Consider the following 45,049-nt stretch of genomic DNA (forward strand, 5'->3'; position numbering starts at 1 on the left):
GCAGCGAAGCGACGCTGACCACTTCATCCACGCGCAGTTCGCGGCGCGGAGGCAGCGTGCGCTGCGGCGCATTCTCGGCGGTCAGCGGCTCGCCCTGGACCAGGCCTTCGCGCCAGACATGCAGCATGTCGCGCAGCTGGTTGAACTCGGCCAGGATCTGGGCGTCCGACGCTGCGGTCCTGTCCTCGGGAGCCGCCGGCGCGGGAGTCGCCGGGGCCTGCTTCGGCCGCGACGAGGTTTCGACCATGCCGTAACCCGCCGTCGCCAGCAGGGTGTTGACGCGGCCGTAGAGGTCGCCGAGGACGCGCGCCAGCTCCTGCTCGTACTGGCGGAACATCATCGGCCGCAACGACTCGCTCAACTCGGCGTCGCGGAAGGTCTCGATGAAGGCACCGGCGAGGCGGCTGGCGCCGATCGGGTTGGAGATGTGGGGCACGTCCAGCGCGTTGGCCAGGGCCTCCAGCCGCCCCTCCATCATTTCCAGGGGGCGCGAGTAGCGCTGGTCGATCGCCTCGGCCAGGCGCTGGCCCGACAGGTGGAACTCCAGCTGGTTCTCGGCGACCAGCCCCATCGGCAGATCGCCGCGGTGGCGGATGCGCAGCGCCCGGAAATCGTCGAAGCCCTGGGCCACCTGCTGGCGGAAACGCATGACATAGGTGGCGCTGTGCTGGCGGAGGGTCAACAATGACGCCAGCTCGGTCCGGCGCGCGCCAGGAGTACCGGCCCGGATCGCCGACTCGTTGAGCGCATGCTCGATGGGGGTGTACAGGCCGCTGGGGATCGAGCCCAGCTGCTCCACAGCAAGACGCTTCATCTCCTCAAGCACGCGCAACGGTTCAGTGCGCGTGGCGTGAATGACGCCGAGCGGTTGGCCTGACACTGTCAATGTCCCCATGAGTGACGCGCTTGAGCGCTTTTCGACTGCGTCTGCAGCATAGTGGCAAGATAGGTCAGGTTTGGTACGCACAAGATCAGATCTGTGACGAGTATCACCCAAAAAATTTGAAGCCACCTGACTCCGTGAACGAAGCCCTTTCTTACCTCGACGCCCGCCGCTCGATCCCCCCGAAACAGCTCGGCGAACCCGGCCCCGACGACGCCACCCTGATGCGCATGCTGCGCTCGGCGGTACGCGTGCCCGACCATGGCAAGCGCGTGCCGTTCCGTTTCCTGCGCTTCAGCGGCCAAGCCCGACACGAGTTCGGCGAGCGCCTGGCGGCCCGCGCCCTTCAGCGCGACCCCAACGCCAGCGAGGCGGTGATCGAGAAGGACCGCATGCGCTTCTCGCACGCACCATTGGTAGTGGCGGTCATTGCCAAGCTCGGCCCCGACGAGAAGATCCCCGAGTCCGAGCGCTTCTCCAGCGCGTCCTGCGTGTGCTTCGCGCTGCTTCAGGCCGCGCAGGCGATGGGCTTCGGTGCGATCTGGCTGACCGGCTGGCTCGCCTACGACCCGGAAGTGGCCGGCTGGATGGGACTGCAGGAGCACGAGCGCGTCGTCGGCTTCGTCCATATCGGAACGCCAAAGCTGGACGCCCCGGAGCGCGAACGACCCGACCCGGCAGACCTGCTGAGCGAATGGTCGCCCGCATGAGCGACGGCAACGCCCCCGTGACGCGTCCGACCGCCACGCTGTATGTGGTCGACGCCAGCATGTACGTATTCCGCGCCTGGCACTCGATGCCCAACGAGTTCCACGACGTGGAAGGCTGGCCGACCAACGCCGTGCACGGCTTCGCGCGTTTCCTGCTGGAACTGCTCGACCGCGCCCGGCCGCAGCACATCGCCATCGCCTTCGACGAGGCGCTCGACAGTTGCTTCCGCAACGAGATCTATCCGGCGTACAAGGCCAACCGCGAATCGGCGCCGGAGGAACTCAGGCGCCAGTTCACGCATTGCCGCGCGCTGTGCGTCGCATTGGGCCTGAGCGTGCTGGCCGACAGCCAGTACGAAGCCGACGACCTGATCGGCAGCGCCGTCCATGCCCTGCGGCCGCACGGCTTCCGCTCGGTGATCGTCTCGGCCGACAAGGATCTCTCGCAGTTGCTGGGCGAGCATGACGAACAATGGGATTACGCCCGCGCACAGCGCTGGGGCGCGGCCGGCGTGCCCGAGCGCCACGGCGTCCACGCGCACCAGATCGCCGACTACCTGGCGCTGACCGGGGACGCGATCGACAACATCCCGGGCGTGCCCGGCATCGGCGCCAAGACCGCTGCCGCCCTGCTCGCCCATTTCGGCACGCTGGACGCGCTGCTGCAGCGGGTCGAGGAAGTGCCGTTCCTGCGCCTGCGCGGCGCCGCCAGCACCGCAGCCAAGCTGCGCCAGCACCGCGAGCAGGCCCTGTTGTGCCGGCGCCTGACGACGATCGCGCTGGATGCGCCGCTGGCCAATGCCGAGAACCGCTTCGTCCGCGGCAACGCCGACGGTGCGGGACTGCAGGCACTGTGCGAATCGCTGCGTTTCGGTCCGATGACGCGGCGCCGCCTGCTCGAGGCGGGCGGCATCGCCCTGCCCGGCTGATGTACCCGCGGCTTCGCCTGTTTACTTCGCGACGTCATCGTTCCGGCGTAGCATCGGGAAAACACCGGATTCCGGAAACACGATGAACCACGACGCCCACGAACCGATGGAAACGCTCTACGACGGCCCCTGGCTGCGCATGGTTCGCCGCGGGCGCTGGGAGTACGTGGAGCGCACCCACGGCGACGGCATGGCGGTGATCATCATCGCCGTCACTCCGGACGACAAAGTCGTGTTCGTCGAGCAGCACCGCATTCCGCTGGGCGCGCGCACCATCGAAATGCCAGCCGGCCTGGTCGGCGACGACCACGCCAGCGACACGCTGGAGGCTGCCGCGCAGCGTGAGCTGATCGAGGAAACCGGCTGGTCGGCGGCCCGCGTCGAAGTACTGCTGATCGGCCCCACCTCCGCCGGCATGAGCAACGAGCGCATCGCGTTCGTGCGTGCCCGCGACCTCACCCGGGTCGGCCAGGGCGGCGGCGTCGACAACGAGGACATCACCGTCCACGAAGTCGCGCGCGAACAGGCCCCGGCCTGGCTGATGCAGAAGCAGCGCGAAGGCTTCGAACTCGACCTGAAGCTTTGGGCGGGCCTGTGGATGATCGAGCACAACCCGGACGGGTCGAAGGCGGACTGACCCCACCTTGTCCGGCTGCGCCATGCGCAGCACGTTGGAACGGGCATCGCCCGATGAAGTGAACCTGCCCGGACATGCATGCCAGGCCGCGCTTCCTGCTCGCCATCGACAGCGGAACCACCAGCACGCGCGCCATCGTATTCGACGCGCTCGGGCAGGTCGTGGCAGCCGCGCAACGCGAGATCCAGCAGTATTTCCCCCATGACGGCTGGGTCGAACAGGACGGCGACGAGATCTGGGCGAGCACGATCGACGTGTGCCGGGAAGCGATCGCGACTGCCGGCATCGATGCCGAAGACGTCCTGGCCATCGGCATCACCAATCAGCGCGAGACCACGCTGCTCTGGGATGCCGGCACCGGGCGGCTGCTTCACCGCGCGATCGTCTGGCAGGACCGCCGCACGGCCGATGACTGCACGCGGCTGAAATCGGAAGGCCACGAAGCCGCGGTCATCGACAAGACCGGATTGCTGCTCGACCCCTACTTCTCGGCCACCAAGCTGCACTGGCTGCTCGAGAACGTGCCCGGTGCTCGACAACGCGCGAAAGAAGGCGGCCTCCGCTTCGGCACCATCGACACGTTCCTGCTCTGGCGACTGACGGGCGGCAAGGTGCACCGCACCGATGCGACCAACGCATCGAGGACATTGCTCTTCAACATCCACACGCAGCAATGGGATCCGGACCTGCTCGCGTTGCTGGACATCCCGGCATCGCTGTTGCCGGAGGTGCTCGATTGCGCCGCGGAGTTCGGCGTCAGCGAACCGGGACTGCTGGGCGCCGCGATACCGATCACCGGCATGGCCGGCGACCAGCAGGCCGCGATGATCGGACAGGCCTGTTTTCATCCAGGCATGGCCAAAAGCACCTACGGCACGGGCTGCTTCGTCATGATGAACACCGGCACGAGTCCGGTGCGGTCGCGCAATCGTCTGATCACCACAGTCGGTTACCGCCTCGACGGCCGCACCACCTACGCGCTGGAAGGCAGCATCTTCGTCGCAGGCGCCGCCATACAGTGGCTTCGCGACGGCCTGAAACTGATCCATCACGCCGGTGAAACCGAAGCGCTCGCGGGCCAGGCCGGCGAAACCTGCGGCGTGTACCTCGTCCCCGCCTTCACCGGCCTCGGCGCGCCCTACTGGGACCCGAAGGCACGCGGCGCGATCTTCGGGTTGACCCGCGAAACCGGCATTGCCGAAATCGTGGCGGCGGGGCTTCAATCGGCGTGTTTCCAGACACGCGACCTGCTCGAGGCGATGAACGCCGACGGCACCAGCCCCATCACGACCCTGCGGATCGACGGCGGCATGGTCAACAACAACTGGATGGCGCAGGCACTCGCCAACGTGCTGGGCGTGACCGTCGAGCGCCCCCGCATCACCGAAACCACCGCTCTCGGTGCGGCCTACCTGGCGGGGCTGAAGCAGGGCCTGTTCCGCAGCCTCGACGACATCGCAGTGCTATGGCGATGCGAGCGCGCGTTCGCACCGCAGATGGATCCCGAAAGGCAGGCGCAGTTGTATCGCGGCTGGCTGGACGCGGTGAACCGAGTCCGCAACCAGACGTAACCAGCCACACCGCAGCGACAAGCGAACACGAAGGAAGCTACGGGCCGGCTGGTGGCTGCGCACTCGGGGCTGCAGAGCATGCCCACCACGCAGCCTTGAACTGCATCACCAACGCTTCCAGTCCGACGCCGCCAGGTTCGCTTCCGCCCACGCGATCGCCGCCGTCACGGTGTCCGGACTGCCGACTGCTACGAGCCTGCGCTGCGTGTGGAACTCGTAGTCGGATATCACCGGATTGACGTCGTCGCGGTTGATGGCCGTGATCAATGTCAGGTCGTACTTCGCGCCGATGCGATGGCTGGCCTCGACCTTCGCACCTTCATGCGAATAGATCGCAACGCAGGTTGCCGTCCGCGGGGACTGCAGGGCATCACTCCTGTCGCACAGCATGATCAGTCGCGCGGGCTCGGCGATGTAGTAGTTGGTCAACACCGGCCACGCCCGCGTGTCATGGGTAGGACCCGATGCGGACGATCCCTGCATCGGCAGGAAAACCAGGCCATCGGCAGGCTGCGTATCCACACTGTAGTACGCGTACCGGAAGATGCTGTTGTCGAGATAGATGACGGGGAGTTCGGACAAGCCTTTGACGATATCCTCCGCCGGGCTGCCAGGCTCCTTGCGTATCGACATATCCAGCACCATCAACTCTTTCGGCGCGGTCAGACCATCGCCCAGCGTCACGCCGAACTTCATGTCGTAAAGAAGGATCGCGCCTTCTCCGAGGCAACCGGGATGCACCGGCTCGTTGTAATTGCGCGGGTCGATTTCAAGCTGGATGCCGTAGGGCGCGCTCGCGCCCGGCACGATGCCATTCCAATCCGAAACCGAACGCAGGATCGAGGGATTTCCCCGGCAGTCGCCGCCCTGCGTCGGGTTGTAGGCGTCGCCCTTGCTGCTTCGAGTGGCCATCTGGAAGTCCGCACCGATGTTGTCGTGCGGAACCGCCAGCCGTCCCATCACCCACATGCTGGTGATGATCGGCGCGTAGTCGTTCATCCGGATCCGGATGACGCCGTTGTCGAACTCGCGCCCTGTCGGTACTGCGGGTGGCGGTGGCGTTGGAGCCGGAGGCGGAGCGGGCGGTGGCTGGCTCACCGGCGGTGGCGGTGCGGACGTCGTAACAGCCACGTTCTTCTGCGGCGCAGGCTTGCCCCGCCCGCCGCCGCCCCCGCCGCAACCAGAGGCAGCGACACAAACCATCGCCAGCGACAGCCACGAAGCGCCCGCCGCAGCACAGGTAGCCATGGCCACCCTCCGGTAAGTCAGCGAAAGATCCCTGCAGGGACCAACGCTGGCTCAACGTTCGGTCGGCCAGTGCGATTCCGAGCGGTTGTCCGGCGCCGTCGAACGGCAAATGAAGCGCAGCTTCATCACGCAGCTATCACGTCAAGAGCGGAGGCAGAGGCGGCCTTCGACCAACATTCCATTGTGGGACGGAGGACACACTGTGGGTGACGGGCACTGCATCGCCCGACGAAATGTCGCCAAAGCCCGCATCCGGCCATCGCCAGCAGAAAGGCCGGATGAGATCATTGCGCGCATGTGGGCCCGCTCCGGCTCGCGTCATCGCCCCGCGCCGCTCGCCAACCCATAACGAAGAATGAAACTCCCCCACTTCCTCACCAGTTACCTGAAGCAAAGCAAGGAATTACTCGAGGCGCACGACGAATCCCGCGCCATGTCGTTGGCGGTGGGCGGCGACTTCGAGGCGGTGGGCGTGCTGGAGTTCTGCCTGCTCAGGCAACTGGGCCTGGAGCCAGGCCACAACGTCATCGACGTAGGCTGCGGCAGTGGTCGTCTGGCCGTGCAGCTGAAGGATTACCTGACCGGCCCCTACGTCGGCATCGACGTGGTGCCCGAGCTCTACGAATACGCGCAACGGCTGTGCAACCGGGACGACTGGCGCTTCTACTCCGCACCGGGCACGTCCATTCCGGAGCCGGATGCCTCAGCGGATTTCGTCACCTTCTTCTCGGTGTTCACCCACCTGCAGCACGAAGAAACCTACCGCTACCTGCAGGAAGCCAAGCGGGTGCTGAAGCCGGGCGGCAAGATCGTGTTCTCGTTCCTGGAGTTCCGCCTGCCCTCGCACTGGTTCATCTTCGAGAACTCAGTGAAGGACGAACGCCAGGACAAGGTACTGAACCAGTTCATGGACCGGGACATGATCCATGCCTTCGCCAAACATCTCGACTTGAAGGTCGCCGAGATGCATGACGGACATCTGCCGCATATCCAGTTGGACAGGGTCGTGCGCTGGGACAATGGATCAGAGATGAACGGAAGTGGCTACCTCGGCCAATCAGTGGCAGTTCTAACGGTGTAGCCCACCCCGCGCTGGGGGCACGCAGCATCAAGCAAAAGGGCTGCTCGGGCAGCCCTTTTGCTTAATTAACCCACAGACTCCGTGTCATTACTCGGCGGAGCACACGGTGTCGACGATGCGCCTGCCCGGAGCCCCCACCAAGGCAATTCGATCTCGATTGGTCTGCACAAACGTCGTTCGCCGAAGAAGCGCAATCCCGCCCGGGAGCTCAGTCAAGTGATGCAGGGCTGCAACCGCCTCCGTAACACGGCCGGTGCTCATGCATAACCAAGCATGCTTGAACCAGACGTCAACTCGATTTGACCAAAGCACACAAAGCTTCAATCCCAGCTCGAATGCCTCCGTCAATTTTGAATCCGCTATCAATGCATCACGCTCTGCGAACGCATCCCTCAAAACCACCGTCTCGCCAGAGACCATCAGCCTCTTATCGACCATGTAATTCAAGGCAGTTCGGTGCAACAGCTGGGAACTGTCGGTCGCCAGCGCTTCCAACGTAGCCAGCAGGAGCCTGAACTCAAGCTCCAAATGTGGATACAAGGCAATGAAATCAGGTTCGCGAATCTGCTGAAGAAGGGTCGGATAGTACTGCTCGCCTCCCCACCGCCCTCCACCAAGGCGATATGTCGCGAGCGCCCCTCCCGTAGTCCGGCCAAGCGGGTCCCTGCTCAATGACATATGGATTCCGCACTCCGGTCTTTCCTGGAAAGACGGGGCCACCATTACACCTTTGCGGCGCATCAACTCATAGAGAACGAACTCATCGTTCTCCTTGGACAAATCCAAGTCCGAGATGTCGGCAATGGGGTAGTAGAGCTCGAAAGGACAAAAGTGCAGACCGGACAGCCTCGGTCGAGCAGAGGCGACATGTTCCTGACGCAACACATTACTGAATGGCAACGCACCATCAGCCATGTACTTGACGTGAACATCGAGGACATTGTCAAACACGAGCAAATCAATATCGCCGATGTAAATGTTCTTCGCTTCTAACGTCGGCGGCTCTACGAAACGAATCGTATTCGGGATAATCCTGTCAGACTCGCGAACCACTTCGGATTGCCGAACAACAAAACGTCCAGGGTAAACTCGGCCCAACTCTTGAAGCGCCACTGCTGAACGCTCGTAGAAGACATCAATATCATCTACGCAGATCTCAACAACGGATCCCGGATTGTTCCGCAGTGCGAAGTGGATGTAGGGAACAACGAAGCACGCGTAGCGGGAGTCCGCGTAGGCGAAGAACAACAGGTCCGGAACGCCACCCGACTCAACACACGATTTGAGAACGTCTGACACGCTACAAGCCCTCAAAGAAGTTCACGAACTCGCCAGCCGGCGCTCCATCGACGCACTCACGCTTCGAGTCAAGTAATGCCGCATTGGCGAGGTTAGAGCGCAGTTTCGACTCATCAATCAGACGGCCAATGGCACTCGCCCACTCCAATGGCTGATCTCCAGCCATCAAACAGTTCTTCCCGTCACGAGCCAGCCCCTCGAGCGCTGCGCTCCGTGAACAGACGATGGCGCTGCCCAGCGCTGCAACCTCGAGGAACGCTGTCCTTGCGACAGGATCATCCCCGCAAGGCAGTAAACAAATATCCCAATCCACACGTCGATGCAGCCAGTCGACAAAGCCCAGGTAATCACGACGTCTCGGCAACCCAACCCGAGCGCCAAACTCTACCGGGCCAGACTGGAACGCACCAATTACCTCAACTTGCACCTTGGCGCCGTGCTCCCTCTCGATTACCTGCAGGGCTGCCTTGAGCAACTGCATGCTCTGCGTGCCAAGCGTTCCGAGGAATCCGATCTTCAGCCGTCCATTTCCCGTCTTATCAGATACTTTCTTCGGCTGCTTGGAAGGAAACCATAGTTGCGGCGCCAAGCCGCATGGTCGGCGCTTCACCTGATCGCACCAAGCAAAAAGCGTTTCATCCGTCCCATCGCCAATCACCACGCAAGTGACATGGCGTCTAACGCGTTCCGGCACGTGCGCATTCGCAGGCGGCACGGCGACGTCGATGCACGAACCTGCGCCCGTCAGTGACGTCGTGACGTCAAGGACGACAGAAGCGCCCGCCTGGGCGGTACGTTGAACCCACCCCTCCAGCTCGGGCCCCATGTCATGTCGCGGCCACGACAACACAACTGCCTCACCCGGCTGTGCCTCAGGCAGCGCGTCACGAACTACATTTACCCTCCACCGCCGCATCACCTCGGGGCTCATTAGAGGGAGCAGCGTGGTGGCCTCGGAGCGAACGCTGATCGAACCGTCCGGATTGATGGCAGGGAGGACATGGACCGTCCGCCTCGGCTTCACCTTGTTGCGCATACGATGCTCAGCGACAGCAGAGGCGAACACGGCCAGCTCGCTCATGGCGGCACGGTGAATCGAGTACTCGGACGCCTTCGCCATGGCAGCTACCTTCAAGCTTGCAAGGCGCGGCGGATTGCCCACTACCGCTTCTATCTGCTTGGCGCACTCGTTCTCATCGAACGGATCCACCACGATTGCATTGACACCGTCCACGGCATACTCGTCGGCTCCGCCATGACACGGAACTACCGAAACCGCGCCACACGCCATGGCCTCCAGCGCGGTGCGTCCGAAGGCTTGATAGTCGGACAGGTCAATGAACACATCTGAAGCGGAAAGCACACTTGCCACTTCCTCACGCTTGAGCGTTCCGTGGTTCGTGAATGCGAAATCCGCCTCAAGCCCCCCCCAGTGCGACGAATCCGACTCACAGCCAAAGACGTTCACCGAGACGCCGTGGCCAAACTGCGCCACCAGGCGCTTGAGCACGCGCATGGTGCGAGCAGCCCCCCGCCTTGGAGTCTGAGGTCGGATCATCGCGGATACGCGGACCGAGCTCCTCCCCGAAACGCCACGCGGAACCGGCTTGTACACTGCGTGGTCGATGCTCGGCAGCACTTTATTGACTTTCACCCCATGATGGTTCTCAACCTGCTCGCAGATCCAATGGGTCTTGGCAAAGAGCAGCCCGGAAGGCAACGCGGTGTAGGAAGCCCGCGCGGCATGCCAATGATCCGTCGCAGGCTCGAAGAACAGGGGTTCGTAATCCTGCACGTAGTACGCAGGAAGCACCCAGGGGCGCGTTGAGCACAAATCGCGCACCTTCGTCACTGAAGTGAAGATGGTCGCAACCAGGATGTCCGCGTCGTCCGCCAAGGCGGGCAGGGATGCCTCGTCAAAACCGACGAAGCACTGCTCCGCATCCTCCAGTTCCGCGTACTGAGCCAGGAAGCTGCCGACCAGGGTCGCGCGAACTGCGACCTTGGCATTCACGCCAAGCCGCCGGAGCCCGGCCACCTCCTGCACGACCGAATGAGCACCACCACTCCCCCCCTTGACCGGTAGCAGGAAGACAATGCGAAGTGAAAGCGGATCGACCGGAGCCACTTCGTGGCGAGCAAGCCTGTGTCGGATGCGTTGCCTGATGCGCTCAAGGGGCACCTTGCACCGTGTATCGGCCACCAGAGCGGCGACACGCTGGGCCGTGTGCTTCCTGGCCAGCGCCTCCGCCCCCCGCTTGGACAGCGCTCGCCTGCGCTCATGCCCGAAGCTCTTGGACTTAGCGTGGTACACGTACGAGTCGACCGCGATCGCAAGCTCGTAGCCAGCATCAGCAGCGCGAATGCAGTAGTCGTTTTCCTCGCCATACCCTTCAGGGAACGCTTGTTCGTCCATGACCCCAATTGCTTCAACGACCTCCCTCTTGATCAGGAAACAGAAGCCATTGATGAAATTGACCCGAGGATAGTTTCTGTCAGCGACCTCGGCCACGATCCTGGCCATGCCGTCGGGCGTCACCCCATCGATCAGTTCATTGATCGCGAACGCACCCGTGTAGTCGAAAAGCTCGGGCACGCTTTGCCAGGTAGCCGCGTTGGAAAGCGCGCCCACGATGCCAATGCGCTCGCTGCTGCGCGCGCACCTGATGAGACCGGCCAGCCAACCCGGAGTGACTATGGTGTCGCTATTGAGCGTGATGACATAGGCGCTGTCGGAGTGGCGCAAACCAGTATTGACCGCGCGGGTGTAGCCACGATTGACCTCATGCTCAACCAGCGCAATCACATCCTTATGTGCGTCGCGAAACTCCCGGAGCCACTTCGTGGTTTCCGCCCCTGAACCGTCATTGACGACTATGACGCGTGTCCGATAGCCATCGCCGTGACGCACCAATGCATCGAGGCAGAGCGCCAGATCGTCCAGCGCGTTGTATACAGGCACTACGATGTCGACGTCGCGCGCGAACGCCTCCGCGCCACGTGGCTGCACACTCCTTCCTTCGTGGCATCCGTGCTTTACATAGTGAAGCAGGGGATTCACCCCATCCTTCGCTACGTCAGGATAGGCAGACAGGTAATAGTTAGTCGAGAAGCCCGGCCCGGGATCACGCCCGAGGTCCGCACCAATGGACAGGTAATGTTCCAACGGCGACATCTGAAGCTCCGCAACTTCCGGATACTGCTCCAGATACCAGCGTTCGTCGAACAGACTCGAACCTGCCAGCGATTCGCGGTCCGCGACCGTCATGTGTGTATCCACCACTTACCCCAAGACCATGTTGGTTCGGTCACGCAAGCACACGGCGCGCCAGATGAACAAAAGTACGTAGCGGCGCTGTCAGCCTCCACGAACGCGAAGCGCGCACGAGCCCAAGTTGCAAATTGGCATCTCGAGCTGCGTGCTCTTGCTGGGAAACCAATGCTTCGAGGCCAGCCTTTTCGCTTGCGAGTAGGTTCCGCTCATGCTGCCGCGTAAGCACCAGCTCGTTGGTTTCCGCGAGCTGCCTGCGCAGATCCAGAAGGGCCGTGGTCAGGCTTTTGATGTCCGCGTCGCGGCGCGCAATGCGAGCTTCGAGTTCCTTCTTCTGGTCGAGCACATTCTTGCCGAACGCCTCGGCTGACTCACGAACCGCGCTGAGCTGCGCGGCCAGCTCGTCGCAGGCCAGGCAGTGCGCTGGATGCTGCAACACACCGACGCCATCATTGCTCCATGCAAGGCATGACTGACCTGGAACGCAATGCGATCCGTTCGATTCCGCTCGTAGGTCGGCCGGCCTAACCGAACCACTCCTCCGGATGCGGGCTTTCTTATGTTTTGCCATGCGAGCCCCCCCCTGTTGAGCCCAGTTCGTACATGGTCGCGACCATCACGCTACAAACTCGCCCGTTGCCACGTAACGCAACGGCGCACCCAACTGTCCCTTGGCCTCGCCAACGCTGACGATCACCTTCGCGGGCAGCGGCATGATGTCGGCACTCTCCGCCACCGGCACTTCAACAGCAAAGCCGAAGTTGCCGCTGCGTCCCGTGTAGCGCCTGACATCGTCGCGATCCTTGCGCTCGAACTTCTCGAAAGCGAAGGGAGTCCCCGCCACTTCCACGTGGACGATGCCGGCTTCCCGGCCCCTGTCGCTCACTGCCCAGCCTTCGACAAGCAATGTCGAACCCTGGCGAATCACGCGCTCGACGACGCCGACCGTTTCGCCGAACAGCAACGGATCGTTCTGGGCGAGGTACAAGCGCAGTTCCGCGCTGGCGTTGGCGACCATGTCGCGGTAGCACTCCAGTCCCGCTGCCGCATCGCCAACAAAGACTGCCCGGCCGCTCTCCAGCACGATCACTTTGTTGCAAAGCTTGCGGATGAGGCCGGTGTTGTGACTCGCCAACACGACGATCTGGCTGCCATTGACGCGATCGGACATCCGCTCCTGGGCCCGCTGGATGAATGCGGCGTCGCCCGTGGCCAGCCACTCATCCATCAACAGGATGTCCGGCTGAATCGCGGTGGAAATGGCGAAACCCAGGCGCATGCGCTGGCCGGACGACAGCGTGTGCAGGCGGTGAGCCGCCCGATCGACGAGACCTGCAAACTCCAGGATGCCCGGCAACGCGGCCTCGAGTTGACGCCGGCGCAGCCCCATGGCGGTGCCGCGAAGGATGACGTTCTCGGTGACGGTGGCGTACTCGGCGAACCCCAGCGTCGCATTGAGCAGCGACTGCGTCGACCCGCTCCGCTCGACCTTGCCCAGCGTCGGCGGGAACGCGCCATTGAGCACGCGCAGCAAGGTCGTCTTGCCGGCGCCATTGAGGCCCAGGATGCCGATGCGGTCGCCCTCCTCCGCGGAGAAGGTGATGTTCTTCAAGACATCGCGATAGGTGCGCGACGTTCCACCCAGTGAAGCCTTCAACCCCGTGGAATGCCCACTGTCATCGACGCGCTGGACATCCAGCGGAAGTTCCAGGGTCACCGAGTCGGCACGAAGATATACGGTCATGTCGGCACCTCAGAGCCAGAGCGGGACGCGCCGGGCGAAGACGCGATACGCGATTGCGGCTGCAACCAGGCCCACGACGGTCATCGCCGCCAGGTAGTACACGGTCACCGGCTCGATCGTCTCGCCAAGGAGCGGCGAGCGGATGCCCGCCACCAGGTGATGGAAAGGATTCGCCCGCATCAACGCGCCGCGCAGGGTTCCCGCGGGAGCCGCGTCCGGATACCAGACGATCGGCGTGATCAGGAAGGCCGCCATCATGATGCTGCCCATCAGCTCGCTGACGTCGGGGAAGCGCGCACCGATCAGGCCGAGGACGATCGAATAGAAGAACAGGTTCACCATCAGCACGGCCAGGCCGATCAGCGAGCCGGGGACCCCGCCCCAGTGGAAGTCGGGTGAAGCCAGCACGGCCAGCGCGAGCAGGGGCTGGGCGATGACGAAATAGTAGAACGACCGGCTGACGAGGCGCAGCACGAAATCGGTCAGGCGCATGTTGCCGTCGTAGATGTATGACTGGTAGGTGCTGAAGACGCCCGTGGCATCCGTGAACACCGTCATGACGAAACGGAACACGACAAATCCCACCGCCACGTGCGCCAGGAAACGCTGCATGTCGATGCCCGGCTGCAGCGCGCCGAGGTAGCCGCCGATGCCCCAGATGTAGATCGCGGTCGGCACCAGCATCCAGAGGATGCCCAGATGCGTCTTACGGTATTTGGTGATGGTGTCCAGCCTGCTGGCGTAGACCCAGTGATCGGGACGCCGGAAGCTCTCGGCGAGGTGTTGGAACAGGTGACTCATCGCGGGTGAACCTTGTTACTGGGCCTGAGTGGAAAGGCCGGTGTGGCGGCTGGACAGGTTGCGCGGAGGAAATGCCAGATCGAAAGAACAACTGTCGAGCGACAGATTGGGGTTGTAGGCGGGATCGTGACGCAGGTACTCGCCCCATTTGCGCTTCATCCGGTCAGCCTCGAGCGCGAAGCGGGCCTGCTTCTCCGGTGTGTCCTCGATCCCGCGGCTGGCGGACTCGTGGTGATAGAGCTCCGACTGGGGAGTCCAGACGTTGTCATAACCGCGCTTATGGATGCGGATGCACAGGTCGACGTCGTTGAAGGCCACGGGCAGGCTCTCATCCATGCCTTCGACCTCATCGAATACCGAGCGCCTCATCACCATGCAGGCGCCGGTCACCGCCGTCAGGTTGTGGGTGACGCCAGCGCGGCCGATATAGCCGCCTGTCCCGCGCTCCATCCGTGCGTGCACGTGGCCGGCCACGCCGCCGATTCCGAGCACGACGCCTGCGTGCTGGATGGTGTCGTTGGGGTAGTACAGCATCGCGCCGACGACGCCCACTTCCGGCCGCGCGGCATGCGCCGCGAGGTGATCGAGCCACTGCGGCGTGATGACCTCGATATCGTTGTTCAACAGGCAGACGATATCGGCAGTGGTTCGCGCCACCGCATGGTTGATGATGGCCGAGTAGTTGAACGGTGCTGCGTAGTCGAGCACCGTCACCCGCTCGTGCCCGCGCAACTGCTCGAGGTAGGCCTTGGCATCGGCCTCGATCGACCCGTTGTCGACCACCACCAGGTCATAGTCCGGATAGGTGGTCTTCTCGAAGATGCTGTCGATGCAGGTGCGCAGCAGTTCGACCTTGTCCCGCGTCGGGATGATGATGCTGACCTTCGGCGTATCCGCCGACGCGAGCCACTGGCCTCGGTAGTGCCCATCCGCCGTGATCTCGACCCTACAGGGGCGTCCGATCCGGGTGTAATGCTCCTCGACCGCGCGGCGGCCCGCCTCCAGGGCGTAGGGCTTGTTTGATACGCCCATCGCGGTCGAGCCGGGGATGGCGCGCCAGTGATAGAGCACCTTGGGGATGTGCACGATCTGCTCGCGCTGCAGATGCTCCGTGCAGCGCAGTACCAGATCGTGGTCCTGGGCGCCTTCGAAGCCGGCGCGCAGCCCGCGCACGCGCCGCACCAGGTCGGCCCTGATCACGGTGAAGTGGCAGACGTAGTTCAGTGCACGCAGCAGGTCCGGATTCCAGGCCGGCTTGAAGTGCGGATCGAAGCGCCTGCCCGCCTCGTCGATCTTGTCCTCGTCGGAATAGATCAGGTGCGCATCCGGGTGCTCATGCAGCGCCTTGGCGACTTCGTACAGCGCGTCTGGCGATAGCTCGTCGTCATGGTCGAGGAAACCGACGTACTCGCCCTCCGCCATGGCGATGGCGTCGTTGCTGGATGCACAGATATGGCCGTGCTCGGTGCGGTAGCGCACCTGGATGCGGGCGTCCTTCTGCGCGTACTGGGCGAGGAGTTCGCGGACAGGCGCGTGCGACGACACGTCGTCGACGATGCAAAGCTGCCAGTGCGGGTAGCTTTGCGAAAGCACGCTGTCGATGCAGCTGTGCAACAGCGCCGGCGGCGTGTTGTGCACCGGCACCACGATCGAGATGACAGGATGACGGGACAGCGCCTGGGCACGCTCGAAGGTGCGCCGCATGCCCGCTCGCGCTCCGAAGAGTGCGGTCCACTGCTGGTAGCCGCGATCGGTCTCGCGCTGCGCTTCGAGGTAACGGCGATGCAGCATGTCCGCCCCCGCCGACAGGCGGCCTCGGAACGCCTGGCGCAGGAACGCGGCGAGCGCCGGCTTCGCGTCAGCGCTGCGACAAGGGCTGCGTCCTATGCCACGCAGCATCTCCAGCATCGCTTGAGGGCGGGAGATCCGCCGCAGACGCAGGCCGGAGATCTCGAAGGTTGCCCGGTGGATCGTCGGGTCCAGGCGCAGCATGCGCAGCCGGCGCTTGATCAGCACCAGCGAGCGCAGACGGCCTTCACTGTCTGGCTCGGCAAGGTCGATGCGGGTCGCTTCGGACTGCCCTTCGCCATAGTCGGGATAGAAGCATGGGGCGATGATTTCGCCGTCCTTGACCTGGCAGTGCCCGGTGAGCAGGTACCAACCAGCGGCGAGTCGGCCTACGCCGCCCGCTACCCGGACATCGAACTGCGGGTCCTCACCCAGCGACTCATAGCGCCCGGCTCCCCTTGCAGCATCGTCGATTCGGAGCTGGTTCTGCGCATGCAGCTCCAGTCCGATCCCCCTAAACCTCCCCAGCACACCCGCATCCTTGAAAAAAAGCCGCCCCGCGCCAGCTCCTGCAAGCCGCGCACCACTTACCCGAGATTCGGTTGCCACGGCGCCCCTTCGAAGGCGCATTCCCAATGGCAGCCAATAGTTACAGAAGTCACAAAATTGGGGGCTTCTTCTAGAGCTGTCAAATTTCCGCCATGTGCATGAGGTGTCGCGTCGGCTTTTTGCCCTTGCCGGGCCTGCGTCACACCCCCGTTCAGCCAAAAGAGGCAAAGTGGCCGCCGAGGCACGCCTGCGGCCAAAACTGCGCGGCCGACGGGCCGCGCAGGGGAGCCGGCCGGCCTCAGCCCGGCATGTCTTCGAGCTCCACGCCCTTGGTCTCGCGGACCGCGTACAGGACGAAGCCCAGCGAAAGCAGGGCGAAGGTCGCGTACAACCCGTAGGCGAAGGTCAGGCCGATCTCGGCCAGGGCCGGGAAGCTGCTGGTGATGGCGAAGTTGGCCAGCCACTGCGCCGAGGCCGCCACCGCCAGCGCGATCGCGCGGATGCGGTTGGGGAACATCTCGCCCAGCAGCACCCACACCATCGGGCCCCAGCTCAGGCCGAAGAAGATGACGTAGGCGTTGGCGGCGACCAGCGCGACCATGTTCCAGGGCTCGGGCAGCGACAGCGCGGCACCGGTGCCGGTGGCCTTGGAGAAACACAACGCCATCAGCGCCAGCGTGACGGTCATGCCGGCGGAACCGATCGCTAGCAGCGGTTTGCGGCCCACCTTGTCGACCAGCGCGATCGCCAGCAGCGTGACCAGCACGTTCACCACCGAGGTCACGACGGTGATCGTGAAGGCATCGGCCTCGCTGAAGCCGACCGAATGCCACAGCGTCGACGAGTAATAGAAGATGACGTTGATGCCGACCGCCTGCTGGAACACCGACAGCAGGATGCCCACCCAGACCACCGGCAGCAGCCCGCGCGGGCCGCGAAGGTCGCGGAGCCGCGGCTGGTACTCGCTGCGCAGGCTGTGGGCGATGTCGTCGACCTTCTGGTCGATCAGCGCCTGACTGTTCAGTCCCAGCACCTGGCGCAGCACGCCGCGTGCTTCATCCAAACGCCCCTTGGCGACCAGATGGCGCGGCGACTCCGGCATGCCGAAGACCAGCGCGCCGTAGACCAGCGCCGGCACGGTCGCCACCAGGAACATCCAGCGCCACGCTTCCAGCCCCAGCCACAGCGGCTTGGCGGCGCCGCCGGCGATGCCGGCGAGCCAAGCGTCGCTGAGCAGCGCCATGAAGATGCCGAGCACGATGGCGAGCTGCTGCAGCGAGCCAAGGCGTCCGCGCACGTGCGCCGGCGAGACCTCGGCGATGTAGGCCGGCGCGATCACCGACGCCACACCGACGCCGATGCCGCCGACGAGGCGCCACAGCATCAGGTCCCACACGCCCACCACCAGGCCGGAGCCGACCGCACTGACGGCCAGTACCGTCGCCGCGATCTGCATCGTCCGCACGCGACCCCAGCGGTCGGCGAGCGGGCCCGCGTACCAGGCGCCAAGCGCCGAACCCAGCAGTGCGATCGAAACCGCGAAGCCGATCCGCGTCGCATCCAGCGCGAAGCTGCCACGTACCGCATCGACCGCGCCGTTGATCACGGCCGTGTCGAAGCCGAACAAGAAGCCGCCCATCGCGGCCGCCAGCGAAATCAGCACCACGCGCGACGTGGCGTGCTGTTGCTCAATCCCGGTCACCATGCTCATCGCACCCCTCCCAAGGTGGGCACCGGCAATGTGCCGGTGCCTTGATGCGATCGATTGTGCGGCCGCCCGGACCACCAGCGGCTTGAATACGTATGCAGCCGCCGGCTGCTCCAGCCCACGGCCCTCACCCAACCCCTCTCCCACAGGCGGAAGAGGGTTTTGTTCCGCGCCCTTTCGCTCAGGCGAAGCGGTCGGTGGCGCTGATCAATGCGTCGATGTTCTCCACTTCGAACGCCGAATGGCCCGAGGCGGGCGTGATCACCAGGTCGCCCTTCGGCCAGGCCTTCTTCAGGTCCCAGGCGTTCTGCACCGGGCACACGACGTCATAGCGGCCGTGCACGATCACGCCGGGGATGTCGGCGATGCGGGGCGCGTCGCGCAGCAGCTGGTCATCGGCCTCGAAGAATCCGCTGTTGACGAAGTAGTGGTTCTCGATGCGCGCGAACGCCAGCGCGAAGTACGGATCCTCGTGGCTGGCGGCGAAATCCGGATCGATGTGCAGGAAGCTGGTCGCGCCTTCCCACACGCTCCACGCCTTGGCCGCGGCCAGGCGCGCGGTTTCGTCCTCCGACGTCAGGCGGCGATGGAATGCGCTGATCAGGTCGTGGCGTTCGACCGGCGGAATCGCGTTGATGTAGTGCTCCCAGGCATCGGGGAACAGGCGGTTCGCGCCTTCCTGGTAGAACCATTCCAGCTCCCAGCGGCGCAGCATGAAGATGCCGCGCAGCACCAGCTCGGTGACTCGCTTGGGATGCTTCTGGGCATACGCGAGCGCGAGCGTCGAACCCCACGAACCGCCGAACACCTGCCAGCGCTCGATGCCGAGCTTGCTGCGCAGTTGCTCGATGTCGGCGACCAGGTGCCAGGTGGTGTTGTCGACGAGGTCGGCATGCGGCGTCGAGCGGCCGGCGCCGCGCTGGTCGAACAGCACGATGCGGTACTTCGCCGGATCGTGGAAACGGCGCATCTTCGGGCTGCAGCCGCCGCCCGGACCGCCGTGAAGGATCACGACCGGCTTGCCCTTCGGATTGCCGCACTGCTCGTAGTACAGGGTGTGGCGATCGTCGACCTTCAGCGTGCCGGTGTCGAAGGGTTCGATCTCGGGGTAGAGCTGGCGCATCGCGGAATCCCGGGGAGAAGATCAGAAAAGTCTAACGGCGCCGCGTCATATTGCGGTGAGGCAACGTCATGCAGGCGCACGTCCCAGCGTCACCCGGTCGCGTTGTTCGAGGTCGGGTTGCGTCGATACCTCGGTCCAGCCGGCCGCCTCCAGGATCGCGCGCACGGCGTCGCCCTGATCCCAACCGTGCTCGAGCAGCAGCCAGCCGCCGGGCTCGATGTGCATGAGCGCATCCCTGGCAATGATGCGGATCGCGTCGAGGCCGTCGCGCCCCGAAGCGAGTGCGCCGGGCGGCTCGTGGCGCAGGTCTCCCTGCCCCAGATGTTCGTCGTCCTCGGCGATGTACGGCGGGTTGCTGGCGATCAACGCGTAGCGTTCGCCATCCAGCGGCGCCAGCCAGTCGCCATGGCGGAACTCGACGTTGCCCAGCTTCAGATCTCGGGCGTTGCCTTCGGCCACTACCAGCGCCTCGCTACTGGCGTCGGTCGCCACCACCTGCGCACGCGGGCGTTCGCTGGCCAATGCGAGCGCGATGGCGCCGCTCCCGGTGCCGAGATCGGCCAGTGCAATGGCGGCGTTCGCCGGGATCCGCTCCAGCGCCAGCTCGACGAGGCGTTCGGTTTCCGGCCTCGGAATCAATGTGGCCGGAGTGACGCGCAGGTCGAAGCGCCAGAACCCGCGGCGGCCGGTCAGGTAGGCCACCGGTTCGCCGGCCTCGCGGCGCTGCACCAGCGTCTCAAACGCCTCGGCCGGCCCGGAAGGCATCGCGTCGTCGGCATGGGAGAAAAGCCAGGTGCGCGAGCGCTGCAGGACGTGCGCCAGCAGCAGCTCGGCATCGGCCGGATCCACCCTTCGCCGGGCCGCGCGCAGCACCGCCGCGATCGATTCCATGGGAAACAGTTCCTTCGCCGGAGTCCGTGAGACAGGCCCGCCATCGTACCGATTCGTCCTTCCGAACCGCTGTCGCGAGCGGCTCCCAGGCAGGCCGGGTACTGCCCGGCGCCGGTTCCGTACGGCTGTGGGCGGTCTATGATCGGACCACATTGATAGCTTTTGTATATGAATACAATTCTATCAATCAACTTGATGGATCGATTTGCGCCTCTTAATCTAGCGGCCTTGTTTCACACCCCTGTTTTCACCCCCAGCCAAAGGACCGATCCTGATGTCGCTGATCAACACCGAAGTCAAGCCGTTCAAAGCCACTGCCTACCACAATGGCGAGTTCATCGAAGTCACCGAGGCCAGCCTGAAGGGCAACTGGTCGGTGTTCTTCTTCTACCCGGCCGACTTCACCTTCGTCTGCCCGACCGAACTGGGCGACCTGGCAGACCGTTACGCCGAGTTCCAGAAGCTGGGCGTCGAGATCTACGGCGTGTCGACCGACACCCACTTCACCCACAAGGCGTGGCACGACACCTCCGACACGATCAAGAAGATCCAGTACCCGCTGGTCGGCGATCCGACCGGCAACATCACCCGCAACTTCGAAGTGATGATCGAGGAAGCCGGCCTGGCCGATCGCGGCACCTTCGTGATCGATCCCAGCGGCAAGATCCAGATCGTCGAGATCACCGCCGGCGGTATCGGCCGCGACGCCTCCGAGCTGCTGCGCAAGGTCAAGGCCGCGCAGTACGTCGCCGCGCATCCGGGAGAGGTCTGCCCGGCCAAGTGGAACGAAGGCGAGAAGACCCTGGCTCCGTCGCTGGACCTGGTCGGCAAGATCTAAAGCAACACCCGAGTGGCAGCCGCTGCCACTCCATGCTCCGAAGGAGCAATGCGGTCCACCTCCTCGTTGGACCGCCCCGGGGCCCGGCTTACGGCCGGGTCCCGCCCCTCAACGAATGTCGCGACGCCCGGGTCTCTCTCTCCCCCTCCCGCCCGGGCGCTCGCGGCGTTCGCCCCCGACAAACCCGATTCGATGGAGCCGTCGTCATGTTGGATGCAAATCTCAGTACGCAGCTGAAGGGATACCTCGAAAAGCTCACCCAGCCGATCGAACTGGCCGCCTCGCTCGACGATGGCGCCAAGTCCGCCGAGCTCGAATCGCTGCTGCAGGAAATTGCGTCCCTCTCCGGCAAGATCGCCTACGTCCGCAAGGACGACGACGCGCGCAAGCCGTCGTTCGCGATCAACCGCGTCGGCTCGGATATCGGTGTTCGATTCGCCGGCATCCCGATGGGCCACGAGTTCACCTCGCTGGTGCTGGCGCTGCTGCAGGTCGGCGGCCATCCGTCCAAGGCCAGCCAGGACGTCATCGAGCAGGTGCGCACCTTGCGCGGCACCGGGTCGGACGGCGTGCTGCGCTTTGAAACCTACTTCTCGCTCTCGTGCCAGAACTGCCCGGACGTGGTGCAGGCGCTGAACCTGATGAGCGTGCTCAACCCCAGCATCCAGCATGTCGCCATTGATGGCGGACTGTTCCAGCAGGAAGTCGAGGCACGCCAGGTGATGGCAGTGCCGACCGTGTTCCTCAACGGCGAGCTGTTCGAATCCGGGCGCATGAGCCTGGAGCAGATCGTCGCGAAGCTCGATACCGGCGCTGCCGATCGCGAAGCGGACAAGATCCGGCACAAGGATTCGTTCGACGTGCTCGTCGTTGGCGGCGGTCCCGCGGGCGCGGCGGCTGCGGTCTACGCCGCGCGCAAGGGCATCCGCACCGGTGTCGCGGCCGAGCGTTTCGGCGGCCAGGTGCTGGACACGATGTCCATCGAGAACTTCATCTCGGTGCCGCACACCGAAGGCCCGAAGATGGCCGCCGCGCTCGAACAGCACGTGCGCGAGTACGACGTCGACATCATGAATCTGCAGCGCGCGCAGAAGCTGATCCCGGCCCGCGAACCGGGCGGGCTGATCGAGGTGCAGCTCGCCAACGGCGCGTCGCTGAAATCGCGCACGGTGGTCGTGTCCACTGGTGCGCGTTGGCGCCAGATGAACGTGCCCGGCGAAGAGCAATACCGCAACAAGGGCGTGGCCTACTGCCCGCACTGCGATGGCCCGCTGTTCAAGGGCAAGCGCGTGGCGGTGATCGGCGGCGGCAACTCCGGCGTCGAGGCCGCGATCGACCTGGCCGGCATCGTCAACCACGTCACGCTGATCGAGTTCGACAGCCAGTTGCGTGCGGACGACGTCCTGCAACGCAAGCTGCGCAGCCTCGACAACGTCACCGTCATCACCAGCGGCCAGACCACTGAGGTGCTCGGCGACGGCCACAAGGTCAACGGCCTGGTCTACCGCGACCGCCTCGGCGGCGACTCGCACCGGATCGAACTGGAAGGCGTGTTCGTGCAGATCGGCCTGTTGCCCAACACCGAGTGGCTGAAGGGAACGCTGGCGCTGTCGCCGCGCGGCGAGATCGAAATCGATGCGTATGGCCGCACCTCGCTGCCGGGCGTTTTCGCCGCGGGCGATGCCACCACCGTGCCCTACAAGCAGATCGTCATCGCCATGGGCGAAGGCAGCAAGGCAGCGCTGAGCGCGTTCGACCACCTGATCCGCACCAGCGCGCCGGTCGAGGCGGCCGTCGCGGCCTGAGCCGCAGCGGCATCCGGCGGGCGGAGAACCCCGGGGCTCCGCCCGCGTACGTGGCCGTATCCACGCCCGGTTCGCGCGTTTAAGATCGAATGAGGACCGGGCGCATCGCCGCCGGCGCGTGGAGAACCCGCTTGAACCTGCGCGACCTCAAATACCTGGTGGCCCTGGCCGACCACAAGCACTTCGGCCGCGCGGCCGCGGCCAGCTTCGTCAGCCAGCCGACCCTCTCCACGCAGATCAAGAAACTCGAGGACGAACTCGGCGTCTCCCTGGTCGAACGTGCGCCCAGGCGCGTCATGCTGACACCGGTCGGCCGCGACATCGCCGAGCGAGCGCGCAAGGTGATCGCCGACGTCGAGCAGATGGCGGAGATCGCGCGGCGCAGCCAGGACCCGGAAGCCGGCACCGTGCGGCTGGGGTTGTTCCCGACGCTGGGACCGTACCTGTTGCCGCACATCGTGCCGCGGCTGCGCCAGCGCTTCCCCCGCCTCGAACTGCTGCTGGTCGAGGAGAAGACCGACCAGATCCTTGCCCGCCTCCGCGATGGCCGCCTCGATGCCGGCCTGCTCGCGTTGCCCATCCACGACGACCAGTTGCACGTCGAGCCGTTGTTCGACGAACCGTTCCTGCTGGCGGTGCCGCAGCAGCATCCGATGGCGATGCAGGATTCGCTCGACCTGCACGAACTCGACGACCAGCACCTGCTGCTGCTCGAGGAAGGCCACTGCCTGCGCGACCAGGCACTCGACGTGTGCCGCATGTCCGGTGCCGACGAACGCGACGGTTTCCGCGCCACCAGCCTGGAAACGCTGCGGCAGATGGTCGCGGCCGGCGTCGGCATCACCCTGCTGCCGGTGCTCGCGGTGCAGCCGCCGGTGCCGGCGTCGCCCGACATGCACCTGCTGAGTTTCCGCGGCGACGCGCCGCACCGGCAGATCGGCATGGTCTGGCGCCGCAGTTCGGCGATGGGCGACTTCCTCGTGCAGCTGGCCAATCAGTTCCGCGAACTGCCGGCGCAACTGCTGCAGCCGCCACGTCCCGCGCTGCGTGAGGCGCGTGCATGAGCCTGCGTGGATGGATGGTGCTGGGCCTCATCGCTGGAGCGATCGGCTGGTGGTTCTCACCGGCATCGCCGCGCGCGGCTCCGGTGCCGGCGCATGCCAGCGGCGCGACGGTCGACTGCCGACAGCCGCCGCGCGTGCATGCGGGCGCGTTGCCGCTGCAAAGTGACGTTCCAGGTTCGCTGTCGCCGTTCCGGCTGCAGGCGGCAACGCTGACGCCGCTGGCGGGCTTCAGCATCGATGCCCGCGTGCTGTCGCGCGAGGATTACCGCGCCGGACGCGAAGCCGATCTCTCGCCCACCGACCTCGCGCTGGGCTGGGGCCGCATGCGGGACGACGATGTCCTCTCGCAACTCGACATCTCCCAGGGCGGCCGCTTCTACAGCTACCGCTGGCAGAACGAGCCGCCGCTGCCGCCGGCGGAAATCGTCCGTTCCAGCGCCAACATGCACCTGATCCCGGCCAATGCCGCGGCCGCCGAAGCGCTGCAGGACGTGCGCAAGGACGATCGCGTCCGCATCGACGGATGGCTGGTCGAAGCCAAGGCGCCCGACGGCTGGTACTGGCGCAGCTCGACCACGCGCGAGGACAGCGGCGCGGGCGCCTGCGAGGTCATCTACGTCTGCTCGATCGAGCGGCTGTAAAGGCGCCGCTCGCGCCGGGCGAAGCCGGAACTTCAGTAATGCAGCAACGCGTGCAGCGGCACGCCGTTCGGCCAGCGCTCGCGCCCGCGCAAGGCATCGAGCTCGATCAGCACGGCCGCACCGACCAGCTCGCCGCCCAGCCGCACAACCAGGTCGCGCGCGGCGGCCAACGTGCCGCCGGTAGCCAGCACATCGTCGACGATCAGCGTGCGCTCGCCCGGCCGCAACGCGTCGCTGCGCGCCTGCAGTCGGTCGGAACCGTATTCGAGCTGGTATTCGACCTCCACCACAGGGGGCGGCAGCTTGCCCGGCTTTCGCAGCGGAACGAAGCCGGCGTGCAGCTTCTGCGCCAGCGCCGCGCCGAAGATGAAACCGCGCGACTCGATGCCGCACACGGCCTGCACCTCGCTGCCCTGCCACGGCTCGGCCATCGCATCGATGCAGCGCGCGAAGCCTCCGGCGTCGGCCAGCAGCGGAGTGATGTCGCGGAACACCACGCCCGGCTTGGGGAAGTCGGGCATGGCGCGGATCAGGGATTCAAAGGACGTCATCGCTGTCCTGCCACAGCCGGGGGCCTGCCAGTATGACGTCCGTCCGGGCGTGCGTTCAGGCGGGCAGCCACTCCGGGCCGTCCGGCAGGTCATCGCCCTCGCCGGCCGTGTCGGCCGGGGGCTCGTTCAGCGGCAGGGACGCGACGATTTCGCTGGCCTCGGGCCAGACCACGTCGGGCACGCAGACCAGGATGGTGCCGAACAGCGGCAGCTCGCCCATGCCGCCGAGCAGCGCCTCGCCCTTCAGGAAAACGGGGATTTCCTGCGCCTCCAGGGCATGCCGGACCAGGTGGGCGTCGATCAGGTTGGCGGCTTCGTAGACGACTTTCATCGGCGCACTCCTTACTACTGGGACCAGAATACGCCCCCTGGTTCCCGAGACAACGGCGCCTGCAGGCGCCAGCGGCTAAACTTGCCGGTCTCCCACGCCAGTGCCTTTCCGCATGTCCGCTACGCCCGACACCGCCGCCCCGACTTCCGCTCCGGAAAAGACCGACTTCATCCGGCAGATCGTTCGCGAGGACGTCGCCAGCGGCAAGCACCAGGCCATCAAGACCCGCTTCCCGCCCGAGCCCAACGGTTACCTGCACATCGGCCACGCCAAGGCGATCTGCCTGGACTTCGGCATCGCCCGCGAGTTCGGCGGCGAGTGCAACCTGCGCCTGGACGACACCAACCCGGCCAAGGAAGACCCCGAGTACGTCCGCGCCATCCAGGACGACGTGCGCTGGCTCGGCTTCGAGTGGCACGACCTGCGCCACGCCTCGGACTATTTCGAGGTCCTGTACCGCGCCGGCGAGAAGCTGATCCGCCAGGGCGACGCGTTCGTCTGCGACCTCAGTGCCGATGAAGTGCGCGCCTACCGCGGCACGCTCACCGAGCCGGGCCGCAACTCGCCGTACCGCGACCGCAGCGTCGAGGAGAACCTCGACCTGTTCCGGCGCATGCGCGCGGGCGAGTTCCCCGACGGCGCGCGCACGCTGCGCGCCAAGATCGACATGGCCAGCGGCAACATCAACCTGCGCGACCCGGCGCTGTACCGCATCAAGCACGTCGAGCACCAGAACACCGGCAACGAGTGGCCGATCTACCCGATGTACGACTTCGCGCACTCGCTCAGCGACGCGGTCGAGGGCATCACCCACTCGCTGTGCACGCTGGAGTTCGAGGACCACCGCCCGCTGTACGACTGGTGCGTGGACAAGGTCGACCTGGCGCATGCGCCGGAACTGGTGAAGCCGCTCACCGACAAGGGCCTGCCGTTCGAGGCCAGCAAGCCGCGCCAGATCGAGTTCTCGCGCCTGAACTTCAATTACCTGGTGATGAGCAAGCGCAAGCTGATGGCGCTGGTGCAGGACAACCTGGTCGACGGCTGGGACGACCCGCGCATGCCGACGCTGCAGGGCATCCGCCGCCGCGGCTACACGCCCTCGGCACTGCGCCTGATGGTCGACCGCGTCGGCATCAGCAAGCAGAACTCGCTGCTCGACATCTCCATCCTCGAAGGCGCGCTGCGCGACGACCTCGACGCTGCCGCGCCGCGCCGCATGGCGGTGATCGACCCGCTCAAGCTGGTCATCACCAACCTGCCGGCCGGCCACGAGGAATCGCTGACGTTCGCGAATCATCCCAAGGACGAGAGCGCAGGCGTACGCACGCTGCCCTTCTCCAGCGAACTGTGGATCGAGCGAGAGGACTTCGAGGAAGTGCCGCCGAAGGGCTTCAAGCGCCTGATCCCGGGGGGCGAAGTGCGCCTGCGCGGTGCCGGCATCTTCCGTTGCGATGAAGTCATCAAGGACGGCGACAAGGTCGTGGAGATCCGCGGCGAACTCGATCCGGAATCCCGCCCCGGCATGGCCGGCGCCGACCGCAAGATCAAGGGCACGATCCACTGGGTCAGCGCGAAGCACGCGGTGAAGGCGGAGATCCGCCTGTACGACCGCCTCTTCATGGTGCCCGACCCGGACAATGACGAGGGCGGCAAGACCTACCAGGACTACCTCAATCCGGACTCGCGCCGCACCGTGACCGGCTATGTCGAACCCGCTGCTGCCAGCGCCACGCCGGAGCAGTCATTCCAGTTCGAGCGCATCGGCTACTTCGTGGCCGATCGCCGGGATCACAACAGCGACGCGCCGGTGTTCAACCGCAGTGTCACCCTGCGCGACACGTGGGCCACCAAGGCCTGAGGAACAACGCCATGCGCCGAATCCTGCTGACCTTCCTCTCGCTGTCGCTGCTGGTACTCGCCGCCTGCGTTGCCGCGCCTGCGGGCGGTTCCGGCGCGCAGCCGGCGCAGACGGCGCCCGCACCGGCCTCGTTGCCGGCCGGGCCCGTGAAGATCGACCACAGCTGCCGCACCGACGCGGATTGCACGGTGAAGGACGTCGGCAACTGCTGCGGCGCGTATCCGGCCTGCGTCAACGTCAACAGCCCGACGGATCCGGCCGGTGTGCAGGCCGAATGCGCCCGCAGCGGTCGCATGTCGGTCTGCGGTTTCCGCGAGATCCAGGGCTGCCAGTGCGTGAAGGGGCAGTGCCAGGACCAGGCGGCGCCGCTCGGCGTGCAGGTGCAGTGATGCTCTACGCACAAGTTCACCTGACGCTCCCGGCCTGGGTGCACGAAGCCGTCGACACCACGCGCGATTATCCCGGCGACGAGGCCAAGGTCGCGCTGGCGATCGAGCTGTCCAGGCGCAACGTCGACAGCCGCAGCGGCGGTCCGTTCGGGGCGGCGCTGTTCGGGCCTGACGATCGCATCATCGCCGTGGGCGTCAATCGCGTGCTGCCGCACACCTGCTCGCTGGCGCATGCGGAGACCATGACCTACATGCTCGCCCAGCAGCGTACCCAGCGTGCTCGCCTCAACGAGGACGGCGAAGGCCGGCGCATCGGCCCGATCACGCTGGCGACCTCGTCGCAGCCGTGCTGCCAGTGCTACGGCGCCACGATCTGGGCCGGCATCGACCGCCTGCTGATCGGCGCGCGCAGCGATGACGTCGAAGAACTGACCGAGTTCGACGAAGGCCCGCTGCCTGCCGACTGGATCGGCGAACTGCAGCGCCGCGGCATCGAGGTCACGCGCGATGTTTGCCGCGAAGACGCTCGTGCCGTGCTGCGCGCCTATGGCGAAAGCGGCGGCGAACGCTATTGAACGCCGACGCCCTGCTATGTTACTGCCGCGCCGGCTTCGAGCCCGAACTCGCCGGCGAACTTACCGAACGCGCAGCTACCGCGGGCCAGCACGGCTATGCACGCACCGAGCGCAACTCCGGCTACGTTGAGTTCCTCGGCGCCGATGCCGCGGCGCTGTCGCGTGCGACTCCGTTCTCCTCGTTGATCTTCGCGCGGCAGAAGCTGTTGCGCCTGGCCGAGTTGCGCGGCCTGGACCCGAAGGACCGGATCTCGCCGATAGTCGATGCACTCCAGGATGCATTCGGCGACAAGCCTGCCGCGCCGCCCTTCGGCGACCTGTGGGTGGAGCATCCGGATTCCGACGCCGCCAAGCCGCTGGCAGGACTCGCCCGCAGTTTCGGCAATGCGCTGCGCCCTGCGTTGCGCAAGGCCGGTTGGCTGACGCGTGACGATGACGCACGCCGGCCGCGTCTGCACGTCATCTTCCTCGACGGCACACACGCGCTGCTGGCGCAGGGAGACACGCGTGATGGCTCGCCTTGGCCGCTCGGCATTCCGCGCCTGCGCATGCATGCCGACGCACCGAGCCGATCGGCGTTGAAGCTGGAAGAAGCCATCCTCACGCTGCTCACCGAAGACGAGCGCACGCGCCTGTTTCGCGACGGCATGCGCGGCGCCGACCTCGGTGCGGCGCCCGGCGGATGGACCTGGGTACTGATGCGGCAGGGGCTGCGCGTCACCTCGATCGACAACGGCCCCTTGCGCGAGCACCTGCTCGACAGCGGACGCGTCGATCACCTTCGCGAGGACGGCTTCCAGTGGCAGCCGAAGGCGCCGCTTGACTGGATGGTCTGCGACATGGTCGAGCAGCCTCGGCGCGTGGCCGAGCGCATGGCCACGTGGCTGCGCGAAGGCTGGTGCCGCCACGCCATCTTCAACCTGAAGCTGCCGATGAAGAAGCGCTGGGACGAGACGCGCCTGTGCCTGGACCTGTTTGAACGCCAGGCACAGAAGCCGCTGCTGATTCGCGCGCGGCAGCTCTATCACGATCGTGAAGAGATCACGGTGTTCGCCACCGCGCGATGAGCACCGCGTGAGGATGGTGGTTGCGTGAAGCCTCGCGGTTCAGGCGAGGTTTCGTGAAACGCAGCTCGATTTACCCAAGGTTGATCGCCGCCGTTTTACGGTCGCACGGTTCCCAATGGAGGACCGTGCGATGAACAGCAGGATCACTACGTTGACGATCGCGGCCACGATGGTCGCATGCGGCGCCACGGGTGCGGCACTGGCGCAATCGCAATCGGAAGTCGCGGCGAAGCATTCCGCCAAGCTGGACGCCAAGGCGGCCGTGAATGATGCCGAGGCGGCGCGCGAGAACGCAGCGGCGGCGCAGGATTCAGCCCGCACCGCGACGACAGTGCGAAACGCCAGCACGGGCGCGGCGAACGCGGATTACCACGCGTATTCCGCCCAGCAATCGTCCAACACGGCACAGGCCGCTGCGCAGGAAGCGGTCGATGCGGCGCACGCGACGCAGGCGGCACAGGCCGCAGCCACCGACGGAGCCAATCCGGTCGCGGCGGCCGCCGAGGCCCGCGAGGCGGCCAGCGCCGCGCGCGACGCCAGTGCCGCGTCGGCCGATGCCAGTGCGCGGGCACAGGCGGCGGTGGAGGCCACGACGCAGACAACGACACCGCCACCGGTCGCACCTGTCCCGGTCACAGCACCCGTGTCCACAGTGCCGCCGCAGCAGCCGGCGACAATCACGTCACGCACGCCGGATTCGACGCTTGCCCAGAAGCTCGACTTCAACGCGCTTGATGGCAATGGCGACGAGATGCTGAGCAGGCGTGAAGTCAGCGGCAACGCAGAACTGACCAACTCGTTCGCGGCCATCGATTCCAACCACGATGGCCAGATCACGCGCAGGGAGCTTGCCGGCGGCAAGTAGGCTTCGCTCCCGTCATCAAAAAGGACGCCCCGCTTCGGCGGGGCGTTTTCATTCGCAACACGCCACTCCGTCAGCGGCCCGCGGCACGCCGCCAGAACGCATGCGTCAGCGGCGGCAGCCGTCCTGCGAGGCCAAGCAACGGCCCGCGTAGCAAGGTGGCCGCCAGCCCATCGTTCGAGAACAGCCGGTTCAGGCCGTCGAATGCATACGCCGCCATTGCATTGTCGCTGCGCTGCTGGCGAGCCCAGCGCGAGAGGGCTTGAGGAGCGCCCGGATCGGCATGGCCGGCATGGCGATGACGCGCTTCGCGCAACACGCGCCGCAACGCCAAGACATCGCGCAAACCGAGATTGACGCCCTGCCCTGCCAGCGGATGCACGACATGGGCCGCATCGCCCGCGACCGCGACACGCCCCGACACGTACGACTGGGCCAACTGGCGGCGCAACGGGAACGCCGCGCGCGCCGATACCGCCGTAATCGCGCCCAGCGTGCCGGCGAAGGCCGTTTCGAGTTCGCGCAGGAAAGTCGACTCGTCGGCATGCAGCAGCCGCTCGGCCTCGTGGTCGGGCAACGTCCACACGATGGAACTGGTGCGGCCATCGTGACCGGACGCGAATGGCAGGAAGGCCAGCGGCCCGGTCGGCAGGAAACGCTGCCAGCAGGTGTCCTGGTGCGGCTGTTCGCTTTCGACGAATGCGACCAGGCCGCGCTGATGGTAGTCGTGCGCGGCGGTCTCGATGCCGGCGAGCGAGCGAAGCTTCGAGCCCGCGCCGTCGGCAGCGACCACGAGCCTGGCGCGCAGGCGCGTGCCGCTGTCCAGTTGCAGGTGCACGGCGTGGTCGTCCTGTTCCAGTCCGACCACACTGTCCGGGCAATGCAGGTGCACGCCAGCGCCGGGCAGCGCCGTCCAGAGCTTGTCGACCAGCAGCGCGTGCTCGACGATCCAGCCCAGTTCGCGCTGGCCGAAGGCATCCGCATCGAACGCGAGCTCGCCGCCGCCCGCGGCATCCCACACCCGCATCCCCCGATAAGGTTGCACGCGCGCCTGGCTGACATCACGCCAGACGCCGAGTTCGTCCAGCAGGTCGGCGTTGTCCGGCGCGAACGCGTAGACGCGCAGGTCGATGCCCTGTTCGAACGGCGGCGTGGGCGACCAGCGCGGGGGTTCGCGCGTCTCCACGAGGGCAACCGACCAGCCGTCCCGGGCGAACGCCAGCGCGGCGGCTGCGCCGACCACGCCCGCGCCGACCACGATCACGTCGAGCGTGCCGCGCCGGCTCACGGTTGGCCGTCCTGGTTCGTGCCACGGCATAGCGCGGGCACGTCGCCGCGATACCCCATCGCACCGCCCACAAGGGCGGCCTGCAGCGAAGGCATGCGGTCGGCGGCGAACAGGCCCAGGCTGCGCAACGGACGCAGCAGCGGCGCGTCATTGGCGGTAAGCCGGGCGAGACCATCGGAGAACGCCAGCGTGCGGTCGCGGTCTTCGCGACGGCGCCGCACGTAGGCCGAGAGCAGCGCATCGCTGCCGCAATCGTTGTCTCCGTCCTGGCGCGCGTACGCAATCAGCTCCGCGAGCGTCAGCGCATCGCGCAGGCCGAGGTTGAAACCCTGCGCGCCGATCGGATGCAGGGTCTGCGCGGCATTGCCGACCAGCACCGCGCGTGAGTCGGCGACCTCGCGCGCGACGACGCGGATCGCCGGATAGACATTGCGCGCACCGCAAGCGACGAACCGGCCGGCGCGCCAGCCGAAAGCGTCCTGCACGCGCGTGAGGAAGGCGGCCTCGTCCAACGAAGCAACGGCGTCGGCCTGTTCGCGCGCGACGCCGTGGATCAGCCCGTAATGGCGGTCGCCGCGGGGCAGCAGCGCGGTGGGGCCGTGCGCGGTCAGGCGCTCGTAGGCAGTGCCATCGGGAGCGCGGGTACTGCGCAGCCGCGTGACGAACAGGGACTGGCCGTAGTCGTGCTCCTGCGTGCCGATGCCCAGCGCATCGCGCACGCCGCTGCGCGTGCCGTCGGCAGCGACCAGCAGGCGAGCACGCAGCACGCGTTCGGCACCGCCCTGCTCCACGCGCACGGCGCGAGCGTCGCCGTCGCCGCCTTCAAGCGAGACGAAGCGCGCCGGCCGGTAGCGGGTCAGCCGGGTCAATGCGGAAAGACGCGCCTCCAGTGCCTCGCCGAAGTCGCGCGCCACGACGACGCGCCCGAACTCGCGGCGGCCGTATCGCGCGGCATCGAGCACGCTTCGGCCGAAGTCGCCGCGGCGGCTGACGTGGATGCGCTCGATCGCGCCGGTCGCGGCACGCAACTCCTGCATCACGCCCAGCGCCGTCAGGGCGTGGACGGTGGCCTCGGCAAAACTGAGGTTGCGCTCGTCGAACACGGCCGGGAGCGTGCCGGCAGCGGTGGCCTCGACCATGCCGACATCGACGCCGATGCGGTCCAGCGCGATCGCCAGGCTGGCACCCACCAGTCCGCCGCCAACGATCAGGACGTCATGAAGGGGAATGCCGGCGCCGGTACCGGCGGGCGTGGGGGATGAAGGGTCCGCGACAGGCATTGCGTTATGCTAACGGTTCCTGAAGGTCCCGTATGTGCACACGATGAACCGTCCTGCCTCCGACTCGCTACTCGCTCCCGGCCCGCTGGTGCTCGCCGGCCTGATCTTCATCGCCGCGCTGACGCGCCTGCTGCCGCATCCGCCGAACTTCTCGCCGGTGGAAGCGGTCGCCCTGTTCGGCGGCGCCTACTTCGCCTCGAAGCGCTGGGCCTTCATCGTGCCGCTCGCCGGGCTGTTCGTATCCGACCTGGCGCTCGCCGCGATCAACGGCGGCACCTACGCGACGTGGTTCTCGGGTGCCGGCATCTGGCTGGTGTACCTGTGCATCGCGCTGACCACCGCACTCGGCCTGAACCTGCGCGGCCGCGTCAGCGGCGCACGCGTGCTCGGCTACTCGCTGGCAGGTTCGGTGCTGTTCTTCCTGGTCACCAACTTCGGCGCATGGATGGCCGACCCGACCTATCCGAAGACCGCCGCAGGCCTGATGGCGGCCTACGTCGCCGGCATCCCGTTCTTCCAGTGGACCGTGCTCGGCACGCTGTTCTACTCGGCGGTGCTGTTCGGCGGCTTCGCGCTGCTGCGCCGCCGCGTGCCGGCACTGCGCGCGCAGACGGTCTGATGCCGCAGGAAATGGGGAGCCGGGCGTGAGGCGCGCGACGTAAGCCAGCCCACCTTCGTTCCCCTTTCCCCATCCCCGCCTTCCATTCCCGCGCTCCCATGGGCAACCGCCTCTCCAGGATCTACACCAAGACCGGCGACGACGGCACCACCGGCCTGGGCGACGGCAGCCGCGTTGCCAAGGATTCGGCGCGCGTCGCCGCCTACGGCACGGTCGACGAGGCCAATTCGTGCATCGGATTGGTGCTGGCGAGCGACGTGCCGGACGAGGTCCGCACGCTGCTGACCACGGTCCAGCACCAGATGTTCGATCTCGGCGGCGAGCTGTGCATCCCCGGCCATGCGGCGATTTTCGACGCCGATGTCGAACGCCTCGAACAGCACCTGGATGCCTTCAACGAAGCGCTGCCGCCGCTCAAGGACTTCATCCTGCCGGGCGGCGGCGAAGCCGCGGCCCGCTGCCACATCGCCCGCACCGTGGTGCGCCGCGCCGAGCGCGAAGCGGTCTCGCTGGCACGACTGGAGACGGTGCGGCCCGAGGCAATCCGTTACCTCAACCGCCTGTCGGACCTGCTGTTCGTCCTCGCCCGCGTGCTGGCCCGCGCCAGCGGCCACGGCGAAGTGCTGTGGCAACACGAGCGCCGCAAGGGCTGAGGATGCCCGGCCTCCGCACCGGCAAGGCGCTCCTTCCGCGTCGGTGACATGCGCGTCTACACCCACCCTGCCTGCACGCGCCACGACCCGGGGCCGGGTCATGCCGAACGACCGTTGCGCCTGGTCGCAGTGACCGAAGCACTGCGCGATGCCTTTGCCGGCCTCGACTGGCACGAAGCCCCCCGCGCCAGCCGCGGCCAGTTGCTGCGAGTGCACGACGATGCCCTGCTCGCGCTGGTCCTGGACACGCCGGTCGACGATCCGATGGCGCTCGATCCGGACACCGTGCTCGCCCCCGGCTCGGCCGAGGCGGCATTGCGCGCGGCCGGCGCCGGCGTGGCGGCGGTCGATGCGATCATGCACGGCGACACACGGCGCGCGTTCTGCGCGGTACGACCGCCCGGCCATCACGCCACCGGCACGGCGGCGATGGGCTTCTGCCTCTTCAACAACATCGCGGTGGCCGCCGCCCATGCCTGCGACAAGCACGGCCTGGCGCGCGTGGCGGTGGTCGATTTCGACGTGCACCACGGCAACGGTACGCAGGCGATCTTCGATTCCGACCCGCGGGTGATGTACCTGAGCTCGCACCAGATGCCGCTGTACCCCGACACCGGCTACGCCAACGAGCGCGGCATCGGCAACATCGTCAATGCGCCCTTGCCGCCGGGTTGCAGCGGAAACGAGTTCCGCCGGACCTGGAGCGAGCGCCTGTTGCCGACGCTGGAGTCTTTCCGGCCACAGCTGCTTTTCATCTCCGCCGGCTTCGACGCTCATCGCCACGACCCGCTGGCGCAGCTTGAGCTGGAGGCGGAGGACTATCGCTGGCTCACGCAAGCGCTGGTGGCCGTCGCCGGGCGGCACGCCCACGGACGCATCGTGTCGATGCTCGAAGGCGGCTACGACCTGGGCGCGCTGCGCGAGTGCAGCGTCGCGCACGTCGGCGCGCTCTTGGAGGTCGACGAGGCGTAACGGGCGTCACCCGCAATCTGAATGTCCAGCCGGTACCTTTCATTGCCCGCTTGCAAGGGATACGGCAAGCTAACGGCCCGATGTTGAGACGACATCCCCGTATCACGGACGTCTGCGTGCGAAATCGCCTCCGCCTCCTCCCTTTGTCCCTCTGCATCGCCCTGGCCCTCCCGGCCCAGGCCGCCGAGGGCGAGGACTGGCGCCTGTGTCCGATCGAGGACGTGGTCCCGCCCTTCGCCGGTGCGCCCACTCCCACCACCACCGTCGATCAGCGGGCCACCCAGCCCACCGACATCGAAGGCGACACGCTCGAAGCCAACCAGGGCACCGACGCGGTCTTCCAGGGCAACGTCTCGCTCAACCGCGGCGACCAGCTCCTGCACACCGACAAGCTCACCTACAGCGCCGTGACCGATGAGTACGTTGCCGAGGGCAACGTGCACTACCAGGACTCGGCGATGCGCGTCACCGCCGATCGCGCGGTGGGCAACCAGAAGACCGACACGCACCGCATCGAGGACGTCCGTTACCAGCTGACCGATCGGCGCGGCAACGGCGGCGCCGAACGCATCGAGCTCAGCGGCGACAACGGCACGCTGGTCCATTCGACCTATTCCACCTGCGCGCCGTCGGAGCGGGCGTGGGAGTTGCGGGCCAGGGAGATCGACGTCGACTCCACCGAGGGCGTGGGCGTCGCGAAAGGCGCGACGCTGCGCATCGGCAACGTGCCGATCATGTACATGCCGTGGTTCATGTTCCCGGTCGACGACCGCCGCAAGAGCGGCCTGCTCTATCCGGGACTGTCGCTGAGCGGCCGCAACGGCTTCGATTACAAGCAGCCGATCTATCTCAACCTGGCGCCGAACTACGACGCCACGCTGACGCCGCGCATCATGACCGACCGCGGCACCTCGCTGGGCGGCGAGTTCCGCTGGCTGTACGAAAACGGCAGCGGCACGATGTCGGGCAACTGGATGCCGACGGACGACCTGCCCGACCATGACCCGGGCCGCTACACCGACGCGGCCGGCGTGGTGATCCCGCGCGACCAGATGCCGGACAAGAACCGCGGCCAGTTCGTCCTCAACGCGAAGCACAACATCAATTCGGACTGGTACGCCAACGCCAATCTCGGCTGGATCAGCGACCTCTATTACCTGCAGGATTTCAGCAACAGCCTGTACGGCGTGTCGGCATACTCGATCCGCAGCAGCGCCGGCCTCTACGGGCGCGGCCGCTACTGGGACGCCAGCCTGATGGCCGACCACTACCAGCTCGCCGACTACACGCTGACCGACGAAAACCTGCCATTCGACCGCCTGCCGCGCGCCCACGCCCGCTGGGCGCAGCCGTTCGCCACGTGGCTGGAGGCCGGTGCCGACGGCGAGGCAGTGCGCTTCCACCACGACGTCTTCGGAGGCGGCAGCCGTCTCGACCTCAAGCCCTATATCAGCATGCCGCTGGCGGGGGCGAGCTGGTTCCTGCTGCCCAAGATCGCGTGGCGCTACACCACTTACCAGCTCGACAGCGAGACGGCCGCCGACGTCGCGAACTCGCGCGCACGGCAGTTCGCCATCGACAACGGCATTGCCTACACACCGGATCTGGACGCGCGGTTCTACGACAAGACCCCGAACCGCAGCCTGCCGATCGCCTCGCTCGATGCCGGCCTGTTCTTCGACCGTAGCACTTCGTTCCGCGGCGACCGCTACCTGCACACGCTCGAACCGCGCATCTATTACCTCAATGCGCCGTTCCGCAACCAGGACGCGCTGCCGCTGTTCGACACGAACACGATGACCTTCAGCTGGGGCCAGTTGTTCCGCGACAACCGCTACACCGGCGCAGACCGGCAGATCGATGCCAACCAGATCACCGCGGCGCTCACCACCCGCTTCATCAGCGAGAACGATGGCCGCGAGCGGCTCTCGGCCAGCCTCGGCCAGATCCACTACCTGGACGACAGCCGCGTCACCGTGCCCGGAGAGACCCCGCTGGAACAGGGCAAGTCGGCCTGGGTGGCCGAGGCCAGCGTCTCCCCCGGCGACCGCTGGAACATCAGCGCGGCCTACCAGTGGGACCCGAAGTTCCGTCGTGAGGACCTGGCCTCGCTGCGCGCCCGCTACCTGCTGCGCGATTTCGGCATCGTCAACCTGGGGTACCGCTACCGCCGCGACCTGGTGGAACAGGCCGATTTCTCCTTCCTGTATCCGATCAACGACACGTGGAGCGTGGTCGGACGCTATTACTACTCCTTCCTCGACCGCAAGCCGCTCGAAAGCCTGGCCGGCGTCCAATGGGAAAGCTGCTGCCTGGCCATCCGCCTGGTGGCCCGCCGTTACCTGAACGACCGCAGCGGCGACCTGAACAATTCGCTGCAGGTGGAGTTCGAACTGAAGGGCCTGAGTTCCATCGGCCAGGACACGGAGCGCGTTTTGCGCCGTGCTATCCTCGGTTACGACCGCGATGACCTCTATCTGGTCCCGCCCTCTTCGGTCCAGCGGCTGAACAACAGCGGCGACGCGGCCAACTCCATCCCCGATCCGACCCTATGAAGAAACTACTCGCGTGTGTTCTCGCAGCCGGCGTGCTGTACGGCCCGGCTTCCCTGCCGGTCGCCATCGCTGACGCGCAGGAAGTGCAGTCGATCGACCGCATCGCCGCCGTCGTCGACGAAAGCGTCATCCTGCGCAGCGAGCTCGACCGCGCGGTGAACAACATCCTGGCCCAGTACGCCGGGCGCGAAGGCCAGTTGCCGCCCCGCGACGTGCTGGACCGTCAGGTGATGGAACGCCTGGTCCTGGTCAAGCTGCAGGTCAACCGCGCCCAGGAAACCGGCGTCCGTGTCACCGACCAGGAAATCGACCAGGCCATCGGCGCCATCGCCCAGCAGAACCGGGTGACCCCGGACCAGCTGCGCCAGCAGGTCACCCGCGACGGCACGTCCTACGCCGAGTTCCGCAATTCGATCCGCGAGGAACTGCTGATCCAGCGCCTGCGCCAGCGTTTCGCGCAGAGCCGCATCTCGGTCAGCGAGGCCGAAGTGGACGCCGCGATGAGCGCCCAGCAGGCCAGCGGCACGCAGTTCCACCTGGCCCACATCCTGGTCGCCCTGCCGGAGGGCGCGACGCCCGAGCAGATCGAGACCGCGCAGAAGAAGATCCAGGGCGTCAAGACGCTGATCGACCGCGGCGAGATGGACTTCTCCGCCGCCGCCGTGCGTTATTCCGACAGCCCCAACGCGCTGGAAGGCGGCGATCTGGGCTGGCGTGGCATGAACGAGATCCCGAGCGCCTTCTCGGACCTGATGCGCTCGATGAAGCCCGGCGACGTCACCGCGCCGATCCGCGGCCCGAGCGGCTTCCAGCTGGTCAAGCTGGTCGAGGCGCGCGACGCCTCGCAGGCTGCACCGGCCCTGGTCACCCAGTACCACGCCCGCCACATCCTGATCCGCGTCGACGAAGACACCCCCGACGCCGAGGCCAAGGCCAAAGCGGAAACGCTGCGCGCCCGCATCGCGGGCGGCGCCGATTTCGCCCAGGTCGCCCGCGAGAACTCCGAGGATCCGAACTCGCAGGGCAAGGGCGGCGATCTCGGCTGGTTCACCCAGGACCAGTTCGGCCCCGACTTCGGCGATCCGGTCGCGGCCCTGCAGCAGGGCCAGGTCTCGCAGCCGATCCGCACCCAGACCGGCTGGCACGTCGTCGAACTGCTCGGCACCCGCCAGAGCGATGTCGGCGACGAGAACCGCCGCGCACAGGTGCGCGAGACCCTCGGCCGTCGCAAGCTCGAGGACGAATGGAACCGGTACCTGCGCGAAATGCGCGGCGAAGCCTACGTCGACGTCCGCGGCAAGACGGCCGAGCAGGCCCCGGGCACCACGCCCGCGACGCCGCCCACCAGCGGCGGCTGAGATGCCCGCGATCCGGCTCGCGCTGGTGCCGGGCGAGCCGGCCGGCGTCGGGCCGGAGCTGTGCGTACGCCTCGCACAGCAGCCGCGCGATCACGAACTGATCGCCTTCGCAGACCCTGACACGCTGCAGGCCGCCGCCGCAGCCCTCGCACTGCCCCTGCGACTGCTCGAGCCCGGCCAGGCCGCCACCCGGCCCGGCGATCTCGGGCTCGTCGCCGTGCCCAACCCGGTCCATCCCGCCTTCGGACGCCCCGACCCGCGCAATGCCGCGGCGGTGATCGCCGCGCTGCGCGATGCGGCCGCTGGCTGCCTCGATGGCCGTTTCGACGGACTGGTGACGGGACCGGTGCACAAGGCCGTGATCAACGAGGGCGGCATTCCCTACAGCGGCACCACCGAGTTGCTCGCCGAACAGGCCGGTCGCGAGGTGGTAATGATGCTGGCCAACGACGTGGTCCGCGTCGCCCTCGTCACCACCCACCTGCCACTGCGCGCGGTCGCCGACGCAATCACGCCGGACGCGCTGGAGCGCACCCTGCGCATCACCGATGCCTCGCTGCGGGCCGGCTTCGGCATTGCCGCCCCGGTGATCGCCGTGCTCGGACTCAATCCTCACGCGGGTGAGGCCGGCCATCTGGGCCGCGAGGAGATCGACATCATCGAGCCGGTGCTGACCCGCCTGCGCGCCGAGGGCATGCAGCTGGCCGGACCGTTGCCGGCCGATACCGCATTCCTGCCCGCCAAGCTGCGCGGCTTCGACGCGGTGGTCGCGATGTACCACGACCAGGGCCTGCCGGTGCTGAAGTTCAGCGGCTTTGAGACCGCGGTGAACCTGACCCTCGGCCTCCCCTATCCGCGCGTGGCCGTCGACCACGGCACCGCGCTCGAACTGGCCGGCAAAGGCATCGCCGACCCGTCCAGCCTGTTCGCCGCCGCGCAGACCTGCGCGCGCATGGCCCGCCTTCGCCGCACACTATCCGCATGAGCACGCGCAACCACGCCTTCACCGAGCCCGCGAAGAAGCACCTGGGCCAGCACTTCCTGCACGAGCGCGGGATCATCAACAAGATCGTGCAGGCGGTGGATCCGCAGCCGGGCGACCGGCTCGTCGAGATCGGCCCGGGCCAGGGTGCGATCACCTTCCCGCTGCTGGACCGCCACGGCGAACTCACCGTCATCGAGTTCGACCGCGACCTGATCTTCCCGCTGACCGAAGCCGCACGCGCGCACGGCACGCTCGAGGTGATCCACCGCGACGTGCTCGCCGTCGACTTCACCGCGCTCACCGGTGGCGAAGGCCAGATCCGCCTGGTCGGCAACCTGCCCTACAACCTGTCCTCGCCGATCCTCTTCCACGCGCTGGAGCACGCCGCGGCGATCCGCGACATGCACTTCATGCTGCAGAAGGAGGTCGTCGACCGCATGGCCGCGGGACCGGGCAGCAAGGTCTACGGACGCCTCGGCGTGATGCTGCAGGCGTACTGCCACGTCACGGCGCTGTTCGACGTGCCGCCGGGCGCGTTCCGTCCGCCGCCGAAGGTCGATTCCGCGGTGGTGCGGCTGGTGCCGCGCGCACCCGGAACGATCGGCATCGTCGATGCGGACAAGTTCGCCGCCGTCGTGCGCGATGCCTTCGGCCAGCGCCGCAAGACGCTTCGGAACGCCCTGTCGAAACTGTGCGACGGCGCCGCGATCGAGGCCGCCGGCATCCGCCCGGATGCGCGCGCCGAGCAGATCGAAGTCACCGACTTCGTGCGCCTGGCCAACCATCTGGCGGCATCGTCGTAGCTTGCGGGAGCGTTTTTCGCACCGCGTGCACGGCACGTTGACCCAATCCGCGCATCACGCCCTACACTGTCGGCATGGAACGCCGTAATTACGCTTTTGATATCTCCGTGGCGACCCGCTACCTCGACGACCAGTCCGAGCCGGAGCAGGACCGCTACGTGTTCGCCTATACCATCAACATCCGCAACAACGGCCGCGTTCCGGCGCGCTTGCTGGGCCGTCACTGGCTGATCACCGACGCCAACGGCAAGGTGCAGGAAGTGCACGGCGAGGGCGTGGTCGGCGAACAGCCGTGGCTGCGACCCGGCGAGGATTTCGAATACACCTCGGGCGCGGTGCTCGAGACCGACCTGGGCACCATGGAGGGCCGCTACGACATGCTCGCTGACGATGGCACCGAGTTCGACGCTCCGATCCCCGCCTTCACGCTGACCGTGCCCCGCACGCTGCACTGACATGGCGGTCTGGGCGATCGGCGACCTGCAGGGCTGTTACGACGCGACCCAGCGCCTGCTGGAGCGCATTGGCTTCGATCCTGCTCGCGACAAACTCTGGTTCTGCGGCGACCTCGTCAACCGCGGCGGGCAGTCGCTGGAGACGCTGCGGCTGGTGCACTCGCTGCGCGCCAACAGCATCGTCGTGCTCGGCAACCACGACCTCTCGCTGCTCGCCATCGGCGAGCGTCGCGAGGACGAACAGCGCAAGGTCAACCCGGACCTGCAGCGCATCGTGCTGGCCGAGGACCGCGACGAACTGCTCGGCTGGCTGCGCAACCAGAAGATGCTGCACGTCGACCGCCAACTCGGCTGGATGATGGTGCATGCCGGTCTCGCGCCGAAGTGGACCGTGGCGATGGCCGAACGCCACGCGCGCGAAGTCGAGGAACGACTGCACGGCGACCAGTACCGCCGCCTGCTGAAGAACATGTACGGCGACGGCCCGGTCTGGCATCCCAAACTGGCTGGCATCGATCGCCACCGCGCGATCATCAACATCCTCACCCGCCTGCGCTACATGTCGCCGCGCGGCCGCATTTCGTTCGAGGACAAGGGCAGCCCGGGCACGCAGCCAGTCGGCCTGTATCCGTGGTACGAGGTGCCGGGGCGTGCCGAACGCGACCTCAAGATCGTGTGCGGGCACTGGTCGACGTTGGGCCTGTTCATCGGCCATGGCGTGCATGCGATCGATACCGGCGCGGTGTGGGGCGGCAAGCTCACCGCCCTGCAGTTGGACACCGACGAGTTGCGCATCGTGCAGGTGCCGGGCCGCGACGTGCCGGCGACGCCGCCGAGGCCGCGACCGCCGTACCACCCCGGCGACCGCCGCCCGAAGCAGCGGCCGAACGGCGGACAGCGCAATGCCGGTCGTGGCGGACAGGGCGAACGGAACACCACGCCACGCGAACCCGCCGATCAGGATTGATCCGGCATCGCCGGATCCTCAACGCGCGTAATCGACGAACTCGAACGAGAAGGCGTGCTTCGCATCGGCCGCATGCGACGCGCGCTGCGTGATGCGCCATTGCGCCGGATCGAACTCCGGGAAGAACGCGTCAGCGCCCTCCACGACGGTATCGACGTGGGTCAGGTGCAGGCGCGTGGCGCGCGGCAGGCACAGCGCGTAGATCTCGCCGCCACCGATCACGCACAACTCGCCGGCGGCATCGGCATTCGCCACGTCCAGCGCCTCGTCGAGCGAGGCCACCGCCTGCATGCCATCGAATGGCACCTGGCCACTGCGCGTCAGCACCAGGTTTCGCCGCCCCGGCAGCGCACGCCCCAGCGACTGCGCGGTCTTGCGCCCCATCAGCACGGGCTTGCCCAGCGTCAGCGCCTTGAAGCGCTTGAGGTCGTCGGGAAGCCGCCACGGCAGGTCGTTGTCGCGGCCGATGGCGCGATGCCGGTCGAGCGCGGCGATCAGCGATAGCTCCATCGCCTCAGACCGCCACCGGCGCCTTGATTGCCGGCAACGGATCGTAGTGCTCGATGGCGATGTCGTCGTACTGGAAGCCGAAGATGTCGCGCACTTCGGGGTTCAGGCGCAGCGTCGGCAGCGCGCGCGGTGTGCGCGACAGTTGCTCGCGAGCCTGGTCGAAGTGGTTGGTGTACAGATGCGCGTCGCCCAGCGTGTGCACGAAGTCGCCCACGCCGAGGCCGCATACCTGCGCGACCATGTGCGTCAGCAGCGCATAGCTGGCGATGTTGAACGGCACGCCGAGGAAGATGTCGCCGCTGCGCTGGTAGAGCTGGCAGCTGAGTTTTCCGTCGGCCACGTAGAACTGGAACATCGTGTGGCATGGCATCAGTGCCATGTGCGGCAGGTCGGCGACGTTCCAGGCCGAGACGATCAGGCGGCGCGAATCCGGATTGCGCTTGATCTCATCGACGACCCAGCGGATCTGGTCGATCTCGATGCCATCGGCGCCGGCCCAACGGCGCCACTGCTTGCCATAAACCGGACCGAGCTCGCCGGCGTCGTCCGCCCACTCGTCCCAGATCGAAACCTTGTGGTCCTTCAGGTAGGCGATGTTGGTCTCGCCCTTCAGGAACCACAGCAGCTCGTGCACGATCGAGCGCAGGTGCAGCTTCTTGGTGGTGACCAGCGGAAAACCTTCGCCCAGGTCGAAGCGCATCTGCCAGCCGAACACACTGCGGGTGCCGGTACCAGTGCGGTCGGCCTTGTCGGTACCGTGTTCGAGCACGTGGCGCAGCAGGTCGAGGTATTGCTTCATCGCGGCATCACCCCTTTGCCGGCAGCGACTGCAGCACCGGCGAGCGCCGCGACAGCCACAGCAGGAACAGACCGAGTGCGATCAGCGGCACGCTGAGCACCTGCCCCATCGTCAGCCAGCCGAACGCGAGGTAGCCGTGATCGCCGATCTGCGCGTCGGGGACGCGCACGAACTCGATCAGGAATCGGAAGCAGCCGTACAGCAGCGCGAACACACCCGACACGGCGTAACGCGGTCGCGGCTTGCGCGAGTACCACCACAGCACCGCGAACATCACCAGGCCTTCGAGGAACGCCTGGTACAGCTGCGACGGATGCCGCGCGAAGCGGTCGAGCGCGCCGGTCGCGTACTGCGTCTGGATCTGCTCCATCGACCAGCCGGCGAACTCCGGCGCGCGCGGGAACACCACGCCCCACCCCGCATCGGTCGGCTTGCCGAACAGCTCGCCGCCGATGTAATTGCCGATGCGGCCGAAGCCGAGACCGGGCGGCACCAGCGGGGCGACGAAGTCGACCGTGTCGAACAGGTGCAGGCCATGGCGCCGCGACCACCACCACGCCGCGGCGACCACACCGAGCAGCCCGCCGTGGAAGCTCATGCCGCCTTCCCAGATGCGGAACAGCATCAGCGGATCCTTCACCAGGTCGCCGAACGAATAGAAGAAGACGTAGCCGATGCGCCCGCCGAGCACGACGCCGAGCATCGCGTAGAACAGCAGGTCGCCGTAGGCCTGGTCATTGACGCCAGGCAGACGGCCGACACGCACCCGGCGCTGGCCGAGCCACCAGGCCAGGGCGAAGCCAAGCAGGTACATGATCCCGTACCAGTGCACCTGAAGCGGGCCGAGATGGAAGGCGATCGGGTCGATCTGGTGCAGGACGGTCATTCGGTTCCGATGCGGGCCTGGGTTGTCACTATTGTGCCCGAGCCGGCCAGTCGCGGGCATGCTGCAGACAGGTCGATTCCGGTGAGTCGCCGGGCGTCACAGGACGTACGGCAGGTCCTGCAGCTCGTTGACGTCGTGGTCGCCTTCGCCGCGCGGGAAGTGCTGCGTCAGCAACGCCGACAGTGCGTGCACGCCGCCCAGCACCGCAGCCTCGGGCTCCCCGGCGCGCAGCCGCTCCTCGATCAGGCCGCACACGCCACGCCACTGCTCGTCGCTGACGAGGCCCTCGAAGCCGCGGTCGGCGACGATCTCGATGCGATGGTCCGCCAACAGCAGATACAGCAGCACGCCGTTGTTGGCGCGGGTATCCCAGACCCGCAGTTGCGCGAACACCTCGTGTGCACGCGCGCGTGCATCGCCCCCGGACCACACGGCGCGCGGATGCAGCGACGGCTCGACCGCGAAACAGATCTCGCCGGTGTGGCTGCGCTCGCTTTCGGCGATGGCCTGCGCGATGCGCTCCAGGCTGTCCGCCGGGAACAGGCGCTTGGCCGAGGGAGGAAACAGGTGTTTGAGCAGTCGCATGGCAGGTAGACCCTCCGTCCTCACCAGCTGCCGGAGGCGCCACCGCCTCCGGCAGCTGGTGAGGACCAGGGGCTTATAAACAAAACCCCGCCCCCCCGCCGAAAAATTGTATGGGCGGTT

At 66.6% G+C, this 45,049-nt stretch carries 42 protein-coding genes (1 of these 42 running past the window's edge); 23 read left to right on the top strand and 19 right to left on the bottom strand.

The features are described from left to right. Positions 1-895: the 5' portion of a DUF1631 family protein gene (locus IU514_RS17420; protein WP_228760829.1), read on the bottom strand. It extends 1,283 nt beyond the left edge of the window; the window shows 895 of its 2,178 coding nt (coding positions 1-895); it begins with the start codon at positions 893-895; its stop codon lies off the left edge, out of view. Between the two features lie 125 nt (positions 896-1,020). Here IU514_RS17420 and IU514_RS17425 point away from each other — a divergent pair, with 125 nt between their 5' ends. From IU514_RS17425 to glpK, 4 genes are all read left to right on the top strand, one after another. Beyond that, complete coding sequence (locus IU514_RS17425) at positions 1,021-1,593, top strand: nitroreductase family protein (protein WP_324187862.1); 573 nt, start codon at positions 1,021-1,023, stop codon at positions 1,591-1,593. Then, positions 1,590-2,522, top strand: a complete 933-nt coding sequence (locus IU514_RS17430) for a 5'-3' exonuclease (RefSeq protein WP_194932419.1) — start codon at positions 1,590-1,592, stop codon at positions 2,520-2,522. Before IU514_RS17425 ends, IU514_RS17430 begins: the two co-directional genes overlap by 4 nt. 82 nt (positions 2,523-2,604) lie before the next feature. After that, positions 2,605-3,159, top strand: coding sequence for an NUDIX hydrolase (locus tag IU514_RS17435; protein WP_194932420.1), 555 nt, complete (start codon positions 2,605-2,607; stop codon positions 3,157-3,159). Between the two features lie 74 nt (positions 3,160-3,233). Beyond that, on the top strand, positions 3,234-4,730 hold the full coding sequence (gene glpK / locus IU514_RS17440) for a glycerol kinase GlpK (protein ID WP_194932421.1): 1,497 nt from the start codon (positions 3,234-3,236) through the stop codon (positions 4,728-4,730). Between the two features lie 105 nt (positions 4,731-4,835). On the opposite strand, the gene IU514_RS17445 is transcribed toward glpK, so the two are convergent. After that, entirely contained in the window at positions 4,836-5,729 is an 894-nt protein-coding gene (locus IU514_RS17445; RefSeq protein WP_194932422.1) for a hypothetical protein, read from the bottom strand. A 604-nt stretch (positions 5,730-6,333) separates the two neighbouring features. Here IU514_RS17445 and IU514_RS17450 point away from each other — a divergent pair. Continuing rightward, positions 6,334-7,059: a class I SAM-dependent methyltransferase gene (locus IU514_RS17450; protein WP_194932423.1), complete on the top strand. Its 726-nt coding sequence runs from the start codon at positions 6,334-6,336 to the stop codon at positions 7,057-7,059. An 87-nt stretch (positions 7,060-7,146) separates the two neighbouring features. Here IU514_RS17450 and IU514_RS17455 read toward each other — a convergent pair whose 3' ends face one another. The 9 genes from IU514_RS17455 to prmC form a co-directional block, all read right to left on the bottom strand. Further along, positions 7,147-8,358 carry a hypothetical protein gene (locus tag IU514_RS17455; RefSeq protein WP_194932424.1) on the bottom strand — a complete coding sequence of 404 codons (1,212 nt, stop codon included), beginning with the start codon at positions 8,356-8,358 and terminating at the stop codon, positions 7,147-7,149. 1 nt (position 8,359) lies between these two features. Beyond that, the gene (locus IU514_RS17460) at positions 8,360-11,626 is read right to left on the bottom strand and encodes a glycosyltransferase (protein ID WP_194932425.1); all 3,267 of its coding nucleotides are present in this window, start codon (positions 11,624-11,626) and stop codon (positions 8,360-8,362) included. Between the two features lie 40 nt (positions 11,627-11,666). Continuing rightward, the gene (locus IU514_RS17465; RefSeq protein WP_194932426.1) at positions 11,667-12,068 is read right to left on the bottom strand and encodes a hypothetical protein; all 402 of its coding nucleotides are present in this window, start codon (positions 12,066-12,068) and stop codon (positions 11,667-11,669) included. 177 nt (positions 12,069-12,245) lie between these two features. Continuing rightward, a complete protein-coding gene (locus IU514_RS17470) occupies positions 12,246-13,373 on the bottom strand; it encodes an ABC transporter ATP-binding protein (RefSeq protein ID WP_194932427.1) in 1,128 nt (375 codons plus the stop codon). Positions 13,374-13,382: 9 nt separating this feature from the next. Further along, positions 13,383-14,174, bottom strand: coding sequence for an ABC transporter permease (locus IU514_RS17475; RefSeq protein ID WP_194932428.1), 792 nt, complete (start codon positions 14,172-14,174; stop codon positions 13,383-13,385). A 15-nt stretch (positions 14,175-14,189) separates the two neighbouring features. Beyond that, positions 14,190-16,493 (bottom strand): glycosyltransferase family 2 protein, encoded by a 2,304-nt coding sequence (locus IU514_RS17480; protein WP_194932429.1) that lies wholly within the window; start codon positions 16,491-16,493, stop codon positions 14,190-14,192. A gap of 316 nt (positions 16,494-16,809) precedes the next feature. Next, a complete protein-coding gene (locus tag IU514_RS17485; RefSeq protein WP_228760830.1) occupies positions 16,810-18,222 on the bottom strand; it encodes a sugar porter family MFS transporter in 1,413 nt (470 codons plus the stop codon). Between the two features lie 178 nt (positions 18,223-18,400). Then, entirely contained in the window at positions 18,401-19,342 is a 942-nt protein-coding gene (pip, locus tag IU514_RS17490; protein WP_194932430.1) for a prolyl aminopeptidase, read from the bottom strand. A 66-nt stretch (positions 19,343-19,408) separates the two neighbouring features. Beyond that, a complete protein-coding gene (gene prmC / locus IU514_RS17495) occupies positions 19,409-20,233 on the bottom strand; it encodes a peptide chain release factor N(5)-glutamine methyltransferase (RefSeq protein ID WP_194932431.1) in 825 nt (274 codons plus the stop codon). Between the two features lie 274 nt (positions 20,234-20,507). On the opposite strand from prmC, the gene ahpC reads away from it, so the two are divergent. The 4 genes from ahpC to IU514_RS17515 all read left to right on the top strand — a co-directional run bounded on the left by ahpC (position 20,508) and on the right by IU514_RS17515 (position 24,581). Next, positions 20,508-21,071, top strand: coding sequence for an alkyl hydroperoxide reductase subunit C (ahpC, locus tag IU514_RS17500; protein ID WP_194932432.1), 564 nt, complete (start codon positions 20,508-20,510; stop codon positions 21,069-21,071). A gap of 206 nt (positions 21,072-21,277) precedes the next feature. Further along, positions 21,278-22,876 carry an alkyl hydroperoxide reductase subunit F gene (gene ahpF / locus IU514_RS17505; protein ID WP_194932433.1) on the top strand — a complete coding sequence of 533 codons (1,599 nt, stop codon included), beginning with the start codon at positions 21,278-21,280 and terminating at the stop codon, positions 22,874-22,876. A 131-nt stretch (positions 22,877-23,007) separates the two neighbouring features. Next, on the top strand, positions 23,008-23,940 hold the full coding sequence (oxyR, locus tag IU514_RS17510) for a DNA-binding transcriptional regulator OxyR (protein WP_194932434.1): 933 nt from the start codon (positions 23,008-23,010) through the stop codon (positions 23,938-23,940). Then, on the top strand, positions 23,937-24,581 hold the full coding sequence (locus IU514_RS17515; protein WP_194932435.1) for a hypothetical protein: 645 nt from the start codon (positions 23,937-23,939) through the stop codon (positions 24,579-24,581). Before oxyR ends, IU514_RS17515 begins: the two co-directional genes overlap by 4 nt. A gap of 32 nt (positions 24,582-24,613) precedes the next feature. On the opposite strand, the gene IU514_RS17520 is transcribed toward IU514_RS17515, so the two are convergent. Next, entirely contained in the window at positions 24,614-25,132 is a 519-nt protein-coding gene (locus IU514_RS17520) for an adenine phosphoribosyltransferase (protein WP_194932436.1), read from the bottom strand. A gap of 55 nt (positions 25,133-25,187) precedes the next feature. Further along, entirely contained in the window at positions 25,188-25,463 is a 276-nt protein-coding gene (locus tag IU514_RS17525; RefSeq protein WP_194932437.1) for a putative signal transducing protein, read from the bottom strand. Between the two features lie 112 nt (positions 25,464-25,575). Here IU514_RS17525 and IU514_RS17530 point away from each other — a divergent pair, with 112 nt between their 5' ends. The 5 genes from IU514_RS17530 (at position 25,576) to IU514_RS17550 (ending at position 30,217) form a co-directional block, all read left to right on the top strand. Beyond that, a complete protein-coding gene (locus IU514_RS17530; protein WP_194932438.1) occupies positions 25,576-27,321 on the top strand; it encodes a glutamine--tRNA ligase/YqeY domain fusion protein in 1,746 nt (581 codons plus the stop codon). A gap of 11 nt (positions 27,322-27,332) precedes the next feature. Then, positions 27,333-27,710, top strand: a complete 378-nt coding sequence (locus tag IU514_RS17535; protein ID WP_194932439.1) for a hypothetical protein — start codon at positions 27,333-27,335, stop codon at positions 27,708-27,710. Beyond that, a complete protein-coding gene (locus IU514_RS17540) occupies positions 27,710-28,285 on the top strand; it encodes a nucleoside deaminase (RefSeq protein ID WP_194932440.1) in 576 nt (191 codons plus the stop codon). Before IU514_RS17535 ends, IU514_RS17540 begins: the two co-directional genes overlap by 1 nt. After that, on the top strand, positions 28,282-29,352 hold the full coding sequence (rlmM, locus tag IU514_RS17545; RefSeq protein WP_228760831.1) for a 23S rRNA (cytidine(2498)-2'-O)-methyltransferase RlmM: 1,071 nt from the start codon (positions 28,282-28,284) through the stop codon (positions 29,350-29,352). Before IU514_RS17540 ends, rlmM begins: the two co-directional genes overlap by 4 nt. A gap of 130 nt (positions 29,353-29,482) precedes the next feature. Further along, positions 29,483-30,217: an EF-hand domain-containing protein gene (locus IU514_RS17550; RefSeq protein WP_194932441.1), complete on the top strand. Its 735-nt coding sequence runs from the start codon at positions 29,483-29,485 to the stop codon at positions 30,215-30,217. Between the two features lie 70 nt (positions 30,218-30,287). On the opposite strand, the gene IU514_RS17555 is transcribed toward IU514_RS17550, so the two are convergent. Both IU514_RS17555 and ubiH read right to left on the bottom strand, forming a co-directional pair. Beyond that, positions 30,288-31,502: an FAD-dependent oxidoreductase gene (locus IU514_RS17555; protein ID WP_194932442.1), complete on the bottom strand. Its 1,215-nt coding sequence runs from the start codon at positions 31,500-31,502 to the stop codon at positions 30,288-30,290. Beyond that, a complete protein-coding gene (ubiH, locus tag IU514_RS17560; protein ID WP_194932443.1) occupies positions 31,499-32,782 on the bottom strand; it encodes a 2-octaprenyl-6-methoxyphenyl hydroxylase in 1,284 nt (427 codons plus the stop codon). The genes IU514_RS17555 and ubiH overlap by 4 nt, the downstream gene beginning before the upstream one ends. Positions 32,783-32,825: 43 nt before the next feature. Between ubiH and IU514_RS17565 the strand changes: the two genes are divergently transcribed. From IU514_RS17565 to IU514_RS17605, 9 genes are all read left to right on the top strand, one after another. Then, on the top strand, positions 32,826-33,401 hold the full coding sequence (locus IU514_RS17565) for a DUF6580 family putative transport protein (RefSeq protein ID WP_194932444.1): 576 nt from the start codon (positions 32,826-32,828) through the stop codon (positions 33,399-33,401). A 98-nt stretch (positions 33,402-33,499) separates the two neighbouring features. Further along, positions 33,500-34,054 (top strand): cob(I)yrinic acid a,c-diamide adenosyltransferase, encoded by a 555-nt coding sequence (locus IU514_RS17570; protein WP_194932445.1) that lies wholly within the window; start codon positions 33,500-33,502, stop codon positions 34,052-34,054. Between the two features lie 48 nt (positions 34,055-34,102). Then, positions 34,103-35,026 carry a histone deacetylase family protein gene (locus IU514_RS17575; RefSeq protein WP_194932446.1) on the top strand — a complete coding sequence of 308 codons (924 nt, stop codon included), beginning with the start codon at positions 34,103-34,105 and terminating at the stop codon, positions 35,024-35,026. A gap of 116 nt (positions 35,027-35,142) precedes the next feature. After that, entirely contained in the window at positions 35,143-37,581 is a 2,439-nt protein-coding gene (lptD, locus tag IU514_RS17580; RefSeq protein WP_386760759.1) for an LPS assembly protein LptD, read from the top strand. Next, the gene (locus tag IU514_RS17585) at positions 37,578-38,939 is read left to right on the top strand and encodes a peptidylprolyl isomerase (protein WP_194932448.1); all 1,362 of its coding nucleotides are present in this window, start codon (positions 37,578-37,580) and stop codon (positions 38,937-38,939) included. The genes lptD and IU514_RS17585 overlap by 4 nt, the downstream gene beginning before the upstream one ends. A gap of 1 nt (position 38,940) precedes the next feature. After that, positions 38,941-39,924 (top strand): 4-hydroxythreonine-4-phosphate dehydrogenase PdxA, encoded by a 984-nt coding sequence (gene pdxA / locus IU514_RS17590; RefSeq protein ID WP_194932449.1) that lies wholly within the window; start codon positions 38,941-38,943, stop codon positions 39,922-39,924. Continuing rightward, the gene (rsmA, locus tag IU514_RS17595; protein ID WP_194932450.1) at positions 39,921-40,727 is read left to right on the top strand and encodes a 16S rRNA (adenine(1518)-N(6)/adenine(1519)-N(6))-dimethyltransferase RsmA; all 807 of its coding nucleotides are present in this window, start codon (positions 39,921-39,923) and stop codon (positions 40,725-40,727) included. The genes pdxA and rsmA overlap by 4 nt, the downstream gene beginning before the upstream one ends. Before the next feature lie 74 nt (positions 40,728-40,801). Next, positions 40,802-41,182: a Co2+/Mg2+ efflux protein ApaG gene (gene apaG, locus IU514_RS17600; RefSeq protein ID WP_194932451.1), complete on the top strand. Its 381-nt coding sequence runs from the start codon at positions 40,802-40,804 to the stop codon at positions 41,180-41,182. Position 41,183: 1 nt separating this feature from the next. Continuing rightward, on the top strand, positions 41,184-42,149 hold the full coding sequence (locus IU514_RS17605; protein ID WP_194932452.1) for a symmetrical bis(5'-nucleosyl)-tetraphosphatase: 966 nt from the start codon (positions 41,184-41,186) through the stop codon (positions 42,147-42,149). Positions 42,150-42,167: 18 nt separating this feature from the next. On the opposite strand, the gene IU514_RS17610 is transcribed toward IU514_RS17605, so the two are convergent. The 4 genes from IU514_RS17610 to IU514_RS17625 all read right to left on the bottom strand — a co-directional run bounded on the left by IU514_RS17610 (position 42,168) and on the right by IU514_RS17625 (position 44,929). Then, entirely contained in the window at positions 42,168-42,659 is a 492-nt protein-coding gene (locus IU514_RS17610; RefSeq protein WP_194932453.1) for a dihydrofolate reductase, read from the bottom strand. A gap of 4 nt (positions 42,660-42,663) precedes the next feature. Further along, a complete protein-coding gene (locus tag IU514_RS17615) occupies positions 42,664-43,458 on the bottom strand; it encodes a thymidylate synthase (protein ID WP_194932454.1) in 795 nt (264 codons plus the stop codon). A 7-nt stretch (positions 43,459-43,465) separates the two neighbouring features. Further along, a complete protein-coding gene (gene lgt / locus IU514_RS17620; protein WP_194932455.1) occupies positions 43,466-44,344 on the bottom strand; it encodes a prolipoprotein diacylglyceryl transferase in 879 nt (292 codons plus the stop codon). A gap of 96 nt (positions 44,345-44,440) precedes the next feature. Next, positions 44,441-44,929, bottom strand: a complete 489-nt coding sequence (locus IU514_RS17625; protein ID WP_194932456.1) for a TPM domain-containing protein — start codon at positions 44,927-44,929, stop codon at positions 44,441-44,443. Between the last annotated feature and the right edge of the window lie 120 nt (positions 44,930-45,049).

Source organism: Lysobacter niastensis (assembly GCF_015453285.1).
Taxonomy (GTDB): Bacteria; Pseudomonadota; Gammaproteobacteria; order Xanthomonadales; family Xanthomonadaceae; genus Lysobacter_J; species Lysobacter_J niastensis.

Coding starts and splice junctions, on each gene's coding strand:
- prmC (WP_194932431.1), bottom strand. CDS start 20,233: ATGGAATCGATCGCGGCGGTGCTGCGCGCGGCCCGGCGAAGGGTGGAT.
- pip (WP_194932430.1), bottom strand. CDS start 19,342: ATGCGCCAGCTCTACCCCGAGATCGAACCCTTCGACACCGGCACGCTG.
- IU514_RS17585 (WP_194932448.1), top strand. CDS start 37,578: ATGAAGAAACTACTCGCGTGTGTTCTCGCAGCCGGCGTGCTGTACGGC.
- IU514_RS17515 (WP_194932435.1), top strand. CDS start 23,937: ATGAGCCTGCGTGGATGGATGGTGCTGGGCCTCATCGCTGGAGCGATC.
- IU514_RS17450 (WP_194932423.1), top strand. CDS start 6,334: ATGAAACTCCCCCACTTCCTCACCAGTTACCTGAAGCAAAGCAAGGAA.
- IU514_RS17540 (WP_194932440.1), top strand. CDS start 27,710: ATGCTCTACGCACAAGTTCACCTGACGCTCCCGGCCTGGGTGCACGAA.
- IU514_RS17530 (WP_194932438.1), top strand. CDS start 25,576: ATGTCCGCTACGCCCGACACCGCCGCCCCGACTTCCGCTCCGGAAAAG.
- IU514_RS17525 (WP_194932437.1), bottom strand. CDS start 25,463: ATGAAAGTCGTCTACGAAGCCGCCAACCTGATCGACGCCCACCTGGTC.
- IU514_RS17460 (WP_194932425.1), bottom strand. CDS start 11,626: ATGACGGTCGCGGACCGCGAATCGCTGGCAGGTTCGAGTCTGTTCGAC.
- IU514_RS17615 (WP_194932454.1), bottom strand. CDS start 43,458: ATGAAGCAATACCTCGACCTGCTGCGCCACGTGCTCGAACACGGTACC.
- IU514_RS17470 (WP_194932427.1), bottom strand. CDS start 13,373: ATGACCGTATATCTTCGTGCCGACTCGGTGACCCTGGAACTTCCGCTG.
- IU514_RS17535 (WP_194932439.1), top strand. CDS start 27,333: ATGCGCCGAATCCTGCTGACCTTCCTCTCGCTGTCGCTGCTGGTACTC.
- ahpC (WP_194932432.1), top strand. CDS start 20,508: ATGTCGCTGATCAACACCGAAGTCAAGCCGTTCAAAGCCACTGCCTAC.
- IU514_RS17430 (WP_194932419.1), top strand. CDS start 1,590: ATGAGCGACGGCAACGCCCCCGTGACGCGTCCGACCGCCACGCTGTAT.
- rsmA (WP_194932450.1), top strand. CDS start 39,921: ATGAGCACGCGCAACCACGCCTTCACCGAGCCCGCGAAGAAGCACCTG.
- IU514_RS17435 (WP_194932420.1), top strand. CDS start 2,605: ATGAACCACGACGCCCACGAACCGATGGAAACGCTCTACGACGGCCCC.
- IU514_RS17445 (WP_194932422.1), bottom strand. CDS start 5,729: ATGAACGACTACGCGCCGATCATCACCAGCATGTGGGTGATGGGACGG.
- IU514_RS17520 (WP_194932436.1), bottom strand. CDS start 25,132: ATGACGTCCTTTGAATCCCTGATCCGCGCCATGCCCGACTTCCCCAAG.
- ahpF (WP_194932433.1), top strand. CDS start 21,278: ATGTTGGATGCAAATCTCAGTACGCAGCTGAAGGGATACCTCGAAAAG.
- IU514_RS17475 (WP_194932428.1), bottom strand. CDS start 14,174: ATGAGTCACCTGTTCCAACACCTCGCCGAGAGCTTCCGGCGTCCCGAT.
- IU514_RS17605 (WP_194932452.1), top strand. CDS start 41,184: ATGGCGGTCTGGGCGATCGGCGACCTGCAGGGCTGTTACGACGCGACC.
- apaG (WP_194932451.1), top strand. CDS start 40,802: ATGGAACGCCGTAATTACGCTTTTGATATCTCCGTGGCGACCCGCTAC.
- ubiH (WP_194932443.1), bottom strand. CDS start 32,782: ATGCCTGTCGCGGACCCTTCATCCCCCACGCCCGCCGGTACCGGCGCC.
- IU514_RS17550 (WP_194932441.1), top strand. CDS start 29,483: ATGAACAGCAGGATCACTACGTTGACGATCGCGGCCACGATGGTCGCA.
- glpK (WP_194932421.1), top strand. CDS start 3,234: ATGCATGCCAGGCCGCGCTTCCTGCTCGCCATCGACAGCGGAACCACC.
- IU514_RS17575 (WP_194932446.1), top strand. CDS start 34,103: ATGCGCGTCTACACCCACCCTGCCTGCACGCGCCACGACCCGGGGCCG.
- IU514_RS17565 (WP_194932444.1), top strand. CDS start 32,826: ATGAACCGTCCTGCCTCCGACTCGCTACTCGCTCCCGGCCCGCTGGTG.
- IU514_RS17625 (WP_194932456.1), bottom strand. CDS start 44,929: ATGCGACTGCTCAAACACCTGTTTCCTCCCTCGGCCAAGCGCCTGTTC.
- pdxA (WP_194932449.1), top strand. CDS start 38,941: ATGCCCGCGATCCGGCTCGCGCTGGTGCCGGGCGAGCCGGCCGGCGTC.
- IU514_RS17485 (WP_228760830.1), bottom strand. CDS start 18,222: ATGAGCATGGTGACCGGGATTGAGCAACAGCACGCCACGTCGCGCGTG.
- lgt (WP_194932455.1), bottom strand. CDS start 44,344: ATGACCGTCCTGCACCAGATCGACCCGATCGCCTTCCATCTCGGCCCG.
- IU514_RS17570 (WP_194932445.1), top strand. CDS start 33,500: ATGGGCAACCGCCTCTCCAGGATCTACACCAAGACCGGCGACGACGGC.
- IU514_RS17610 (WP_194932453.1), bottom strand. CDS start 42,659: ATGGAGCTATCGCTGATCGCCGCGCTCGACCGGCATCGCGCCATCGGC.